We start from the raw sequence: 56,221 nt of genomic DNA on the forward strand, positions 1-56,221 counted from the left end.
CCTCATCGGTCGCGGCTATCCGGTCGGGAGCTCGCTCGATATGGGCCCGGGCTATCTGCCGCGCGTCGTCGCGGGGGCTCTGGTGCTCACCGGCCTCGTCGTGATGCTCAGGGGCATGCGGCTGCGCGCCTTTGGCTGGCCGGCCTTCCCACTGCGCGCAATGGGCTGGATCGCGGCCGCGATCCTGCTGTTCGCTGGCCTTGTCGAGCGGACCGGCCTGTTCGTCGCTTGCCTCGCCAGCATCCTGGTCGCGGCCCTTGGCGACCCGCAGGCGCGCTGGCGCGAGGTGCCGGTGGTCGCAGTGACCTTCGCTGGCTTCTGTGCGCTGCTGTTCGGCTATGTGCTGAGGCTGCCGGTTCGGGTCTGGCCGCTGTGAGCGAGATTCTCTCCTCGCTCGGCATCGGACTGGCCGTCGCCGCGACGCCGATGAATCTCTGGTACTGCTTTCTCGGCGCACTGGTCGGCACGCTGATCGGCGTGCTGCCCGGGCTGGGGCCGATCGCCACCATGGCGATGCTGCTGCCGCTGACCTACTATCTCGAACCGACAGGCGCGCTGATCATGCTCGCCGGTATCTATTACGGCGCACAATATGGCGGCTCGACCACCGCGATCCTGATGCGGTTGCCCGGGGAATCCTCTTCTGTCGTCACCTGCCTCGACGGTTACGAGATGGCGCGGCAGGGCAGGGCGGGCACGGCCCTGGCGACGGCGGCCCTGTCATCCTTCCTTGCCGGCACGATCACGACGCTGCTGATCGCCTTCTTCAGCCCGGCGCTGACCGCCGTCGCGCAGCGCTTCGGGCCGGCGGAATATTTCTGCCTGATGATCCTCGGACTGACCGCGGCGATCGTGTTCGCGCAGGGCTCGCTGCTGAAATCCTTCGGCATGATCCTGGTCGGGCTGCTGTTCGGTCTCATTGGCGCGGACGTCAACACGGGCCTCGACCGGTTCACCTTCGGCATTGCCGAGCTACGCGACGGCGTCGGCATCGCGGCCCTGTCGATGGGGGTGTTCGGCATTGCCGAGATCGTGCTCAACCTGGCGCGGCCGGAGCAGGGCGGCGAGCGCGCCCAGAACGTCTCGTCGCTGCGGCTGAGCGCGGCAGACTTCCGGGCGGCCTGGCCTGCCGCCCTGCGCGGGACGGGTATCGGTGCACTGCTTGGCATTCTGCCGGGCGGCAGTGCCATGATGGCGTCTTTCGCCTCCTACTCGGCCGAGAAGAAGCTGTCCTCGTCGCCCGAGCGTTTCGGCCATGGCGCGATCGAAGGCGTCGCGGGTCCTGAGGCTGCCAACAATGCCGGCGCGCAGGCCTCCTTCATCCCGATGCTGGCGCTCGGCATCCCGAGCAATTCCGTCATGGCGATGATGGCCGGCGCCATGCTGATCCACGGCATTGCGCCGAGCCCGAACCTGGCAAGCGTCCAGCCCGGGCTGTTCTGGGGGCTGATCGTCTCGATGTGGCTCGGCAACGTGATGCTGCTCATCATCAACCTGCCATTGATCGGTCTCTGGGTCAGGCTCCTGCAGGTGCCCTATCGGCTGATGTTCCCGGCGATCCTGCTGTTCTGCTGCATCGGCATCTACTCGGTGAACTACAGCGTTTTCGAAGTTGCCCTGCTGGCATTGTTCGGCGTTGCCGGCATCATCTTCGCACTGCTGAACTGTCCGTTGGCCCCGCTGGTCCTTGCTTTCATTCTCGGGCCGGCGATGGAGGAAAACCTGCGCCGTGCGATGCTGATTTCAGGCGGAGATCTCGGTATTTTCACAAGTCCGGTGTGCATCGCCATGCTCGCCGCAGCGGCGATGATCTTGTCGATGATCATCTTCCCGTCATTCCGGAACGTCAGAGCCGTGGCCGTCGACGGATAGCTCCGCGACGGACTTTGCGCGGCAGTGCGCTTCAAGTCCGAGCAGCTGTTTCCGACGACACTAGGCGTGACCGTTTGTGGCTTTGCCCCGGGCGACCTCGCCGGCAATGGCGAGGAAGGCAGCGACGCTGCCGAGGCTACGGGTCTCCCGCCGCGTCACCAGATATTCGCCGGCCACGATATCGACATCGGAAATGGCGATCGCCTTGAGCCTGGGGTCGAAGCCTCGCTCCTGATCGAGCACGATGCCGATGCCGATGCCGGCCGCAACCGCCTCCTTGACGGCTTCACGACTGCCGAGCGTCAAATGCGGCGGAAGCTCGAGGTCATGCTCCGCCAGCGCCGCCTCGAAGAGATGACGTGTCATCGAGCCGGCTTCGCGCGTCACGAGGCGCTGACCCGGCAATTCGTGAGCCTCGACCTGCTCGCGATTCCACCAGGGGTGGCCGGCGTGCACGAGAATCTCGACCCGCTGGGCGACCACGAAATCGCAGGCGAAATCGGGATGAGGTTCCCGCAGCGTCGCGATGGCGATGTCCACGCGGTGCTGCGCGACGAGTTCCAGAAGGCTGCTCGAGTTCTCCAGCCGCACATCGAGCTGAACACCCGGATGCTCCGCGGTGAACCGTTGCAGGATCGGCATCGCGACATAGGGCGCGCATAGGCCGATCGCGAGGTGCCCGGTGGCGAGGGCGCGGCCGTCGCTCATCCGCGCCGAGATATCGTCGAGCATGAGGATGGCCTGACGCACCTTCGGGAGCAGGTCGAGCGCGTCAGCCGTCAGCTCCACGCCGCTCGCCGCGCGCAGGAAGAGACGCGTCCCGACGGCGTCTTCCAGCGATTTCACATGTTGGGTGATCGCCGACTGGCTGACGCCGAGCGCCTGGGCTGCGGCTGAAAAGGTCGGGTGGTTCGCGACGGCGTGGAAGGCGCGGAGCTGGGCAAGGTTCATCGGGTAGCCTGAATAAGCGTAGCTTCATTTCAGTGTCACATACTTTAGCGACACTTATATCACGACGAAAAGCCAGAAGGCACGGAGAGTTTCATGCTCAGCCTCCCCAGCAAGATGATCGCGCGTCTCGCCGCTACGGCGACGTTCGCGCTCGTGAGTGGCGCTGCCCTCGCCAAGGAGGTCGTGATCTACAACGCCTCCGACAGCGTCAACAGTGCGCTCGTCGGCGCCTTCAAGAAGAAGTATCCCGGCATCGAGGTGAAGTTCGTCTCCGGCTCTACCGGTCCGATTGCCGAGCGGGCGATCGCCGAAAAGGGCAAGCCCCAGGCGGACGTCGTCTATCTCGTCAATAACGTCGCGCTGGAACAACTAAAGCAGGCCGGCGTGTTCGAGCCCTATGAGCCGAAGGGATCGAAGATCCTGCCGGCCTTCCGCGACGCAGATGGCTTCTACAGCAAGTACTTCGCCACCACGATGTGCATGGTCGTCAACAAGGAGCGGCTGGCGCAGAAGGGGCTGCCCATGCCGGCGACGTGGGAAGACCTGATCAAGCCGATCTACCGCAAGGAGATCTCGCTGCCCTCGCCGCTGAAATCCGGGACCGGCGGCGCAATCCTGACGACCTTCGTCGATGCCTTCGGCTGGCCTTTCGTCGAGAACCTGAACGAGAACGTCTATCAGTATGCGGATGGCGGTTCGGGCGGCGCGCAGCTGGCCGGCGCCGGCGAGGTCGCGATCGGCCTGACCTTCGACACCACCTGCTTCGAGACCAAGGCCTCGGGCAAGCCGGTGGAGATCGTCTACGGCCGGATCACGCCCAACGTCACCGAAGGCGGCGGCCTGGTCGCCGGCGGCCCGAACCCGGTCGAGGCGAAGATCTTCCTCGATTTCATGGCGAGTGACGACGCGGCCGCCGTGCTCGGCAAGGTCGTCGGTGCCACCGCAGTACCCGGGTACGGCCTGGTCGATCTCAAGCAGATCACGCTCTGGCAGGTGCGGCGCCCGGTCGACATGACCGAATTCCGCCGCGAATTCGCCAGCCGCATCCTCAAGCAGTGACCGGGTTGATCGAACTCGCGGCCCCGCCCGCCAGCGAGCGGCCGGGTGTCGCGGCGGGCTGGCCGCATCTGGCCGTGCGCGATGTCGTCAAGTCCTATGGCGGCCCGGCGCGCGCGGTCGATGGCGTCGCGCTGGACCTCGCCAAGGGCGAGTTCGTCACGCTTCTCGGCGATTCCGGCTGCGGCAAGACCACATTGCTCAGGATCATTGCCGGCTTCGTGCGGCCCGATGGCGGGCAGATCAGCCGCTCCGGGGAGGACGTCACCGAGATGGCGCCGGCACGCCGCCGGATGGGCTTCGTCTTCCAGTCCTATGCGCTGTTCCCAACCAAGACGGTCGCCGACAATATCGGCTTTGCGCTCGCGATCGCGGGGCGCTCCCGCGCCGAGCGGGAGCGCCGCATCGCCGATCTCGCGCGGCTGGTCGAGATGGAGCGCCTGCTTGAGCGCTACCCCCACGAACTCTCCGGCGGGCAGCAGCAGCGCGTCGCTTTGGCGCGTGCGCTCGCCTCGGACCCGGAGGTGCTGCTGCTCGACGAGCCGATGTCGGCGCTGGATGCGCGCATTCGCGTCAAGCTGCGCAACGAATTGCGCGCCATCGTCGACCGGCTCGGGATCACGACGCTTTATGTGACGCATGACCAGGAAGAGGCGCTGGCCCTGTCCGACCGCGTCGCGGTGATGCGCGACGGCCGCGTCGAGCAGATCGGCAGCCCGGCCGAAATCTATCATCGGCCGGCCTCGCGCTTCGTCGCCAGCTTCATCGGCACCTCGAACCTCGTCGAGGGCCATGCGGTCGAGGGCGGCGTCGATGCCTATGGCGACATCTGGCCGATGCTGCTTCCCCCAGAAGCGAGACCGGGCGAGCTGGTCGCCGCGATCTACCGGCCCGAGCATATCGCGGTCGCCCCGGATGGGCCGGGATTGGCCGGGCGGATCGCCGGCTCGGCTTTCCTTGGCGCGGTCGTCCGGCTCACGGTGACGCTCGACTCCGGCCGCACCGTGATCGCCGACTGCCCATCGCACCAGGCCGAGCTGCTGGGCGGACGCGGTGCGCCGGTCGTGCTGCGCCCCGATGCGCGCCGGGCGGCCCTGCTTCCCTCCGGCGAGCGGTCGTGACACGCCTGCTGCGCCAGCTCCCGCAGGCGCTGGTCAGCGGCGTCGTGACGTTGTTGCTGGTGATCTTCATCGGCGTGCCGATCGGCGCCGTGCTGGTCGAGAGCTTCGTCATCTCCGGACCGATGCCGCCGGCGCGCCTCAAGGCCGTCACCGCCGAGGCGCTCGGCCAATTGCCGGCGCAGGAGAGCGCGGCATTGCTGCAGCGCTGGCGCGCGTCGGCGACCGAGACCGAGCGTGTCGAGGCCACGGCCATGGCGTTTCGCCTCGCCGGGCTCGAACCGGGCTGGAACCGCAAGGCGCCTTATTCGGATCAGGCCAGGGCGATGGAGACTGCGCTCGCCGCCCTGCCTGCGCAGGTGCGTGCGGAGGTGACCGACAACTGGGCGCTCGCCCATGTGATGCAGCACAAGCGCACCGCGCTCGCCTTCCGGGTCAAGAGCCTGATCGGCCAGCAGGCATTCGACATATTGCGCAATGGCAGCGAGGAGCGCTGGGGGCTCGACCACTACCTCAAGGTCTTCCAAGACAGCTATCTGCGCAATGCCGCGCTCAACAGCCTGATGCTGGCCGGCCTCTCGGTCGTCTTCACGACCTCCCTCGCCTTTGCCCTCGCCTACGGCATCAATTGCGGCGGCATGCCCTGGCCATCCGTGATGCGCGGCGTCTTCCTGATGCCGCTGGTCGCGCCGCCGGTGCTGATCGCGACCGCCACCGTCATGCTCTTCGGCCGGCGCGGGCTGGTGACCCATACGCTGCTTGACCAGGGCCTCGGGCTGATCGATGCCGACGAGACCAATCTCTACGGCCTCGTTGGCGTCGTGCTGGCGCAGACCCTGTCCTTCCTGCCCGCGACCCTGATCGTCCTCGACAATGTCCTGCGCCGGCAGGACGGCCGGCTCGACGAAGCCGCCGCCGGCCTCGGCGCCAGCCATTTCACCACTTTCCGGGAGGTCACGCTGCCGCTGGCCCTGCCGGCGCTCAAGCGCGCGATCGTGCTCGTCTTCATCATGAGCCTGACGGATTTCGGCAACCCGATGATCCTCGGCCGCGATACGCCGGTGCTTGCCGGCATCGTCTATGACGAGATCACAGCCTATCGGAATACGCCGCTGGCGGCGGCTTTGTGCATGTGGCTGATCATTCCCTCGCTGCTGCTCTATCTCGGCCTCGAGCTCTTCGGACGGCGCAAGGGCTATTCGAGCGCGAGCGTCGCGGCGCGCTCCGAGCTTTCGATGCCGCGCTCCTGGCGCATCGGCCTGACGGCGATCGCGGGGATAGTCGCGGTCCTGATCTTCGCGGTCTACGGCACCATGGCGCTCGGCGCAGTCACCAGGGTCTGGGGCACGGACTGGAGCCTGACGCTCGGCTACTTCACCGGGGAAGGCGTCAATATCGGCCTGGCCGGGACCGGCTATGGCAGCTCGGAACGCGGGTTCGGGCTCGTCTGGGACAGCCTGCGCATCGGTCTCATCGCGGGCCCGATCGGCGGGCTGTTTGCCGTGGTGATCGCCTATGTCGTCGAGCGCCTGCGGCCGCCCGGCGCCAATCTCATCGTCTTCCTGGTGCTGGTACCGGCGATCCTGCCCGGCATCATCTTCGGCATCGGCTATATCGTCGCCTTCAACGTCCCCTTCGGCATTCCCGCTTTGTCGCTGACCGGCACCTCGGCGATCCTGGTCGTCAACATCCTGTTCTCGAACATCTTCGTCGGCGTGCTCGCCGCACGCGCCGCCCTCCAGCGCGTGGACTGTTCCATCGATGAGGCGGCCGAGAGTCTCGGCGCCGGACTGGTCTCGCGCTTCGTCAACGTCACCCTGCCGATCCTGCTGCCTGCCCTATTGCTCGGGACGCTCTATGTCCTCATCGACGCACTGACGACGCTCTCCTCGGTGATCTTCCTGGTGTCGGGCAATCACAAGCTCGCCTCGGTCGCGATCTTCAACCACGCCAATTCCGGCGAGTACGGCTACGCCGCCGCCAAGAGCCTCCTCCTGCTCGCCTTCGCGCTTGCGGCCATCGGCCTGGCGAGGCTGATTGAGCGGCGCCGGGAAACGGGAGGGCGCCGCCGCTCGCCGCCGGTTCTGCCCGGCCTTTCTTCCGCTATCTCCCGGTAAATCCCGAATGACCCACGACCTCGTCTCGCGCGACGCCGCCGCCTTCTTCCATCAGAACGGATCGAGCCCCTGTCTCTCGGCGCTGCGCGCCGTCGAGGGCATCTGGCTGGAAGATACTGACGGGCGGCGCTTCATCGATCTGCATGGCAATACCGCCCATCATGTCGGGCATCGCCATCCGGAGATCATCGCGGCGCTGAAGCGCCAGCTCGACATCCTGCCCTTCTCGCCAAGGCGGTACACCAACGAGCCCGCCGTCGCGCTTGCCGAGAAGCTGCTAGCCCATTGGCCCGGGGCGCCGGCCAAGCTTCTCTTCGCCACCGGCGGCTCCGATGCGATCGAGATCGCCCTCAAGCTGGCGCGCGTCAACACCGGCCGCCATGAGACGATCTCGCTCGAAGGCTCGTATCACGGCCACGGTTTCGGCAGTTTCGGCCTGTCGAAGGCGGCTCCCGATCCGCGTCTCGGCCCGTTCCTGCCCGGACGTCGCCATGTGACGCCCTATTGGGCGCCAGGTGGAGCAGAGCGCATGCTCGCGGAGATGCGCGATGCCTTCGCGCAGTCGCAAGGCGGCATCGCCGCCGTCGTGGCCGAGCCGATCCGCTCGAATTGCCACATGCCTCCAGATGGGCTCTGGGCCGAGGTCCGCGAACTCTGCGCCCGGCACGGCGCCCTGCTGATCTTCGACGAGATCCCGTCGGGGCTCGGCAAGACCGGCCGCTTCTTCGCTTTCGAGCATGTCGGCGCGGTGCCCGATGCGGTGGTCCTGGGCAAGGCGCTGGGCGGGGGCATGCTGCCGATCGCCGCGGTGATTGCCGACGCAAGGCTCGACATCGCTCCGGAGCTCGACCTCGGCCACTATACCCACGAGAAGAACCCGCTGACGACGCTCGCCGCCCTGACGATGATCGAGATCATCGAGCGCGATGGGCTGGTCGAGCGAGCCGCCCGGCTGGAGCAGGAGATCAGATCGCGCATTGGCGAACTCGCCCGCACGGCGCCGGCGATCCGCGGCGTTCGCGGCGCCGGCCTTCTGCTTGCGCTCGAGTTCGATCCGGCCATGTGTGGCGGCGGTTCAGGTGCCGACCTTGCGGGGGATCTCGTTCAGGCCTGCATGGATTGCGGTCTCTCGACCGTCTCCAAGGGCGGCGCCAGCATCGGGTTCTCCTTGCCGATGACCGTGAGCGACGCCGAGCTCGACCTGATATTGGAGGCGGTGCTGAAGGTTGCCGAGGCGCTCCGGGGCTAGACAGGATGTGGCGCGGTCGGCGTCTTCAATCGCCTATTGTGCAAGGCCCTGAGCTGCCCGGTCTGTTTTCGAGCCGCCAAGGGCAGGCCCCTCTTCCCACTCAGACGACTGAGCCCAACCTTTGGTGAGCTCGGAACGCCGTTGGCCTTATCGCATTCTGAAGGCTATGTGATCCGATGCGCGTGGATGTGCTCGGACTTCAGGCCTTCGTCAGCATCGCCGAGCGCGGCAGTTTCCGCGCCGCCGCCTCGCACCTCAACCTGTCGCAGACGGCGCTCAGCCACCGCATCCGCAAGCTGGAAGAGTCGCTCGGTACACCCCTGTTCCTGCGGACCACGCGCCAGGTTTCGCTGACCGCGGCCGGCACGACGCTGCTGCCGCGGGCGCGGCGCATCTTCGAGGATCTCGGCTTCGCCATCAACGAGGTCAAGGTCGAGCTGCGCGAGGGCGACGAGCAGGTCTCGCTCGGCTGCTTGCCGACGGTGGCGGCGCATTGCATGCCCGCGGTGATCGCTGCCTTCGCGGCGCGCCATCCCGGTGTTGGCGTCAGGATCCACGACAATTCGGCCTCCGAGATCGCCGACAAGGTCCAGTCGGGCGAGGCCGAGTTCGGCGTCACCATCGTCGCCGCCAATCGCTGGGACCTCGAGCTGAAGCCGGTCGTCAAGGAACCCTTCGTCCTGGTCAGTCATCGCGCGATGCCGCTGGCGCAGGCGACCTCGCTGACCTGGGCGCAGTTGCAGGACGAGCCTCTGGTGCGCATCAGCGCCGAGACCGGCAACCGTATCCTGATCGACGACGCGCTCGGCGCCCGCCGCGAGACCTTGACCTGGCGCTACGAGGTCCAGCGCGTCGTCACCGCGGTCAGCCTGGTGCGCTCGCGCATCGGCTATGCGGTCGTGCCGCAGCTTGCGCTCGATGTCGTCGATGCCGGCGATCTGGTCGCGATCCCGCTGCGTTCGCCGGCTGTGACCCGGACGCTCGGCATCATCACGCGCAAATCGGTGCCGTTGCGGCCGGTGACACGCGATCTCATCTCGATCCTGAGCCAGGCCCTGAAGCGCAGCATCGTGCCGCGGCGAGATGAAGAAAAGTAATCAATCGCTGCATTCTTATCATTTGATGGCAGAATGGCTTTGGCCGAACCTCGCGGCGGGATGAAACGCGTGAGGAGAGGCCAGCATGGCAGGCGCCAACACGGCAGCGATCGCCTTCATCGGCTTCGGCGAGGTCGGGCAGGCGTTTTCGCGCGGCCTTCTGGCCAAAGACGGTGTTGCCATCCGCGCCTATGACCTGCTGTTCGGCAGTGGGGCCGGCACCCGCCTCGAGGCCGCCGCACAGGAACTCGGCGTTGTCTGCACACCCTCGGCGCAGGAGGCTTGTTCGGCTGCGACCTTCATTTTCTCGGCCGTTACCGCCGACCGTGCTGAAGCGGTAGCGACCGAGGCGGCTTCCTGGCTGAAGCCGGGACAGATCTTCGTCGACGTCAACTCGGCCGCGCCCTCGACCAAGCAGCGGGCGGCGCAGGCGATCGCTGCGAGTGGCGCCGACTATGTCGAGGCTGCCGTGATGGCGCCGGTACTGAAGCCCGGCTTAAAGGTCGCGATCCTGACCGGCGGCCCGAAGGCGCAGGCCACATCCGACGCGCTCAACGAACTCGGCATGAACCTGACGCCGGTCTCGGAGATCTATGGCCGGGCCTCGGCGATGAAGCTTTGCCGCTCGATCGTCATCAAGGGGCTGGAGGCGCTGATGGTCGATTGCGCCGCCGCCTGCGAGGTCTGGGACGTCAAGGACCCGGTCTTCGCCAGCTTGCACGCGACCTTCCCGTCGATCGACTTCCACGCGCTCTCCGCCGACATGCGCGAACGCGTCGCGACCCATGGCGTGCGCCGCGCCGCCGAGATGCGCGAGGCGGCCGAGATGCTGGCGGCGGCGGGCTTCCATCCCGGCCTCGCCGGCGCCATCGCCGATGCGCAGCAGCGTGGCGCCCGTCGCAAGGAGGGCGCTCGATGAGCCTAGATCGTCGCTTTGTCCTCGCCGGCCTCGGGCTTGCCGGTTTCGCTGGACTCGGGCCGGTGCGCGCCCAGGCGGATTGGCCGAGCCAGCTCATCCGGATCGTCGTGCCGTTCACGCCCGGCGGCAGCACCGATGTGCTGGCGCGGGTGATTGCCAACAGGCTCGAACGGGTCATTCCCGGCAAGGGCTTCGTGATCGAGAACCGTCCGGGCGCCGGTGGGATGACGGCGGCAGGCCAGGTGGCGAAAGCCGAGCCCGACGGGCACACGCTGATGATGGGCCATATCGGGACGCTGGCCTTCGCGCCCTCGCTCTACACCAATGTGCCCTATGACCCGGTCAAGGATTTCCAGCCGGTCGCGCTCGTCGCCATGCTGCCGAACATCCTGGCGATCAATCCGAAACTGCCGGCCAAAACCCTCGCGGAGTTCATCGCCTACGCCAAGGCGAACCCCGGCAAGCTGAACTACTCGTCCGGCGGGCAGGGCAGCGCCGCCCATATCGCCACAGCCTATTTCTGTTACCACGCCGGTATCGAGGCGACGCATGTGCCCTATCGTGGAACGGCGCCCTCGGTGAACGACATCGTCGCCGGCAACATCCAGTTCACCCTGACTGGCGGACCGGCCGTTCTGCCACTCGCGGAAGGCGGCCAGCTTCGGGTGCTCGGTGTCGCCGGGCGCGAGCGTGTCGGCTTCGCGCCCGATCTGCCGACACTGTCCGAGAGCGGCCTGCCGGATTTCGAGGCGGTGCAATGGTACGGGCTCGTGGCGCCGGCGCGCACACCGCGCCCGATCGTCGAGCGGCTCAATCGCGAGATCAATGCGCTGCTCGGCCAACCGGACTTTGCCGCAGCCTTGGCCAAGGACGGCGCCATCGCCCGACCTGAACCGCCTGAGGGCTTCGGCAAGCTGATCGCCTCGGAGCTGGCACTCTGGCGCGACGTCATCAGCCGTGCCGGCATCAAGGCGGCGGAGTAAGTGATGGGCCAGCTCGCCGTTCCCTGCATGTTGATCCGCGGCGGTACCTCCAAGGGCGCCTATTTCCTGGCCGACGATCTGCCGGCGGATATCGCTGCACGCGACGCCTTCCTGCTCGCGGTGATGGGTTCGCCGGACAAGCGCCAGGTCGACGGGCTCGGCGGCGCCCATCCGCTCACCAGCAAGGTCGCGATCATCTCGGCCTCCAGCGAGCCGGGCTGCAACATCGACTTCCTCTTCGCGCAGGTCGGGATCGAAACGGCGAGCGTCGATACGACGCCGAATTGCGGCAACATCCTCGCCGGGATCGGGCCCTTTGCGCTGGCTCGCGGGCTGATCAAGGCGAGTGGGCCGCGCACGACGGTGCGGGTCCGGACGATCAACACCGGCACGATCGCCGATCTCACGATGGATACGCCGGACGGCGAGGCGAGCGCTGAGGGGAGTGCGCGCATCGATGGGGTGCCGGGCACGTCGGCGCCGATCGATATCGGCTTCCTCAATGCCGAGGGCTCGGTCTGCGGCGCGCTGCTGCCGACCGGCAATGTCGTCGATTTGATCGAGGGCGTGCCCTGCACGCTGATCGACAACGGCATGCCGGTGATCGTGCTGCGGGCTGCCGATGTCGGGCGGACCGGCTATGAGCCGCGCGACGAGCTCAATGACGATGTCGAGCTCAAGGCCCGCATCGAGGCGATCCGCCTCGCGGCTGGGCCTTTGATGAATCTCGGCGACGTCACGAAGAAGGTCGTGCCGAAGATCGCGCTGGTCGCGCCGCCACAAGCGGGTGGGGCAATCTGCACGCGCAGCTTCATCCCGCATGAATGCCATGCCTCGATCGGGGTCTTCGCCGCGGTGACTGTCGCGACCGCCGCCGTGTTGCCGGGCTCCCCCGCTGCGTCTGTCGTGGTGATGCCTGAGGGCGGCGAGCGTTCGCTCTCGGTCGAGCATCCGACCGGCGAGTTCACGGTGACGCTGACGGTCGGCGGGTCGGTGAAGCAGCCGGTGGTCGAGCGGGCAGGGCTGCTGCGTACCGCGCGCATCCTGATGGCAGGGCAGGCCTTTGTGCCGGCTGGTAGATTTTGAGAGAGGAGCGCATTGCGATGAGCGCCCAGAAGACAGGCTTGGTGATCACCGCCCATCCCGGCGATTTCGTCTGGCGTGCCGGAGGCGCCATCGCGCTGCACGCCAGGCGCGGCATGCGCGTCAAGATCCTCTGCCTGTCCTATGGCGAGCGCGGCGAGAGCCAGTTCGCCTGGAAGAAAACCGGGGTCAGGATGGAGGAGGTCAAGGCGCAGCGTCGCGAGGAGGCGGAGGCCGCCGCCGCGATGCTGGGGGCCGAGATCGAGTTCATGAACGCCGGCGACTATCCGCTGCGCACGACCGAGCCGATGCTGGAGCGCGCCATCGACATCTTCCACGAGCTGGGGCCGAGCTTCGTGCTGACCCATGCTCTCGAAGACCCCTATAATGTCGACCACCCCGAGGCGGCGCGCTTTGCGCAGGAGGCGCGCATCATCGCGCAGGCGGCCGGGCATAAGCCCGATCCCAACCGTGCTTATGCCGCCCCACCGGTCTTTCTGTTCGAGCCGCACCAGCCTGAGCAGTGCAACTTCAAGCCGAACGTCATCCTCAACATCGACGAGGTCTGGGAGGTGAAGCGCCGGGCGTTCGAGATCCTCGCCGCGCAGAAGCATCTCTGGGAATACTACACCCGCGTTGCGCTCAATCGCGGCATGCAGGGCGGCCGCAATTCCGGCAAGGCGATGACCTATGGCGAGGCCTATCAGCGCCTCTTTCCGGAAGCTTTGGAGACGCTGGCATGAACCCCGTCGTCGTCCGCACGAAGAAGCGGGCTTCCGCCGCCGCGATGGCCGATCTCGCCGCGCTTGGCGTCTCCACCACGCATGAGGCGATGGGCCGGAGCGGGCTGCTGAAGCCGTATATGCGACCGATCTATGCCGGCGCGCAGATCGCGGGCGGGGCGGTGACCGTGCTCGCCCAGCCCGGCGACAACTGGATGATCCATGTCGCCATCGAGCAGGTGCAGCCGGGCGACGTGCTCGTCGTCGCCTGCACGGCTGACAACACCGACGGCATGTTCGGCGACCTGCTCGCGACCTCGCTCAAGGCGCGCGGCGGCATCGGCCTCGTCATCGATGCCGGGGTGCGCGACGTGCGCACGCTCACCGAGATGGGCTTCCCGGTCTGGTCGCGGGCAATCTCGGCCAAGGGCACGGTCAAGGCGACGCTTGGATCGGTCAATGTGCCGGTGGTCTGCGCCGGTGCGCTCATCCATCCCGGCGACGTGATCGTCGCTGACGATGACGGGGTGGTGGCGGTGCCGCGGCGCGATGCGGAGGCGGTCGCCGCCGCCGGCCGCAAGCGCGAGGCCAATGAAGACGAAAAGCGTAGACGCCTCGCCGCTGGCGAACTCGGGCTGGACATGTACGCTATGCGGGACGGCCTCGCAAAAGCGGGCCTTACCTATCGCGACGACGAAGACGACTGAGCAACCCCGAAAAACGGGGATCAGGCACAACTTTCGGGAGGAACGATAACATGACTAATCGCAGGACTGTTCTCAGTGGAATGCTCGGCCTAGCGCTGGCGGCTTCGGTTAGCAGCGCGGCTCTGGCGCAGGACGCGGTCAAGATCGGCCTGATCCTGCCGATGACCGGCCCGTTCGCCTCGACCGGACGGCAGATCGCCGCGGCGGCCAATCTCTATATCCAGGAGAAGGGCGCAACCGTTGCCGGCAAGAAGATTGAGCTCATCCTCAGGGACGACACCGGCACCGCGGACGTCACCCGCCGCATTGCGCAGGAGCTGATCGTCAACGACAAAGTCACCGCGATCGCCGGCTTCGGCCTGACGCCGCTGGCGCTCGCCACCGCGCCGCTCGCGACGCAGGCCAAGACGCCGATGGTGGTGATGTCGGCGGCGACCGCGATCATCACCGAGCGCTCACCCTTCATCGTGCGCACCAGCCAGGTCGTGCCGCAGATCGGTTCACCGTTCGGGACCTGGATCGCCAAGCAGGGCACCAAGCGCGTCATCACCATCGTTTCCGACTACGGCCCGGGTCATGACGTCGAGAGTTCGTTCTCGGAGGCGTTCAAGGCCGGTGGTGGCCAGGTCGAGAACATCCGCGTGCCCTTGCAGAATCCGGACTTCTCGCCCTTCCTGCAGCGCGTCGCCGACAGCAAGCCGGAGGCGCTCTTGGTCTTCGTGCCGTCGGGCGTCGGCGCCCAGTTCATGAAGCAGTTCGTCGAGCGCGGCCTCGACAAGAGCGGCATCAAGCTGATCGGCACCGGCGACCTGACCGATGACGACATCCTCAACGGCATGGGCGACATCGCCCTTGGCGTCATCACTGCCCAGCACTATTCGGCTTCGCATGACAGCCCGGAGAACAAGGCCTTCGTCGAGGGCTTCAAGAAGGCCAATCCCGGCATGCGGCCGAACTTCATGGCGGTCGGCGGCTATGACGGCATGCACGCGCTCTATGAGGGCCTGAAGAAGACCAAGGGCGAGGGCGGCGAGGCGCTGGTGACCGCGATGAAGGGGATGAGCTGGGTGAGCCCACGCGGGCCGATCTCGATCGACCCCGAGACGCGCGACATCATCCAGAACGTCTATATCCGCAAGGTCGAGCGCGTGAACGGCGAGCTCTACAACCAGGAGTTCGAGACGATCCCGAACGTCAAGGACCCGACCAAGGCCAAGAAATAGGCCGGCCAAGGCGGACCCGACGTGCTCACCATCCTGTTCGACGGCGTCGCCTACGGCATGATCCTGTTCGTGCTGGCCTGCGGGCTGTCCGTGACCATGGGGTTGATGAACTTCATCAACCTCGCCCACGGCGCCTTCGCTATGTTCGGCGGCTATGTCACCGTGCTGGCGATGCAGCGGCTCGGCCTGCCATTCCTGTGGGCGCTTCCGGCGGCTTTCCTCGCCTCTGCGCTGGCGGGCCTGGTGCTGGAGCGGCTGGTCTATCGGCCGATGTACGCCAAGAGCCACCTCGACCAGGTGATGTTCTCGATCGGGCTGGTGTTCATGTCGGTCGCCGGCGCCGACTACCTGATGGGGTCGAGCCAGCAATTCGTGCATCTGCCGGAGTGGCTGAGCGGGCGCTTCGATCTCGCCGGCATCGGCGTCGGCCGCTATCGCCTCTTCATCATCCTGCTCTGCGGCGCCCTGGCCTTCGTGATGCAATGGGGCTTCACCCGTACGCGCTTCGGCAGCCGGCTACGCGCCGCGGTCGACGATGCGCGAGTGGCGCGTGGTCTCGGCATTCCGGTCAACCGGCTGTTCGCGCTGACCTTCGCCTTCGGCTCCGGCCTCGCCGGCCTCGGCGGCGCGCTCGGCATCGAATTGATGGGGCTCGATCCGACCTTCCCGTTGAAGTTCATGATCTACTTCCTGATCGTCGTGACCGTCGGCGGCACCTCGACCATCTCCGGCCCGTTCTTCGCCGCGATGCTGCTCGGGGTCGCCGACGTCGCCGGCAAGTACCTCGTGCCGCAGCTCGGCGCCTTCATCATCTACGCGCTGATGGTGGTCCTGCTGATCACCCGGCCGCACGGTCTCTTTGCGAGAGGTCGGGCATGAGTGCCGACAGCGTCGAAACACGCGTCCGGCGCTCGCTCTACGCCGCGCGCCGCTGGCATCCGGCCGAGATCACGTTCTGGGTCCTGGCCGTGGCGGCCTTCTTCCTGCTGCCGCGCCAGCTCCTGATCCTGAACGAGATCGCGATCCTCGGGCTCTTTGCCGTCTCGCTCGACCTGATCCTCGGCTATGCCGGCATCGTTTCGCTCGGGCATGCCGCCTTCTTCGGCTTCGGCGCCTATGCGGCCGGGCTCTTCGCCAAGCACGCCAGCGCTGACCCGCTGGCTGGGCTGGCTGTCGGGATGGGTGCTGCCGGGCTGCTCGGCCTGCTCACCAGCCCGCTGATCCTGCGCGGCAGCGACCTGACGCGCCTGATGGTGACGCTCGGCGTCGCGCTGATCCTGGGGGAATTGGCGAACTCGCTCGGCTGGCTCACCGGCGGCGCCGATGGCTTGCAAGGCATCGTGATGGGGCCGGTGCTCGGCCTGTTCGAGTTCGATATCTTCGGCCGGGTCGCCTATCTCTATTCGCTCGCCGTGCTGTTCGTGCTGTTCGTTCTGGCGCGGCGCATCGTCGGCTCGCCCTTCGGCCTGTCGCTGCGGGCGATCCGTGACAACCCCTTGCGTGCCTCGGCCTCGGGCGTGCCGCTGCACTGGCGGCTCGTCGCGGTCTACACGCTGGCGGCGGCCTATGCCGGAGCGGCCGGGGCGCTGCTCGCCCAGACCACGCAGTTCGTCTCGCTCGACGTGCTCGCCTTCCATCGCTCGGCCGACCTGATGCTCGTCCTGATCATCGGCGGCGCCGGCTATCTCTATGGCGGGCTGATCGGGGCTGTCGCCTTCAAGCTGCTGCAGGACGTGATCGCGAGCTTCACGCCGCAATACTGGATGTTCTGGATCGGGCTGTTCCTGGTCTTGTTCGTGCTCGGCGGGCGCGAATTGATCCATGGTGGGATCAAGGCGGTGGCGTTGCGGATCGGCCGCCTTGCCCGGAGGTCGCCGACATGACGGCGGCGCTCCAGACCTTCGATCTCTGCAAGACCTTCGGCGGCATCACCGCGACCGACCATGTCGATTTCACGCTTCAGAAGGGCGCGCGCCATGCGCTGATCGGCCCGAACGGCGCCGGCAAGACCACTTTCGTCAATCTCCTGACCGGGGTGCTGCGGCCGAGCTCCGGCCGTGTCGAGCTGCTGGGTGAGGACATCACTACGCTGCCGCGCGAAACCCGGGTCGGGCGCGGGCTAGCGCGCACCTTCCAGATCAATCAGCTTTTTGCGACCATGACGCCGGTCGAGATGATCGCGCTCGTCACCTCCGAGCGGCTCGGGCGCGGCCGGCAGCCTTTGCGCGCGCTCGACCAGGATGGCGAGCTCGTTGCCGAGACGACCGAGATCCTCGCTCGCTTCAGGCTCGACGACATCATGGACGAGCGCATCGCGACCTTGCCTTATGGCAAGCAGCGCCAGATCGAGATCGCCGCCGCCTTCGCGGCAAAGCCCAGCGTGCTGTTGCTCGACGAGCCGGCGGCGGGGGTGCCCGAGGCCGAGCGCCGCGAATTGATGGCGATGGTCGCCGGCCTGCCCGAGGACGTCTCGGTCCTCCTGATCGAGCACGACATGGACCTCGTCTTCCGCTTCGCGACGCGGATCACGGTGCTGGTCAACGGCCACCTGATTGCCGACGGCACGCCGAGCGAGATCGCGGGCGATCCGGCCGTCCGCCAGGCCTATCTCGGGGAGCACGCCCATGGCTGAGCTCCTCACCGTCGAGCGCCTCAGCGCCGGTTATGGCGAGGCCATGGTGCTGTTCGACATCGACCTTGTGCTTGCCGAGGGCCGCTCGCTGGCACTGCTCGGACGCAACGGTGTCGGCAAGACGACATTGGTCAACAGCATCATCGGCGTCACGCGCCGCCGCGGTGGCAGGATCGCGTTCGCCGGGCGTGACATCACGACGGCTTCGCCGGAGCAGCGCGCGCATGCCGGCATCGGCTGGGTGCCGCAGGAGCGCAACATCTTCAAATCGCTGACCGTGCTGGAGAACCTGACCGCCGTGGCGAAGCCCGGCCCGTGGACGGTGGAGCGTGTCTTTGCGATGTTTCCGCGCCTTGCCGAGCGCAAGGGCAATCTCGGCAACCAGCTCTCCGGCGGCGAGCAGCAGATGCTGGCGATCGGCCGGGCGCTGATGCTCAATCCGAGGCTCCTGTTGCTCGACGAGCCGACCGAGGGCCTTGCGCCGATCATCGTCGAGGAATTGCTGCGCGCCCTGAAGCGGCTGGTCCGCGAGGAGGGGCTCTCGGCGATCGTGATCGAGCAGCACGCCCGCAAGATCCTCGACCTCACCGACGAGGCGATCGTGCTCGAGCGCGGCCGCGTCGTCCTTGCCGCCGGGAGCGCCGAGCTCCTCGCCGACCCGTCACGGCTCGAGCGCCATCTCGGCCTCGCCGCCGCCTGATCCATCGACTGAAAACAGGAAAGGAAACGCCATGAGCCAGAGACAGAAGCCGCCGTTCCGGGGCGACATGGTCGGTAGCCTGCTGCGCAGCACGCCGGTCAAGGACGCTCGCGCCAAGCTCGCTTCCGGTGAAATCAGTCAGGCCGAGCTGACGGCGATCGAGGACGAGGAGATCAAAAAGCTCGTCCGCAAGCAGGAGGACGTCGGCCTGCAGGCGGTGACCGATGGCGAGTTCCGCCGCGCCTTCTGGCATTTCGACTTCCTCGACGGCCTCTCCGGCGTCACCAGCTTCGAGACCGATTCAGGCATCCAGTTCAAGGGCGTCACCACCAAGGGGCATGCGGTCCGCGTCACCGGCAAGCTCGACTTCCCGGACGACCATCCGCATCTCGCTCATTTCAAGTTCCTGGCCTCGACGACCAATCGCGTGCCGAAGATGACGATTCCGAGTCCGTCGATGCTGCATTATCGCGGAGGGCGCAAAGCGATCGATCCCAGCGCCTATCTCAGGGTCGAGGACTACTATGCCGATCTCGGCAAGGCCTACGCCAAGGCGATCAAGGCCTTCTACGATGCCGGTTGCCGCTATCTCCAGCTCGACGACACCAGCCTGTCCTATTTCTGCGATCCCGAGCAGCGCAAGATGCTGGCGGAGCGTGGTGATGATCCCGAGCAGCTGATCTTCATCTATCGCGACGTGCTCAATGCGGCGCTCAAGGCCAAGCCGGCCGACATGCAGATCACCACCCATACCTGCCGCGGCAATTTCAAGTCGACCTTCATCGCCTCTGGCGGCTATGAGCCGGTCGCCGAGATGGTCTTCAACGAGATCAATGTCGACGGCTATTTCATGGAGTGGGACGACGACCGCTCGGGTGGCTTCGAGCCGCTGCGCTTCCTGCCCAAGGGCGACAAGCAGGTCGTGCTCGGGCTGGTGACCTCCAAGTTCGGCGAGATCGAGAGCAAGGACAACCTCAAGCGCCGAATCGAGGAAGCCGCCAAGTTCGCGCCGCTGGAGCAGCTCTGCCTGTCGCCGCAATGCGGCTTCGCCTCGACCGAGGAAGGCAATGTCCTTGCCGAGGATGAGCAATGGGCCAAGCTCGCGCGCATCCTCGAGGTCGCGAAGGAAGTCTGGGGATGAGCGGGGAGCCCTGCTTCGACATCGCCCATCTCGGCCATGTCGAGCTCTTCACCGACAAGCCGCAGGAGAGCCTCGATTTCTTCGTCAATATCTTCGGGCTGACGGAGAGCGGGCGCGAGGGTGACAGCGTCTATCTGCGCGCCTGGGACGACTACGAGTTCCACACGCTGAAGCTCACCGCGGCGAAGACGACGGGCGTCGGCCATATCGGCTACCGTGCCACGAGCGAGGCGGGCCTGCTCCGGCGCGTCGCGGCGATCGAGGCGATGGGCTGTGGCATCGGCTGGACCGAGGGCGATCTCGGCCATGGCCGGGCCTATCGCTTCCGCGACCCGGACGACCACGTCTTCGAGATCTATTTCGAGACCAATAAATATGCCGCTCCTGAGAAGGAGCGGCCTGCCCTGAAGAACCAGGCGCAGCGCAACCATGGCCGGGGCTGCGCCGTGCGCCGGCTCGACCACCTCAACCTGCTTGCGCAGGACGTGGCGGCGATCCGCGATTTCATGCCGAAGGCGCTCGGCAGCCGGATCACCGAACAGATCGTGCTCGATTCAGGCGAGGTCGGCGGCTGCTGGTTCACAGTCAACAACAAGAGCTACGACATCGCCTATACCCGCGACCACACCCCGGCGCGCGGGCGCTTCCACCACGTCACCTACGCCGTCGACCAGCGCGAGCACATCCTGGAAGCGGCTGATCTCTTCCTCGAGAACGGCGTCTTCATCGAGACGGGGCCGCACAAGCACGCGGTGCAGCAGACCTTCTTCCTCTATGTCTACGAGCCCGCCGGAAACCGCGTCGAGATCGCCAATGCCGGGGCGCGCCTGATCCTCGATCCTGACTGGCAGACCGTGACCTGGACGGAAGAGGAGCGGAAGAAAGGGCAGGCCTGGGGGCTGAAGACGATCGAGAGCTTCCACACGCATGGGACGCCGCCTTCGGGGAAGTAGCTCGGCTTTAAGAGCGCTGAAGCTGCGCTCTTAAACCACCTCCGAGACGATCTTGGCGATCAGCGCATTCGACAGGATGACCGGGAGGCCTGCCGCGGCCGCCTCCTGGCGATGGCGCTCGACGAAACCCATGCAGTCCATCAGCAGGATCTGTGCGCCACCCTCGGCGAGAGCTTCGGCGGCCTCCGCAACCGACGGGCCATCGCTGCCATAGGGCGAGGCGGCGGCATAAATCGGCGCGCGGGCGAGCGGCACCCATTTCCCGGCCTCGGAGGCGATCTGCTCGGCGAGCGGCACGATGATGCCGAGTTGGGCACCCTGGACCAGCGCCGCGACGGTCGGCGGCAGGATGCGGTCCGGCTCGATCAGCCGGGAGCGCCTGGTGGCGAGGCTCGCGAAATGTCCGGTGCAGAGCATCAGGATCGTGCTGCAGCCGGCATCTTCGAGCATGGCGAGCTTGGCCTGCGCCGCCCGCTCGGTGCGAGCGCGATCGATGACGACGGAGGTCCCGTCGAGCAGTTTGGTGATCAGGAGCGCGCCGTCTGGCTGGGGTGCGAAGTCGCGGGCGATCTCCTCCCGCGACAGCCCGTCTAGCACGCCGGCATGCAGGCGCGGCAGCTCGGGAGCGAGCACGGCGTCGAGAATCGGCGTGATGTCGGCGCGCGGCGCCTGGCCGATGGTGAGGGTGCCGAGCTTGCCCATGGCGACGCTCCTCCTTTGGAAAGACAAGGCCCCAGAATGAGCTCCGGGGCCTGTTTCGTTCAGGGCTTCCTGAAGTTCTTCGAGACGGAATCGAAGAACGAGAAGATCGCGTCGCCGGCGATGATGCCTGCGGCGAAGACCTCCATGTCGCCTTCGCCGGAGGAGCCGCGCAGCTTCTCCCAAATCAGCCGGCAGAGGATGCCGGCCAGCACCGCCCAGCCCGCCATCGGGAAGTTGATCAAGAGGCCGGTGGCGAAGAGCACGCCGATCTGGCGCTTCGGCCCGCCGACGAATTGCAGGACCGCGCCGGGGATCGCCCAGAGGAAGAGCTGCCAGGCGACACCGGGCGCGACACCGGCCTTGATCGTTGCGGCATAGACCTTGTCGACGGGGGCGACGAGGTTCTGGTCGAAATAGGACTGGTACGAGACCAGCACGACCGCGCCGGCGATGACGAAGGCGAACATCGCGGCGAAGAGCTGCTGGCGGCGGCCCTCGCGCTCGAAGGCGGGGTCGGCGCCGTTGCCGCGCAGGAGATAGCCGGCCTTGAGGTCGTAGCCCATATCGGCGAAGGCCGGGCCGGTCGCAGCCGAGAAGCCGACGAGCAGCGCCAGCGCCGGCATCGGGAAGCCGATGAGCATGCCGATGATCAAGGTGATCAGCGCCACCGCGAAGGCCGGGAACCAGCCGGAATGCATCGCGGCGAGGCCGACGATCAGTTCATGCACATAGGCCGCGAAGGCGGCGTAGAGCACGAACAGGATCAGCATGCCGATCGACATGTCGGTCATCAGCCCGCCGACGAGCGCGATGAAGATGGCGATGACGAGGTAGCCAATGGTGCCGAGCCCGAGCGCGCGCTTCACCTCGGCGTCGGAGGTGCCCGAGGCGGCCTCAGCCCGCTTCTGCGCCTCGTCGCGGCGGAAGAGCAGCAGAGCGACTTGCAGCAAGGCGACGAGACCGGCGCCGATCATGAAGCCGTGCGGGATATAGGCGGCCATCAGGTCGCCCTTCGGGATGATGGTCTCGAAGAGCGGGCCGCCGAAGATCTGGCCGGAATAGCCGCGCAGCAGGAGGCCGATGCCGAACATGGTCAACGCCCAGATGTTGCCGATGAAGGCGACACCGAAGGCGGACATCGGAATGCCGGAAACCGCAGTCGAGCCGGCGAAGCCGATCCAGGCCAGCGGCACCTTGACGAAGCCGGCGAGGATGCCGGTGACGAAGCCGACGCCCATCAGCGCCGCCTTGCGGCCACCCTCGTCGCCGGCCTTGATCGCCTCAGCGGCGGCGACGCCCGGCGGCCAGGCGCCGGTCGCCGGGAAGACGCGGGAATCGAACATCCGGTAAAGCAGGTAGGCGTCGAGCAGCATCGCCGCGAAGGCGCCCGCCAGCATCGGCAGGACGAGATCGGGGCGGCCGAGCAGGAAGGGGATGCCGACCGGCAGGAGCAGGCTGTTCGCCGCGCCGAAGGTGGCCGAGGAGATCGCGCTCTGGGCCAGGTTCTGGACATGGATCGAGCGATAGCGCGCGAACATCGCGAGCGGTACGCGCGCCAGCGCCATGGCGGCGAGCGCGCCGATCAGCGAGGTGTTCGCGGTGATGCCGAGCGACACCAGAAGCTGCATCCCGATGATCGCGCCGAAGACGCAGAGGATCGCGATCAGCACCAGCGTCGCCGGCTCGAACAGGCTCGGGTGCCGCCGAGGCACTCCCTCGGTTTGATTGGTCATGCCTTACGTCCCCTTATTGGCCCCAGCGGGCGTCTTTCGATCGATCAGTCAGGCAACAAGGATGCCGGTCTTGGCCTCGCCGACATCCTGGGAAGCATGGGCGGCATGCATGCCGTAATCGCGCCGGGCCGCTTCCGGCGAGACGAGGCCAAGCGCGATGTCGCGGGCGATCGCCTCGCGCGGACGCTCCGCAGCCGGGCCGTAGCCGGCGCCGCCGGCGAGCACGAGCTCGACGATCTCGTGCGGCTGCCTGACTTGGACGAGGTCGCCGGTGCCGACGTCCTTGAGGACATGGCCCTGCTCGTCGATCACCCGGCCGGAGGCGCCGCCGCCGGCCTTGCCGCCGAACAGGCCCGGGATCGGGTTGTTGACCCCCTCCGGATAGAGCGAGACCAGCGTCGGCAGGCCGTCATCGGAGAGCTTGCGCAGGCGCACGCGCTGGCCGAGGCCGCCGCGCTGGCGGCCGGCGCCGCCGGAGTCGGCGAGATAGGTCTTCTCGACCACCAGCACCGGCACGCGCGATTCGAAGGTCTCGATCGAGGTGTTGGCCGCGGAGGTCGGGTAGAGCAGGCCCGACTTGCCGTCGCCATGGGCCGAGCCGCCCTGGCCACCGCCGACGAAGAGCATGTCGGAATAGGTGTCGCCGGCCTGGTCGCGGCCATAGACGCTTGCCGCGACCGGCAGGCCGGTGAAGGCCTGCACTTGCTTCGGCGCCGCCTGCGACAGGGCACGGAAGATGTTGGGCGCGAGGTACCAGCCTGTGCGGGTGCGCAGGTTGACCGCCAGCGGCTTGTCGCAGTTCAGGATCGAGCCCTTGGGCGCGTCGATCGAGAAGGCGCGGTAACAGCCGGCATTGCCGCGCACGCCCGGTGTCAGCATGCACTTCAGCGGGTAGGTGGCATGGGCCATCGTGTAGTTGAGGGTGCAGTTCAGCCCGCCCTGCGGCAGCTGCGGCGGTGCGCCGGCGAAGTCGAGATGGATGGTGTCGCCCTTGACCGTCAGCGCCAGCGGATAGGTCATCGGCGTGCCGAGCGGATTGTTCGAGACCGTGCCGTGATAGGTGCCGTCCGGCAGCGCGCGAATGGCCTCGCGCATCGCCTTCTCGGAACGGCTCTGCACGACATGGGCGAGCGCCCGCAGATCCTGCATGCCGTAGTCGTTCAGGAAGGATTGCAGCCGCTCGGCTCCGATCGCATTCGCCGCGACGAAGGAGTGCAGGTCGCCGAGCACCTGCTCGGAGTTGCGGACATTCTCAGCCAGCAGGCGAACCAGCGTCTCGTTGATCTTGCCGGCCTCGTAGAGCTTCATCGGCGGGATCTGGAAGCCTTCCTCGTAGATCTCGCGGGCGCGCAGGCTGTCCTTGGTGCCGCCGATGTCGGAGACATGCCCGACCGTGCCCATCAGGCCGACGACGCGGTTCCCCAGGAAGACCGGGGTGACGATCGCGATGTCGAAGAGATGGCCGGCGCAGAGCCAGGGATCGTTGGTGATCAGGACGTCGCCGGGCTTCAGCGTCTCGGCCGGATAGCGTTCCAGCAGCGCCTTCACCGCGCGCGGCAGGGTCAGGTTGAAGACCGGCATGGCGCGGGGGGAGTGCGCCAGCGTCTCGCCTTCGGGATCGAGCAGTTCGCAGGCGAAGTCCTGTGCCTCCGAGATCACCAGCGAGAAGGCGGTGCGGCAGACGGTCAGCCACATCTCCTCGACGACGTTGATCATGCGGCTCCACATGATCTCGAGCGAGATCGGATCGGCCTCGATGCGCCGCGCCGCCTCCGCCAGCGGCATGTCGGCGGTGATCGTGGTTTCGACCGCGTTGGCCTGGCCGACATGGATGATCAGATTCAAGACATCGTCGATGGCGACGCTGTCGCCCGGCGGCACGATCGTGGTCGCCTCGCGCTCCTCGATGATGGCCGGGCCGCTGATCGTATCGCCCGAACGCAGGGCGTAACGGTCGTAGACCTCGGCCTCGCTCCAGCCGCCCTCGAACCAGGCGCGGCGGCTGCCCTTGAGCTTGGCCATGGCGTCGCCGCCGCCGGCCGCGCCGGAGAGCGAGAGCGTCGGCACCGGGCCGGCGCAACGGACGCGGAAGTTGATCGCCTCCAGCCGGGCGCCCTCGTAGACCGAGGTGTAGCGGGCCGAATAGGTCTTGCTGAAGGCGGCACGGATCGCTTCCAGGCTGGACGCGTCGATCGCGCCTGGCGGCAGCGGCACCGAAATGTCGTGCATCTGGCCGACCAAGCGCATATCGGCCGAGCGCTCGACCGTGACGTCGCCAGGCTTCACGCCGGCTTCGACCAAATGCTTGCGCCCCTCTTCTTCGAGCTCGGTCAGCACGCGGTTGACGGCGGCGGCGTCGAAGCCCTCGGAGAATTCGACCGGCAGCGAGCGCACTTGGTCGAAGGAGAGCGGCGCGGCGAGGAAGCCGAGCGCCGAGGCTGCGCCGGAAGCCGGCGGGATGATGACCTGCTTGACGCCGAGCACGCGGGCGACGTCGACGGCGTGCGCCGGGCCGGCGCCGCCGAAACCGACCATGGCGTAGTGGCGCGGGTCCTTGCCCTTCTCGACGAGATGGACGCGGGCGGCAGCGCCCATGCTCTCGACCACGACCTTGTGGATGCCCCAGGCCGCTTCCTCGATCGAGAGGCCGAGCGGTTCGGCCACGGTGGCGACAGCCTTCCGAGCGGCTTCCAGATCGAGCGCCATGCGCCCGCCGAGGAAGAAGCCGGGATCATAATAGCCGAGGACGAGATTGGCGTCGGTGACGGTCGGCTTCACGCCGCCCATGCCGTAGCAGGCCGGGCCGGGATCGGAGCCAGCCGAATGCGGGCCGACCTTGAGCAGGCCAACTTCGTCGATCGCCGCGATCGAGCCGCCGCCGGCGCCGATCTCGATCATGTCGATCACCGGCGCCTTGATCGGCAGGCCGGAGCCCTTGGCGAAGCGGTTGACGCGGCCAGCCTCCAGCATCGGCGCGATCTCGGCGCGGCCGTCCTCGATCATGCAGGCCTTGGCGGTGGTGCCGCCCATGTCGAAGGAGATCACGTCCTTGTGGCCGGCAAGCTCGCCGAACAGGGCGGTGGCGAGGCCGCCGCCGGCCGGGCCACTTTCGAGCAGGCGGATCGGGAAGGTGCGCGCCGTCTCGGGCGAGACCAGACCGCCGGCCGAATGCATCAGCCGGAGCGCGCCACGGAAGGAGCGGGCGGCGAGCTCGCGCTCAAGCCGCTCCAGATAGCGCCGCATCAGCGGCTGGACATAGGCGTTGGCGGCCGTGGTGACGAAGCGCTGGTATTCCCAGATTTCGGCGACGACCTCGCTCGACAGCGAGACGGTGAGCTCCGGGCAGGCCTCGCGGACGATGCGGCCGGCTTCCTGCTCATGGGCGGGGTTGCGATAGCTGTTGAGGAAGCAGATCGCGATTGCCTCGCAGCCGGCGGCGGCCAGCTCACGGGCGGCTTTGCGCACCCCCTCGGTATCGAGAGCGGTCACGACCTTGCCGTCGCGGTCCATGCGCTCGGGCACTTCGAGGCGGTGTTCGCGCGAGACCAGCGGGTCGGGGAAGGTCAGGAACAGGTCGTAGATGTCGTAGCGCTGCTCGGTCCCCATTTCGAGGATGTCGCGGAAGCCCTTGGTGGTGATCAGGCCGAGCCTGGAGCCCTTGCGCTCGATCACCGCGTTGGTGACCAGCGTCGTGCCGTGGACGATGTCGCCGACATCGGCGAGCGTGATCCCGGCCATCTCGACGAGTTCACCAAGGCCGATCAGGGCTGCCTCTGACGGGTCGTGCGGGGTCGTCAGGCGCTTGTGCAGCAGGACCGAGCGCTCCTCACCGTCATAGAGGATGAAGTCGGTGAAGGTGCCGCCAATGTCGAAGCCGATGCGCCAGCGATTGCTCATGGAGCAGTCTCCGCGTTTGAGAGGGTCAAGGGGAAGAAGCGCTTGTCGTGGGTCAGCGCCGCGATCTCGGCGGCGCCTTCGGCCAGGGCATTGATGATGGCGAGGCGCTCGCTCGGCTCGACCGTCGCGGCCGGGAAGGAAATGCAGAGCGCAACCTCGTCGCCGGTGGCGGGGTCGCCGACGCCGACCGAGATGGCGCGCACGCCGCGCACCGCCTCGTCATGGGATTCGGCGAAGCCGGCGCGGCGAGTCTCGGCCAGACGTGACAGCAATTCGTTCATGTCGCGCGGCGCGGTTTCGGAGGGGGCGGTGAATCCGTCCGGATAAAGCGCGCGGACCTCATGGTCCGAAAGCCGGGCGAGCAAAGCGCGGCCGGTGCTGGAGGCGAAGGCCGGGATGCGGTCGCCGATCGAGGTGACGACCCGCAGCGCGTGCCGGCCGGGATGGGCGGTGACGCCGATGATCTCGGTGCCACGGCGGACGCTGATATAGCCGGTATGGCCGATCTGGTCGGAGACGCGCCCGACCACGGCGTCGGCACGGTCGATCAGCGAGGCGGCGAAACGATAGAGCTGGCCGACCTGGGCGAGCAGCAGCGACGGACGGTAGCGCTTGCTGTCGCCGACCGTTTCCAGAAGCCCCTCGTCGCGCATCGCCCGCAGCAGGCGCGAGGCGTTGCTCTTGGGCATGCCGAGCAGGGTCACGAGATCGGTCACGGTCACGTCGTGACGCGTGCTGGAGAAGCAACGAAGCACGTCTGCGGCTGCCGTCAGGATGGACATCCGGTCGCTTCCAAGAAAAGTTCCAAAAAATGGAACTTAAGTTGCAATTAAAGGAACAATACTGTGAGCTGGCGATGAGTCAAGACGGTTTGTGTCGCGGAATGACTCCACGGCTGCCCGAATCGTTCGCGTTGACGAGAAAGGAGCGACCACAGCGGAGGGTTGAGAGAGGACGCGGGCCAACGAGCGCCTGCGGTTCACGCATTGTCGCCAGACGAGCCATTCGCCAGGCAATCCTCCGGCAAACTCTCCGAACCATAGATTGAGTGCGGTACTCCAAAATTTGGAGCCGTCTCCAAAAAGAGCGGTCAGTCGACCGGTTTGAATTTCCTTTAAGTTAGTGTTTTCAATGATTTGTCTTGTGGCACAGAGGTTGCTGAAGCGGCGCGCGGATTGGCTGGAGCGCAGCGGGCATGAACTGGCAGGCAATCGTCGATTTCGACGGGACGATCTCACGAGAGGATACGACCGACCGTGTGCTGCAGCGTTTCGCGGAGCCGGGCTGGGAGGAGATCGAAGCGGATTGGGTTGCCGGGCGGATCGGCTCGCGTGAGTGCATGGAACGTCAGGTCGCTCTGCTGCACGCTTCGCCCGATGTGTTCGACACCTTCGTGTCGTCGCTCGCGATCGACTGGGGCTTTGCCGCCTTCGTCCGGCTGTGCCAGCGCGCTGCGATCCCGGTCACCGTCGTCTCGGACGGGCTCGATCGCACCATTCACGCGCTGCTGGGGCGGGCGGGTCTGAACGGTTTGACGGTCGTCGCCAACCATATCGAGCCGCTGCCCGGCGATCGCTGGCGACTGACCTCGCCGCATGCCGACCCCTCCGGTGGCTGCACGAGCGGCACCTGCAAGTGCCGCGTCGCCAGCAGCCTCAGCCGGCCGCTGACTCTGCTGGTCGGCGATGGCCGCTCCGATTTCTGCGTGGCCGGCCAGGCCGACCTCGTCTTCGCCAAGAACGGACTGATCGCACATTGCCGCGATAACGGCATCGGCCACCGCCCGTTCAACACCTTCTCCGAGGCCCTCGGCCTCCTTGAAACCCTGCTGTCGGACTCCGCGACGGAGCCGGCGACCCCCGCCCGCAAGGACATGATCAATGGATGACGGCTTCACCCTGCTCGACCGCGCCGAGCAGGTCGATCTTTCCGCTGCGCCTGCCGCGACACTCGCCGAAGAAGAGGCCCGCCTGCTCGCGCTCGAGGCCGAATACTGCTCGCATGGCGACACGGTCCACTACACGCAGTTCCCCAAGATCTTCTCGGGCTGCGAGGGCTCGTTCATGCTCGATGCGGCGGGCAACCGCTTCCTCGACCTGCAGATGTGGTACTCGGCCGTCAATTTCGGCTACGCCAATCCGCGCCTGAACAATGCGCTGAAGCGCCAGATCGACACGCTGCCGCAGGTGGCGAGCCAGTATCTGCACCGCGAGAAGATCGAGCTCGCGGCGATGATCGCGAGGGATGCGCAGCGCAAGTTCGGCACTAAGGGCCGCGTCCACTTCAACGTCGGCGGCGCCCAGGCGGTCGAGGATTCGCTCAAGCTCGTGCGCAACGCCAAGAACGGCAAGAGCCTGATGTTCGCCTTCGAGGGCGGCTATCACGGCCGCACGCTCGGCGCCTCGGCGATCACCTCGTCCTATCGTTATCGCCGCCGCTTCGGCCATTTCGGCGAGCGCGCGCATTTCATCCCGTTCCCCTACCATTTCCGTGGTCCCAAGGGGATGAGCAAGGAAGAGTATGGGCATCACTGCGTGCAGCAGTTCGCCCGGCTGTTCGAGAGCGAGTACAACGGCGTCTGGGATCCCAAGGTCCGTGAGGCCGAATACGCCGCCTTCTATGTCGAGCCGCTGCAAGGCACGGGCGGCTACGTCATCCCGCCGCCGAATTTCTTCATCGAGCTCAAGAAGGTGCTCGACCAGCACGGCATCCTGCTGGTCGTCGACGAGATCCAGATGGGCTTCTTCCGGACCGGCAAGCTCTGGTCGATCGAGCATTTCGGCGTGCAGCCGGACGTGATCGTCTTCGGCAAGGCTGTGACCAACGGGCTGAACCCGCTCTCCGGCATCTGGGCCAAGGAAGAGCTGATCAACCCGACCGTTTTCCCGCCCGGCTCGACCCATTCGACCTTCAACGCCAACCCGCTCGGCACCGCCGTTGCGCTCGAGGCGATGAAGATGATGGAGGAAGAGGACTACGAGACCATGGTCATGGCCAAGGGCGCGTATTTCCTCGAGGGCCTGAAGGGGCTGGAGCGGCGCCACAAGATCGTCGGTGAGGTCGACGGCCTCGGCATGGCGCTGCGCATCGAGATCTGCGAGCCGCATGACAGCTTCACCCCATCGAAGCGGCTGGTCGACCTGATGTGCGACGAGGGCATGAAGGCCGACCTCGAAGTCGGCGGCAAGCGCTACGGCCTCGTGCTCGACATCGGCGGCTACTACAAGAACGTCATCACGCTCGCGCCGGCATTGACCATGAGCTACGCCGAGATCGACCTCGCGATCGAGCTGCTCGACCAGCTCTTCACCCGGGTCGCGAACGCCTGAGCGGCGGAGACGGGTTTTGCGCCTAAGCGTGATCGATCTCGACGGCAGCGTGGCGGCGCAGGAGCCGCTGCGCCGGCGCATCGATGCCGGTTCGGCCGAGCGTATCGAGGCGGCGGACCTCGCCGGCGCGCTGCGCATCGTCGCGGGGCGCCGGGCGAAGGCCGAGCTGTTTGAACGTCTCGGCCGACGCGATGGCGAAGGCGAGGGCGCGCCCGTCTTCTTCTACGGCTCGGGCGATTTCCATCACGTCACCTCGGTCCTGCTCAGCCGCGTCGAGGAGCCGGTCACGGTCGTCCATTTCGACAATCATCCCGACTGGGTGCGATTTCCGGCGACGGTGAATTGCGGCAGCTGGGTCAACCGGGCGCTGGAGCTGCCTGATGTGCGCAAGGTGGTGACGATCGGCCCGTGCAGCGACGATCTCGTGCGCCCGGAATGGCAGTTTGCCAATCTCAAGGCCGTGGCCGAGGGGCGGATCGCGCTCTATCCCTGGCGGCATGCGCCTTCCCGGGTCTGGGGGCGCTATGGCAAGGCCGACAGCTTTCGCCAGCAGGGTGGCCATCTGCATTGGCGCAACCTTGCGGAGGTGGATTGGTCCGACTTCCTCGGCGAGTTGATCGCTGCGATCCCGACGCCCGCCATCTGGCTGACGATCGACAAGGATGTGCTCGCGCCAGCCGACGCCTGCACCAACTGGGACCAGGGCGAACTGCCCCTCAGCCATCTGCTGGCGGCGGTCGAGCGGCTGGCGGGCGAGCGTAGGATCATCGGCGCCGATGTCTGCGGCGACTGGTCGGAGCCGCGTTTCACCGATCCGTTCCGCGCGACGCTGGCCTATTTCGACCATCCACCGTGCTTCACGCCGACGCCCGAGCAGCTCGCGATCAATGCCCGCGTCAATGCGAGCCTGATCGACTGCTTCCAGCGAGTGCTGTCATGAGCACCACCATCATCCTCTGGTTCGTGCTGTCGGTCGTCTGCGACGTCGCCGGCCAGATCTGCTTCAAGATCGGCGCCGATAGGCTGCCGCAAGGCGCCGATTTTCGTGCCACCGCCGCGGCGATGGCACGCTGCGGCTGGGTCACCGCCGGCATCGCAACTTACGTCGCCGAGTTCTTCATCTGGCTGCGCATCCTGGCGGAGGTGCCGCTCTCGATCGCTTTCCCAATCGCCAGCGCCAACTTCCTCGCCATTTCCCTGGCCAGCGCCGTCTTCCTCGGTGAGCGCGTCGGCCGCCGGCAATGGCTCGGCTCCTTCCTGATCACCTGCGGCGTCATCATCGTCGCCCGAACAGCCTGACGGACATGTTCCGATGACCAAGCGTGATTTCAGCGTTCGCCTCGCCGGGGACCGGACCGGCTTCCTGCTCATCCACGGCCTCGGTGGCACGCCGACCGAATTGCGCTTCGTCGCCCGGGCGCTGCATCGCGCCGGCCACACCGTGCATTGCCCGCAACTCGCCGGGCATTGCGCTGGCGAGGCCGAGATCCTCGCCACCGGCTGGCGCGACTGGACGGATAGCGTGTTCGCAGAGCTCGAGCGGATGCGCGAGATCTGCGACACGGTGATCGTCGGCGGGCTTTCCATGGGCGCGGTGCTGGCGATGCATGTCGCCGCACAGCGCCCGAACCAAGTCGACGGGCTCGCGCTCTATGCCCCGACCTTCCGCTACGATGGCTGGTCGATCCCGCGCTACGCCTTCCTGCTGAAATGGTTCATCAACACCCCGTTCGGGCGCCGTTACCGTTTCGTCGAGCGCGAGCCTTATGGGCTGAAGGATACCCGGACGCGCGCCCTCGTCGTCTCGTCGCTGACGAATGGCGACAGCTCCGAGGCCGGCCTGCTCGGCACGCCCTCGGGCTCGCTGAAAGAGATGTGGGACCTGATCGCGGTCACGCGCCGGGAGCTGCCCCTGGTCAAATGCCCGGCGCTGCTGGTCCATCCGCGCGAGGACGATATCGCCGACCTGTCGAATGCCTTCGAGATCCAGCGCAAGCTCGGCGGGCTGGTCGATGCGGTGATCCTCGACGACAGCTATCACCTGGTCACCATCGACCAGCAGCATGAGATCGTGATCGAGCGCTCGCTGGCGCTGGCAGGCCGGCTCGCCAAAGCCCGCGCGCCGGTGGTGCCATTGCACGTCGTGGCGGCGGAATGAGCATGATCCAGGGCCGTATCCTGGCTGGCATCGCGGACATCGCTTCTGCCGCCTGGGACGCCTGCCTGCCAGGCGAGGCTGAATGCCATGCCTATTACAGCGCCTGCGACGCGGTTGCTGCGGAGAGCGGCGTCGGCCTGCGCATGGCGGCTGCGTGCGTCGAGGACGGGGGCGAGGTCGTGGCCGTGACGCCGTTCTTCCGGCTGAGCTACCGGCTCGACACGCCCCTGCAAGGCCGCCTGCGTGCTGTCGGCGATGCGTTGTTCCGGCATGTGCCGGGGCTGGTCACCCTGAAGGTGCTCTGCATCGGCTCGCCCTATGCCGAACGCTGTCATCTCGGTTTCTCGCCGCGGCTCGATGCCGCCGGGCGTAACGCGGCTTTCCAGGCGCTGGCCGTCGCGCTCGAGCAACAGGCGGCAGAGGAGGGTGCGCATCTCGTGGTCTGGAAGGACCTGGCGCCAGCCGAAGAGGACGGCTTCGGCGGACTTCTGAAGCAGGCGGGTTTCGCCCGGCTCGACAGCCTCCCCGTTGCGCTGCTCGACCTACCCTTCGCCGATGAGGCCGCCTATCTCGCCTCGCTCTCGGCGGCGACGCGCAAGGACATCAAGCGCAAGCTCGCCAAGGCAGACGAGGTGCGTGTCACCTTCCATACCGATATCGCCGGGCTGGAGCATGGGATCACCGCACTCTACGAGGCGACGCGGGCTCAGAGCGGGCTCGACTATGGCGAACTCGAAGTTCTGCCACCCGGCTATTTCGGCGCGGTCTCGCGTGCGCTCGGCGAGCGGGCGGTCTTTGCGCTCTACTGGATTGGCGAGGAACTGGCGGCGTTCAACCTACTTCTGGTCGAACCCGACCGGGTGATCGATAAGTTCCTGGGCATGCGCTACCCGCTGGCGCGCGACCATAATCTCTATGCCGTGAGCTGGATGACGAATGTCCGCTTCTGCCTGGAGCGCGGCACCCACAAGCTCCAGAGCGGCCAGACGGCCTATGCCTCGAAGCTGCGCTTCGGCAGCTGGCTGGTGCCATCGACCCTGTATGTCAGGCACCGACTCGCGCCGCTGCAATGGGCGTTGCGCTCGCTGAGCCCCTGGCTGAGCTTCGAGCGATTCGACCCTGACCTCGCCGCAATCGCCCGAAAGAAGGCCGCATGAGCAGCATCTCGCCACCGGCCACGACTCCCTGGGCGCGCCAGCTCGCGATCTGGATCGTCTTCGTCGTGCTCGACACCGGCACGCAGCTCGCCTTCAAATGGGGCGCGGATGGGCTCGGCGACATGGATTTCGGCCTCGCCATGATGGCGAAGGCGGTGTCGCTGCCGGGGGTCTGGCTCGCGACGCTCGGCTATATCGGCACCTTCGTCGTCTGGATGGCGATCCTGCGCGACATGCCGCTCAGCCGCGCCTTCCCGATGACGGGGCTGGTCTATGTCACAGTTCCGCTGCTGGCCTGGCTCACCTTCGGCGAACAGATTGACCTGCTGCGTGCAGGAGGAATCGCATTGATCATCGCAGGCGTCATCCTGCTCGGGAGCGACGAGTGATGCGCGGGATTGGCCTGGCCTCGGTGTTAGCGGCGGCGCTCGTGACAGCGCTGCCGGCCCTCGCCGATCCGATGGGTGACATGGTCGGCCGCTGGCGCGATTCCGATGGGGAATCGGAGATCGCGATCAACCGTTGTGGCTCGGCGCTGTGCGGCAAGATCGTCTGGTTGAAGCAGGAGCGCTTCGACATCTTCAACCCGGATGAGGCCTTGCGGAAGCGCTCACTGCTGGGTCTCCAGGTACTCTCCGGCTTCAAGCCGGCTGCGAAAGGCGCGCTGGAGGGCGAGGGCTACAATCCCGCTGACGGCAAGAGCTATCGCACTACGCTTGAGCTGGCCTCGCACTGGAGTCTGGTCATGCGCGGCTGCGTGCTCGGTGGCCTGATCTGCGACGACGATACCTGGTCGAGGCAGCCATGAGATCGGTGGGAACGACGTGGCTGATCGGTGGCCGGAGGTGAATGGAACGGGTCCTCGAATGTCGATGCGGATGACGCCGCTCAGGTTCAGGCTGGTGATCGGCTTCATGCTGGTCAGCGTGCCGGCGATGCTGGCGTCCGCCTATATCGCGGCGAGGCTGATCTCCGATGCGTTCGAGGAGAATGTCGAGCAGTGGCTGGGCGAGACCTCGCGCTTCTTCGCCCTCGAGATATCCGAGGCGACGCAGGAGGCGCAGCGCGTCGCCGGTGTGATCGGGCATCGGCTCGAACAGACCACCGACGAGCACAAGATGCAGCGCACCGTCGAGCGCGAATTCGCGGTGCTGAGCTCGGTCGGCTATGATCTGATCGCGATCTATCGCCCGGGCGGCGACGTCCTGTTCAAAACCAGGGACTTCAAAAGCGCCAGCCCGCTGCCGGCGGAGACCAGTCTCGGTCTTTTCAGGATCGAGACGGACGGCAAACGCTGGATCATGGCGGGTGCGGTCCAGGCTGTGCAGATCAACGGCCAGCCGGCCAATATCCTGGTTGGGACCTGGCTCGACGAGGGCTCCTTCGGCGGCATCAAGGTGGTGACCTCGCTGGAGGTCCGGCTCTTCGCGGTGTTCAACGGCCAGCTCGAACTGGTCATGCAGACCCATCCCGATCGCATGACCGGCGTGCCGGAAAGCATACGAGCGAAGCTCGAGGCCGGAGAGGAGGGGGTCTTCGAGCCGGCAGCTGACGGTGGCGCCTATCGCGCCGTCTATTCGGGCCTGCGCGGTATCGACGGTGAGCTCGCGGCGATCAGCTTCATCGGCATGCGCAGCGAAGCCGGCTTCTTCGAGCAGCTTGGCCGGGAGAGCCTGTTCCTCGGCATCTTCCTGCTCGGCAGCGCGATCTCGATCGTCGTCGGCATCCTGACTTCGGATTTGCTGGTGCGCCCCCTGCGTGCGCTGACACAGGGCGTGAGGGCGATTTCGGCCGGGGACTTCGGCCAGCGCGTCTCGGTTGGGGGCGGGCGCGAGATCGTCGAGCTCGCCACCGGCTTCAACGGCATGGCCGAACAGCTCGGCAAGCTGCAGGACCTTGAGGCGGAGCTCAGGCGAAAGGACCGGCTGTCGGCACTCGGCCAGGCGGCGATGGTGATCGCCCATGAGGTTCGCAATCCGCTGGGGATCATCAAGACCTCGACGGAAGTCGTCCGCAACCGCGCCAAGCTCGGCGGCGCGGAGGAGAAGATGCTCGGCTATGTCATCGACGAGGTCCGTCGCATCGAGACGCTGGTGCGCGACTTCCTCGATTTTGCCCAGCCGAAGCCACCGGCGAAGGTCGAGCTGCCGCTGCGCGCTGTGATCGATCGCGTTGCGGCGATCGCGGCGCCGGAGTTCAGTCGCCAGAAGATTCAGCTGACAGTCGAGGACCATAGTGCCGGCGCGACCGTCCTCGGCGATCCCGACCAGCTGTACCAAGCCTGCCTGAACCTGATCCTCAACGCGATCGACGCCATGCCGGAGGGCGGCACGATCCGGGCGAGCGTCAGCGTCGCCGGCGAGACCGTCTCGCTGACGATCCGCGACGAGGGGGCCGGCGTGCCCGATGCGATCCGCCAGGAAATCTTCAATCCCTTCTTCACCACCAAGGCCAAGGGCACTGGGCTCGGCCTCGCCAAGGTTCAGGCCGTGGCTGAGGCTCATGGTGGCAGCACTTCTTGTGTCTGCGAGCCGGGGCAGGGCGCTGCCTTCGCCATCACGCTGCCGCGGGCGAAACTGGGAGTGGCGGCATGAGCCAGTCCATCCTGGTGGTCGACGACGAGGTGCGGCTCGCCGATGTGTTGGCGGCGGCGCTGGAGGACCTCGGCTACCGTGCGACGGCCGTGCACAGCGCGCGGGCTGCGCTCATCGCGCTCGACCAGACACGCTTCGATCTGGTGCTGACCGATCTGAGGCTGCCGGTGATGGATGGTCGTGCGCTGTTGCGCGAGGTCCGCAGCCGTTGGCCAGAGGTTCCGGTCATCATCATCACCGCCTTCGCGGCGGTGCGCGACGCGGTCGATCTCGTCAAGGAGGGTGCCTTCGACTACATCGCCAAGCCCTTCGAGATCGACGATGTGTCCGCCACCATCAGGCGGGCGCTGCGCCTTGCCGACGTCGTGCGTGACAATGAGCGGCTGCGCAGCGAGCTCGAAGGCCGCTACAGCTTCGATACCCTGGTCGGTAACAGCGCGGCCTTCCGCCGTGTAATCGAGCAGGTCACGGAGGTCTGCGAGACGAAGGCGACCGTGCTGCTCAACGGTGAGAGCGGCACCGGCAAGGAGCTGGTCGCCCGCGCGATCCACTTCAACAGCCCGCGGCGCGACAAACCCTTCATCGCGGTCAACTGCACGGCAATCCCCGAGACCCTGCTGGAGAGCGAGCTCTTCGGCCATGTCAAAGGCGCCTTCACCGGCGCGCTCGCCAATCGGATCGGCCGTTTCGCCGCGGCCGATGGCGGCACGCTCTTTCTCGACGAGATCGGGGATATGTCCCTCCCGATCCAGGCCAAGCTGCTGCGCGTGATCCAGGAGCGCAGCTTCGAGCCAGTCGGTGCGACGCGGACCCAGGCGGTCGATGTCCGGCTGATCGCGGCGACGCATCGCGACATGCGCCAGGCCATCGAAGGAGGCAGTTTCCGCGAGGATCTGTTCTATCGACTCAACGTGTTTCCTATCGTTTTGCCGCCGCTACGCGATCGCGCCGACGATATTCCGCTGCTGTCCTCGCATTTCCTGGCCGAACTGGCGGAGGGGATGGGCAAGCGTGCGAGCGGCTTCTCGCCGGCAGCCATGGTGGCGATGACCGCCTATGACTGGCCCGGAAACATCCGGGAGCTGCACAACTGCATCGAGCGGGCGGTGATCGTCACGAAAACGCAAACGATCGATGCAACTGATCTGCCGCAGGATCTGTTCAGCGGCAACCGCCGGACCGACCGGGACGGATTGCCACGCGATCTCGACGCCGAGCTTGAGCGGATCGAGCGCGACTTCATCATCGAGGCGCTCAGGCGCAGCGACGGTGTGCAGGTCAGGGCTGCGAAATTGCTAGGCATAGCCGAGCGAAGCCTTTGGCACCGGATCAAGAAACTCGGTATCAAGCTGGGCCGCGCAATCGCGGACTGACGACCACGGGACACTGCTTTTCATGCCTGCCAATACACGTCCCGAACATCCCTGCCGCAGCCTGCGTCGTCGGTCCGTCGCCCTAGCCGGGATCGCGGCTCTGCTCGCCCTTGCCAGCGGAGCTGCGCTGGCAAACGACGATGACGACAAGCGCGCTGTGACGGACCCGACCCCGGCCAAGGGCTGGATCATCACGCTGGGTGGCTCCTTCGAGATGGGGCCGAAGTACGATGGGGCGAAGTCGATGGGCCCATCCTTCATGCCGTCGATCTCCTGGCGCCGAGCTGGCGAGGAGGCTGGTTTCAGCGCGCCCGATGATGGCCTGGATTATGCGCTCTATGAAACCGATCGCTTCAGCGTCGGTGTCGTCGGCAACTATCGCGCCGGTCGCTATGCGAGCTCGAACCGCAAGCTCTTCGGCCTGCGCGATGTGCCATGGGCGATCGAGGCCGGTGTCTTTGCGGAGTACTGGCTGGTTCCCGACCGGCTGCGCACCCGCATCGAGGTTCGCCAGGGCTTCAACGGCCATCATGGCGTCGTCGCCGATCTCTCGGCCGATTGGGTCGAGCGGTTTGGCAGCTTCACCTTTGCCGTCGGCCCGCGCCTGTCGCTCGGCACCGCCCCGTTCATGCGGCGCCAATTCGGCGTCCTGCCCTACGAGGCCGCGCTCAATGGCATCGTCACCCCCTACAAGCCCGGCGGCGGCGCCAAGTCGGTCGGTCTGGCCTCGTCGCTGGAATATGCGTGGTCGCCGAGTCTCTCCACGACGCTGTTCGCACGCTACGACAGGCTGGTCGGCGACGCCGCGAATTCGCCGATTGTCGACAAGCTGGGGCAGCGCAACCAGTTCTCGGTCGGCATCGGCGCGAGCTATTCCTTCCACATCGGCGGCTGAGGGCGCCCGTCAGGGCACCAGGATCACGCCCGAGTTGGCGAAGGAGAGCCAGACCGGCGTGCCTGGCGCGAGCATGTCGTCGACATCGTGGCTGATGACGAAGAGCTCGCCGACCGCGGTCTCGATCATCAGGTCGAGATGGTTGCCGAGATAGGCGCATTTGCTGACTTTGCCGGGCAGGGCGCCCTGGCTCTCATGGCGCGTAACCAGGAGGCTTTGTGGCCGGATCGCTGCCTTGGCCGGCCCCGGCTGCAGGCCGCGCGCCGCCAATGAGACGGTCGCAGGGCCGATCGCGACAGTAGCGCGCCCGTCTGCGACTGATTTCACGGTGACGTCGACCATGTTGGCATCGCCGATGAAGTCGGCGACGAAGGCGTTGGCGGGTTCCTCATAGAGCTGGCGCGGCGTGCCCTCTTGGGCGATGCGGGAATTCGACATCACGATGATGCGGTCGGAGACGGCGAGCGCCTCCTCCTGATCGTGGGTGACATAGGCGACGGTCAGGTTGAGCGTCTGCTGCAGTTCGCGGATCTCCTCGCGGACGCGCCGGCGCAATTTAGCGTCGAGGTTGGAGAGCGGCTCGTCGAAGAGTAGCACCTGCGGCTCCAGGACGAGCGCGCGGGCAACCGCGACGCGCTGCTGCTGGCCGCCTGACAACTCGGAAGGGTAGCGCTTCTCGAAGCCCTTGAGGCCGACGAGCGCCAGCTTCTCCAGCGCCATCTCCTGCGCCTTGGCCTTGGGCAGGCCCTTCACGGTCGGGCCATAGGCGGCGTTGTCGAGCACGTTCATATGCGGAAAGAGCGCATAGGACTGGAAGACCATGCTGACATCGCGGTCGGCGGCAGACAGCCTTGTGACATCCTTGCCGCCGATCAGGATCTCGCCCTCGCTGGCGATCTCGAGCCCGGCGATCATGCGCAGCGTCGTCGTCTTGCCGCAGCCGGAGGGGCCGAGCAGCGTCACCAGCTTGCCGGCCTCGACCGTGAAGCTGACATTGTCGACCGCCGTCACCGCGCCATAGCGCATGCTGACATTGCGGAACTCGACGGAGGCTGGGCCGGCCTTGGACATGGGAAGCGCTTATCCTTGTTTGATCGGCTCGGCGGCGGAGGAGGCGAGGGCAGGCGTGCCGCGCCGGCCGAGCTTGCGCTCGCCGACGCCGAGCTGGATCAGGCTGATGCCGATCGCCATCACCACGATCAGCACCGAGGAATAAGCGATGGCGAGGCCGAACTCGCCGGCCTCGACCCGGCCGACGATATAGGCGGTGGCGAGGTTGTACTCGGCCGAGACCAGGAAGATCACGGCGCTGACCGTCGTCATGCTGCGCACGAAGCTGTAGACCAGTGCGGCGACGAGGGCCGGGCGCAGGAGCGGCAGCACCACCCGCCAGAGCGTGGTGAAGCTGCGGGCCGAGAGCGTCGCCGAGGCCTCGTCCAGGCTCCTGTCAATCTGCGACAGCCCGGCGATGCCAGAGCGCACGCCGACCGGCATGTTGCGGAAGACAAAGGCGATGATCAGGATCAGCCCAGTGCCGGTGATCTCGACCGGCGGCACGTTGAAGGCGAGGATATAGGCGACGCCGAGCACGGTGCCGGGAATGGCGAAGCTCAGCATGGTCGCAAATTCGAGCATGCCGCGCCCGGCGAAGCGCTGACGCGTCAGCAGGTAGGCGGTGAGCAGGCCGATGGTCGCCGTCAGCGGCGCCGAGATCGCCGCGAGCTTCAGCGTGGTGAAGAAGGATGGCCAGGCCGAACCGTCGAAATAGAGGCCGCGGCTGAAATCGATCGAGAAGCCGGTGATGTAGTGCTGCAGCGTCGGCGTATGGTCGCGGCCCATCGTCTTGACGAAGCCGCCCATCAGGATGACGACGTAGATCACCGCGGTCAGCGCGACCCACGGGCCGATGACGAGGGCGGAGATCCAGGTGATCCGGCGCGGCAGCGGCGTCGGCAGGCCGGAATCGCCCTTGCCGGTGACGGTGGTGTAGGACTTGCTGCCGAGCCAGTATTGCTGGGCCCAGAAGGCGGCGAGCGTGAAGCCGAGCAGGACGACGGCGAGGACCGCCGCCTGGCCCTGATTATGCGCGGCGCCGACCACCGCGAAGAAGATCTTGGTCGAGAGCACCTCGAAATTGCCGCCGAGCACCAGCGGGTTGCCGAAATCGGCCATGCTCTCGACGAAGCCGAGCAGGAAGGCATTGGCAAGGCCGGGCCGCAGCAGCGGCCAGGTCACGGTCCGGAAGGTCGTCCAGCGCTTGGCGCCGAGCGTCTGCGAGGCTTCCTCCAGGCTTGGCGCGATGCCCTGCACGACGCCGATCAGCACGAGGAAGGCGATCGGCGCGAAGGCGAGGACCTGGGCGAGCAGCACGCCCGGCAGGCCGTAGATCCAGCGCGAGCGCGGCACGCCGAACCAGTCGAACAGGAATGTCGAGAACAGGCCGGAGCGCCCGAAGAGCAGGATCAGCGCGAGGCCGATGACGAAGGGCGGCGTGATGATCGGCAACACCGTGAGCAGGCGCATGGCCCGCTTGCCCGGCATGCCGGTGCGCAGGATCAGCAATGCACAGGCAAGGCCGAGCAGGGTGGTGATGACGCCGGTCAGCACTGCCAGGATCAGCGTGTTCCAGGCGACGCCGCAATTGGTGTTGGCACTGAGGCAGCCAAGCCCCCAGATCGTCGGGCTGAAGAAGCGCTCGACGAACTCGCCGAACACGAGGTTCCCGGACTGGTCGACGAGCGCGCTGCGCAGGATCGTCGAGACCGGCAGGAAGATGAAGAGCGCGATCAGCGTGATGACGATGCCGACCGAGGACGTCGTGAAGATGTCGCCACGGCAGAGGCCGCGATAGGCCAGGCCGTGGCAGAGCAGTAGCAGCAGCGAGACGAGCGTCACCAGCGCGCCGAAGCCCATGCCGGACTGGGCGGCGCCGGCGCCACCGAGAATGGCTGCCAGCGCCGGCATGCCCTGGTCTTTCAGCGTGATGGAAAAGCCCTGGGCGAAGAAGACGACGAGGCCGGCAAAGCCGATCCAGGCGAGGAGCTTGCCGGTGGTGGCGTTCTCCTGGCGGGCGCTCAGCAGGCTGGCGAGGACGAGGGCGATGCCGATCGGCAGCAGCCAGGGCGCAGCTCCGGAGAGCACGAGCGCCAGCGCCGTGCCGCCCTTGCCGAACGGGTAGCCGGTGAGGCTCATCCCCTCGGGCAGATACCAGGGGATGAGCACATAGCCGAGCCAGCCGGCCATCAGCACAAGCCTCGTCGCGGGACGCATCGTCTCTCGCCTCTCGTCTCAGATGGCCGCGATCAGTCTGCGATCAATCGGGCGCTCACTTCGGCAGCGCCTTGATCTCCTTGTCCCACTTCGTCAGCAGGCGGACGCGCTCGGCGGAGGAGCCGTATTTGACGAAGTCGTAGTTGATCAGCTTCATCTCCGACATCTTCGGCGCCTGGGCCGGGACCGGCGCGTTCTTGTTCGAGGGCACCTGATAGGACTTGGCCGGAGCGGCGAGCGCCTGCGCCGCCGGGGTCAGGGCCCAGTCGTAGAACTTCTTGGCGGTGTCGAGATTGCGCGCGCCCTTGATGATCGACATCGAGCCGATCTCGTAGCCGGTGCCTTCGCAAGGGGCGACGGCCTTGATCGGATCGCCCTGCACCGCGAAGACGACGGCGTCGTGGATGAAGACGATGCCGACCGCCGTCTCGCCGAGGCTCGCCGCCTTGGCTGGAGCGGCGCCCGATTTGGTGTATTGGCTGACGTTCTTGTGCAGCTGCCTGAGATAGTCGAAGCCCTTGTCCTCGCCCATCAACTGCACGACCGTGGCGAGCAGGTTGTAGGCGGTACCCGACGAGTTCGGGTCGGCGACCTGGACGTCGTCCTTGAGCTTGGGATCGAGCAGATCGGCCCAGCATTTCGGCTCGTTCAGGCCCTTGGCCTTGACCTGCTGGGTGTTGTAGCCGAAGCCGAGCGCACCGGCATAAATGCCCATCGAGCGCTTTTTGGCGGCGTTCCACTGCGCCAGCGCCCAGTCGTGCATGTCCTTGTTGGCGGGCGATTCATATTCCTGCGTCAGACCTTCTTCGGCCGCCTGCAGATGCGGGTCGCCAGTGCCGCCCCACCAGATGTCGCCGCGCGGATTGGACGATTCCGCCTTGAGCTGCGCGTAGATCTCGCCTGCCGATTTGCGGGTCATCGCGACCTTGATGCCGGTTTCCTTCTCGAAGGCACCGCTCATGGCGCGGCACCATTCCTCCTGCACGCCGCAATACATGACGAGGGAGCCCTGGGCCTGGGCCGGAGCGGCGGCGAAAGCAGCCCCGCTAGCGGCGACCGCGAATAGCCCGGCGCGAAGCCGGTTCAATGACAGCATGTCTTCCTCCCGATGTCTGGTTCTGACTTGTTCTTGTTGGGTCAATAGTGACCGTTTGCTCGAAAAGATCAACGATCCTTGTGCCGGCTTACTATTCCGGTGATGCACTCCAACTCATCTTGCAGCTCCGGCGTGCAGCACAGGACCGGATTGCCGGCCGTGATCGCATCGCCCTCGAAGAAGTCGTTGACGTGGGCGCCGGCCTCGGCGGCGATCACCAGCCCGGCAGCGACGTCCCAGGAATTGATATGCAGCTCCGCATAGGCATCGGTCCGCCCGCAGGCGACATGGCAGAGCCCGAGCGCACCGGCGCCGGGGCGCTTGACTGCAGCGCCGGCCTCGAAGCCGCGCCTGACCATCTCGATATAGCTGTCGAGGGGCTTGCGCTTCGACCAGCCGAATTCGAGGCTGGCGCGGCCGATGTCGCTGGTGCCAGAGACCCGGATCGGTCGGCCGTTCAAGCTCGCCCCGCTGCCGCGCCGGGCGCGGTAGACCTCCCCAAGGGCCGGTGCGGCGATGACGCCGATCTCAGGTCGCCCGGCGAGGACGAAGCCGATCGAGATGCACCAGTTGCGATCGCCATGCGCGAAATTGGCGGTGCCGTCGATCGGGTCGATGATCCAGACCGCGTCGGCCGCCTCGCCACCGCCTTCCTCGCCGATCACTCCGTCGGCCGGGAACAGCCGTCCGAGTCGTTCGCGCAGGAAGCTCTCGACGGCGCCGTCGGCGGCGGTGAGCCAATCCTGGGCTCCCTTCATCGTAATGTTCAGGGAGTCGCTGCGTCCGAAGTAGTCGAGCGCGAGATGGCTCGCCTCCGCGACGAGGCCGAGCACGGCATATTCGCGCAGTTCGAGTTCGGCAGGCGTCATCACAGAGCCTCGAGCGAAACGGCGACCGGCTTGCCGGTGCGGCGGGACTCGGTCGCGGCATCGGCCAGGATCTGCGCCTTCAAGCCGTCGAGTCCGGACGGGGAGGGCGCTCGCTTGTCGCGGCAGGCGGTGATGAAGGCGTCGAGCTCGGCGCGATAGGCGGCGGCGTAGCGCTCCAGGAAGAAGTTCTGCACCGGGTCGGCGCGGAAGCCGGCGCCGGTCGCGATCTCGACGGTGGTCTCGTGGATATTGCCGGCGCGCAGCATGCCCTTGGAGCCGTGCACCTCAATGCGCTGATCGTAGCCATAGGTCGCGCGGCGGGAGTTCGAGATCTGGGCGATGCGCCCGCTGCCGGTGCGCATCAGTACCGCGGCGGTGTCGACGTCGCCGGCCTGCCCGATCGCCGGATCGACCAGTGCCGAGCCGAGCGCGAAGACCTCGACCGGTTCCTCGGCGAGCAGGAAGCGGGCCATGTCGAAATCATGGATCATCATGTCGCGGAAGAGCCCGCCCGAGCGCTTGACATACTCGACCGGCGGCGGGCCGGGATCGCGCGAGATCACGCTGACGATCTCGACGTTGCCGGCCTCACCGGCGCGCAGGCGGCCTTCCAGCGCGGCGAAGTTCGGGTCGAAGCGACGGTTGAAGCCGATCATCAGCGGCTTGCCGGATTTCGCGACCACTTCGAGGCAACGGCGGATGCGGCCGGCATCGAGATCGACCGGCTTCTCGCAGAAGACCGCCTTGCCGACCGAGACGGCGGCCTCGATCAGGTCGGAATGGGTGTCGGTCGGCGTGCAGATCACCACGGCGTCGATGCCGCTATCGGCGAGGATTGCGTCCGTGGTCGCCACCTTGGCGCCGGAAGCCTGGGCGAGCGAGGCGGCGGCGTCCGCAGAGGCATCGGAAAGCGCGACCAGCTGCGCATCGGCGCGCGCCGCGACATTGAGCCCGTGAATGCGCCCGATGCGGCCGGCGCCCAGCAATCCAAATCTCATCACGTCCGTTGTCCCGCGGTTCGAGAATGCTCCGGCGCCTTAGTCATGCGCGCCGAGAATGGTCTGATCGAAGTCGATATTGGCGCCGGTCATCAACCCCGATTCGGATGACGCCAGATAGGCGACGGCCTTGGCGACCTCGCGCGGATTGATCAGGCGGCCGAAGGGCCTTCCGGCCTGCGCCTCCTCCAGCCAGCCATCCTGCGCGCCATGGCGCAGACGCATGATCGCGTCCTCGCCCGGGCTCGCCATCCAGCCGATGTTGAGGCCGTTGACGCGGATGCGATCGGCGAGCAGCCCATAGGCGGCGTTGCGGGTCAGCGTCGCCAGCGCACCCTTCGAGACGCTGTAGGCGGCGAGGAAGGGTTGGCCGCCATGGGCCGACATCGACTGGATATTGACGATGGCGCCCTCGATCTTCTCGCGCCGCATCAGGTTGGCGGCATCCTGGATCAGGAAAAAGGGCGCGGTCAGGTTGACCGCCATGATGCGGGCATAGAGCTCGGGGCTGGTGTCGAAGATCGTGCCGCGATCGGTGTCTCCAGCGGCATTGACGAGGATGTCGAGCCGGCCGAAAGCTTGCTCGGCGGCGGGGACGATTCCGCGGACGGCGTCGAGATCGGCAAGGTCGGCGGTGTGGAAGATCGCGTTGCAGCCGGCGGCTTTCAGGCTCGCGGCGACGGCTTCGCCGCGTTCGCGGTTGCGGCCGGTAAGAATGAGGCCGGCAGCGCCGCGTGCCGCGAATTCCCGGGCGATCGCCTCGCCCAGGCCCTGGCTGCCGCCGGTGACGACGGCGACCTTGCCGTCGAGCTCGCGACGGAAGTCGGTTGGCTTGGACACCTCTGATCTCCCTGGCAGCGCCACTGTCACAATGGCACATTATTTTTATTGCGCTTGACTAATGGAACAAACATTCCATTCTCTCCCGGCACAAGTCAAGGCCGCGAGAGCCCCTGTTCCCCATGTCGTCGCCACTGCAGCAGGACCCGCCACGGGACGATTTCGACGGCTTCGTCGCGCTGCTGCGTGAGCGCGGGCCGAACCTGCCGAAGCGGCTGCGGCAGGTCGCCGATTATGCGCTTGCCAACCCCGACGACATGGCGCTGAACACCGCGGCGCAGGTGGCGCAGCAGGCCGGCGTGCAGGCTTCGACCCTGGTGCGCTTTGCCCAGGCGCTCGACTATTCCGGCTTCAGCGAGTTGCAGCAGCTCTTCCGCTCGCGGCTGCGCCAGCAATTCCCGGATTATCGCGAGCGGCTGGTGGCGCTGCGCGAGGAGGGCGCGGCCGGGCCGAACATGGCGCAGGTGCTGCTCGACGGCTTCGCCGAGGCCAGCCGCAACTCGCTATCGCGGCTGCAATCGACGATCCGGCACCGCGATGTCGACAAAGCGACGGACCTGCTTGCCGGAGCGGAGACGATCATCCTGGTCGGCGCGCGCCGGATGTTCCCTGTGGTGTCCTATCTCGCCTACGCTTTCGGCAAGCTCGGCATCCGCGCGGTGCTCGTCGACAATATCGCCTCGCTTGGCCCCGAGCAGGCGGCGATTGCGCGCCCGGGCGATGTCGTCCTCTCGGTGAGCTGCGCGCCCTATACGCCGGGGACGGTCGCGATCGCGGCGGCTGCCCACGAGAAGGGCATTCCGGTGATCGCGATCACCGACAGCGCGCTCAGCCCGCTCGCCCAGCACTGTTCCCTATGCCTCGAGGTCGATGAAGCCGATTACGGCGCCTTCCGTTCGATGTCCGCCACCTTCGTGCTCGCCATGACGCTCGCCGTCGGCACTGCCGAGAAAGCCCGCCCTGATGCCTGAACCCGTGCTCGACCTGATCTCGATCGGCCGCTCCTCGGTCGACCTCTACGGCCAGCAGATCGGTGGCCGGCTGGAGGACATGGCCTCGTTCTCCAAGGCGGTCGGCGGCTGCCCGACCAATATCGCGATCGGCACGGCCCGGCTCGGCCTAAAATCGGCAGTGATCACCCGCGTCGGCGACGAGCAGATGGGCCGCTTCATCCTGGAGCAGCTGCAGCGCGAAGGCGTCGAGACCAAGGGCGTCATCGTCGATCCCAAGCGGCTGACCTCGTTGGTCATCCTCGGCGTGCGCGACGAGAAGACGTTTCCGTTGATCTTCTACCGCACCGATTGCGCCGACGCCGCGCTCGACGAGAGCGAGATCGACGAGGCCTTCATCGCCTCCGCCAAGGCGGTCGTGGTCACCGGCACGCATTTCGCGATTCCCAATGCGGCCAGTGCGCAGCGCAAGGCGATCGCATTCGCCCGCAAGCATGGCCGCAAGGTCGTGTTCGATGTCGATTACCGCCCCAATCTCTGGGGACTGGCCGGCCACGCCGCCGGCGAAGAGCGCTATATCCGCTCCGACACCGTCACCCAGCACCTGCAGGCGATCCTGCCGGATTGCGACCTGATCGTCGGCACCGAGGAGGAATTGCACGCCGCCGGTGGCTCGGAGGACACCCTCGTCGCGATCCGCAATATCCGCAGCCAGAGCAAGGCGACGATCGTCTGCAAGCGTGGGCCGATGGGCTGCGTCGTCTTTCCTGGCGCCATTCCCACCTCGATCGAGGACGGCATCAAGGGGCCGGGCTTCCCGGTCGAAGTCTACAACGTGCTCGGCGCCGGTGACGCCTTCATGTCCGGCTTCCTGCGCGGCTATCTGCGCGACGAGCCGATCGAGACCTGCTGCAGCTGGGCCAATGCCTGCGGCGCTTTTGCCGTCTCGCGCCTGCTCTGCTCACCGGAAAGCCCGACCTTCGCCGAACTTCAATTCTTCCTGAAGAACGGCTCGCCGCACCGGGCGTTGCGACACGACATCGCGATCAACCACGTCCATTGGGCGACGACACGCCGGCCGCAGGCCGCGACGCTGATGGCACTCGCCATCGATCATCGCTCCCAGATCGAGGCGATGGCTGACGAGGCCGGCGTGCCGCGTGAGCGCATAGCGGTTTTCAAGCGGCTCGCCGTCGACGCCGCGGCGCGGATCACCAAGGGTGCTGACGGTTTCGGCATGTTGCTCGACGGGCGCCATGGCCGCGAGGCGCTGTTCCGCGCCGGCGATCACGGCTTCTGGATCGCGCGGCCGCTGGAGGTGCCGGGCTCGCGGCCGCTGCGTCTCGAAACAGATGCTGATGGCTCGCTTGGGGCGGTGCTGAACGAATGGCCGGTCGACCATGTCGTCAAGGTGCTGGCCTTTTATCACCCTGACGACGATGCGGCGCTGAAGGCCGAGCAGGAGGCGACCTTGAAGCGGGTGGCACTCGCCTGCCGGCAGGTCGGCCGCGAGCTGCTGGTCGAGATCATCTGCTCGAAGAACGGGCCGCTCGGTGACGACACCATGGCGAGCGTGATGCGCCGGCTCTACGAGATCGGCATCAAGCCAGACTGGTGGAAGCTGGAGGGGCAGCCGACAACGGCGGCCTGGGCCGCGGTCGATGCCGCGATCGCCGAGAACGATCCCTATTGCCGCGGCGTCGTGCTGCTCGGTCTCGATGCACCGCTACCGGAGCTGGAGCAGGCCTTCCGGCTGGCGCAGACGGCGAAGACGGTGAAGGGTTTTGCGGTCGGGCGCAGCATCTTCGGTGAGGCGGCGCGCGGCTGGCTCGCCGGGACGCTCGACGACGAGGCCGCGACCGCGATGATGGCCGAGCGCTTCGGCCGGCTGGTCGAAGCCTGGCAAGGTTCGAATTCCTGAGTTTGCAAGACGCTTGCGCTCGTCCATCACGGGATGAGCGACGGGCGCGCCGAGGAGACGCATAATGAGCACGATCAGGCTCACCATGGCGCAGGCGCTGGTGGCGGCGATGGCGGCGCAGAAGACGGTTGTCGGCGGCCGGACATTGCCGCTCTTCGCCGGCGTCTGGGCGATCTTCGGCCATGGCAATGTCGCCGGCCTCGGCGAGGCGCTCTACGGCGCGCGCGATATCCTGCCGACGCTGCGGGCGCATAACGAGCAGGCGATGGCGCATGCGGCGATCGCCTTCGCCAAGGCCTCGCGCCGGCGCCGGATGATGGCGGTGACGAGCTCGATCGGGCCCGGCGCGACCAATATGGTGACGGCTGCTGCAGTCGCGCATGTCAATCGCCTGCCGCTGCTGCTGCTGCCTGGCGATGTCTTCGCCGGGCGCCGGCCCGATCCGGTGCTGCAGCAGATCGAGGATTTTGGCGACGGCACGGTTTCGGCCAATGACTGCTTCAGGCCGGTCTCGCGCTATTTCGACCGGATCACCCGGCCGGAACAACTGATCCCCGCCTTCGAGCGGGCGATGCAGGTTCTGACCGATCCGTCGGACTGCGGGCCGGTGACACTGGCGCTCTGCCAGGATGTGCAGACGGAAGCCTATGACTATCCGGAGAGCTTCTTCGCTGAGCGGATTTGGACGCCGCGCCGGACACGGCCGGACGAACAGGAATTGGCGCAGGCGGTGGCGCTGCTCAAGGCTGCGAAGCGGCCGCTGGTCGTGGCGGGTGGTGGCGTTCTCTACAGTGAGGCGGAGGGCGAGCTCGCCCGTTTCTGCATGGCGCACGGCATCCCGAGCGCCGAGACGCAGGCCGGCAAGAGCGCCCTGCCGCACGACCATCCGTTTAATCTCGGTGCGATCGGCGTCACCGGCACCGGCGCTGCCAATGATGCCGCGAAGAATGCCGATGTCGTACTCGCGGTCGGCACGCGCCTGCAGGATTTCACCACCGGCTCGCGCGCGCTCTTTGCCGATCCGGATTGCCGGATCGTCGGGCTCAATACGCAGGCCTTCGATGCCGGCAAGCATGGCGCGCAGCCGCTTGTCGCAGATGCCAAGGCTGGCCTCGCTGAGCTCGAAGCGGCACTCGCGGGCTGGAAAGCGCCGGCTGGCTGGACGGCGCAGGCGCAGACGTCCCGTGACGCCTGGCTCGCGACCGCCGCGCGCTATACCGCGGCGAGCAATCAGGCCCTGCCCAGCGATGCGCAGGTTGTCGGCGCGGTGCAGCGCCAGAGCCGCGTGAGCGATGTCGTGCTGTGCGCCGCCGGCGGCTTGCCGGGCGAGTTGCACAAGCTCTGGCAGCCGGGCGCGCCCGGCGGCTACCATATGGAATACGGCTATTCCTGCATGGGCTACGAGATCGCCGGTGGGTTAGGCGCTAAGCTCGCCGATCCCGCCCGCGAGGTCTTCGTCATGGTTGGCGACGGCTCTTATCTGATGATGAACTCGGAGATCGCGACCTCGGTGATGCTTGGGGTCAAGCTCACCATCGTCGTGCTCGACAATCGCGGCTTCGGCTGCATCAACCGGCTGCAGAACGCGACCGGCAGCGCCTCCTTCAACAATCTCCTGCGCGACACCCGGCACGAGGCACTGCCCGAGATCGATTTCGCGGCGCATGCCGGCTCGATGGGGGCGATCGCGCGTAAGGTCGCGAGCCTGGCCGAGCTGGACACCGCGCTCGACGAGGCCCGCAGCCACGACCGCACCAGCGTCATCGTCATCGATACCGACCCGTTGATCTCGACCGATGCCGGCGGGCACTGGTGGGAGGTCGCGGTGCCCGAGGTTTCGGTGCGCGATGAGGTCAAGGCGGCGCGCAAGCGCTATGACGGCGCGCTCGCGGCGCGCGACAACTGAATCGAAGAGGACGACATGCCTATCCGTATCGGCGCCAACCCCATCGGCTGGTCGAATGACGATCTGCAGGATATCGGCGGCGCGACGCCGCTGGAAACCTGTCTGGCCGAGGCCCGCGAAGCCGGCTTCGTCGGCATGGAGCTCGGCCACAAGTTCCCGCGTGAGCCGAAGGCACTGAAGGCGGCGCTCGACCCCTTCGGCATGGCCTGCATCTCCGGCTGGTATTCGGCCGAGCTGCTCAAGCGTGACGCCGACGAAGAGATGAAGCAGCTGCGGCCCCATCTCGACCTGCTGAAAGCGATGGGCTCGACCGTGCTGGTCTTCGCCGAGACCTCGAACGCGATCCATGGCGACCGCAGCAAGCCGTTGTCGCAGCGCCCGGTGCTGGCGGCCGGTGAGTGGGCGCAGTTCGGGCGGCGGATCACCGAGGTCGCCGAGCGCACGCTCACCGAGGGCGTCAGGCTGGTCTACCACCACCACATGGGCACGATCGTCGAGAGCGAGACCGATATCGACGCCTTCATGGCGGCGACTGGCGAAGCGGCACACCTCCTGCTCGACACCGGCCACGCGACCTGGGGCGGGGCCGATCCCGCCAAGCTGGCTGAGCGCTATCGCAGCCGCATCAGCCACTTCCATGCCAAGGATGTGCGCAAGGCGGTGATGGAGCAGGCGCGCCGGGAAGACTGGAGCTTCCTCGACGCCATTCTCGGCAAGGGCTCCGAACTCGGCGTCTACACCGTGCCGGGCGACGGCATGGTCGACTATCCCACAGTGTTCAAGGCGCTGCCGAGCTATTCCGGCTGGGTCGTGGTCGAGGCCGAGCAGGACCCCGAGAAGGCGCACCCGCTGACCTATGCCAAGAAGGGCGTCGCCCATCTCAAGCAGAGCCTGAAGGAGGCTGGGCTCGTCTGAGCCTGGGCAGAAATCATGTCGAAGCTACTGGTCAAGCCGCAGGCGCCCGATGCCGAGGGGCGCATCCACGAGGTCACGCCTGAAACGGCCGGCTGGGGCCATGTCGGCTTCGCGGTTCACAGGCTGGCGGTCGGGCAGAGCCTGTCGCGCGAGACCGGGGACAGGGAACATTGCCTCGTCCTGCTCTCGGGCAAGGTCGCCGCCAGCGCCGGCGGTCAGGATTTCGGCGTGATCGGCGGGCGCACCTCGCCATTCGAGCCCGATCCCTGGTCGCTCTATGTGCCGGCAGGCTCGAACTGGAGCGTCACGGCGCAAGGGCCGTGCGAACTCGCGATCTGCTCGGCGCCGGGCAAGCCGGGCGCACGGCCGGCGCGCGTCATCGGCCCAAGTGATGTCGGCGCCCTGACGCGCGGGGAGGGCAGCAATACGCGCCATGTCCGCAACATCCTGCCCGAGACGGAAGCCGCCGACGGGCTGCTCGTCGTCGAGGTGATCACGCCCTCTGGCTGCTGGTCGAGCTATCCGCCGCACAAGCACGATCAGGACAAGCTGCCAGCGGAATCGCTGCTGGAGGAGACCTATTACCATCGCTTGAGTCCGCCGCAGGGCTTCGGCTTCCAGCGCGTCTATACCGACGACCGCTCGCTCGACGAGACCATGGCTTTCGAGGATGGCGATGTCGTGCTGGTGCCCAGGGGTTATCACCCGGTTGGTGCCCCGCATGGCTATGACCTCTATTATCTCAACGTCATGGCCGGGCCGAAGCGGGTCTGGAAGTTCCATAACGATCCCGCGCATGAGTGGATGCTGAAGGCGTGACGATCGTGACGACGCAGGCCGAGCTGATAGGCGACGATGAACTTGCTTATCTCCGCAGCCGCACAGCCTTCGTTGCCGGCGCCGGCATGGCGCTCGACGACGGCTACCGTTTGGCGCATCTGCCACTGATCGATCCGCATCATCCAAAGGCGATCGCGCGGAAGGACGGGACGCATTACGAGAACGGCCGGCACCCGCCGATCTACTCGCTGGTCGTGCCGACGCTCGGTCTGCCGGAGGCGCCGGCTTATCAGGCGCTCGAGCGGGAGCTCCGCCAGGCCCCGTTTGCGGCAAAGATCGCTTGGAATCTGGTCGCGCAGCGGCAGGCAAAGCTGCATGCGACCGTGTGTGGTTCACTCTCGGTCGGCGCGCCGCCGGCGATCGGCCCGGCCGCGCGGGACGCCCTGTCGCGCCTCGGGCCGGTCGCGCTGGAGTTGCGCGGCCTGTTCTCCGGTAATGTCAATCGCGGTCGGCTCTATCTCAGGCTCTATCCGGAGCGTCGCGACGGGCAGAACGCCCTGCACCTCATGCAACGGGCGCTCGGACGGCCGACCAGCGATCTCTATGTCGTCGGCATCTGGAACCTGAGCGAGGATCTCGATGCGGCTGAGGCGGCAGCGCTCGCCGCCATGCTCGATCGCTGGTGGGACCGGCCGATCCTGCGCTTCACGGCCGATCGCCTCTGGCTGATGGGTGCGCGCGACGATCTCGTGCTCGACTCGGAGATCGTCGAGACGTTGAGCCTGCGATAGCCGGGCAGGGTGGCGGAGGCAGCGTTGCGGCTTGCCTTGTCGGCGCGAGGGAGTTACCTCGCGCTCACAGCATTCTGCCGCCTCTGCGCGGCTCCGCGATCCCTCGGCCCGCCCTGTGCGTTGCTGCCAGGGGGATCGCCCAACCGACAGGATCGATCATGGCCCGCAAGAAATCGAAACCGCTCGACGCCGCCTACGTCCTGTTCGACGTATTCTACGAGGATGGTTCGCGCAGCTCCAACCGCCGCGTTCCCACCGAACTGCTGGGCGGGATCGACGGCGATGAACCGGCGCGAGACGCCATCCTGGAACAGGATCGCGTCATCGCAGAGCGGTCGGGCAAGCCGCCGCTCGCGATCACGAGCCTGGTCCGCGCTGGCGATGCCGAGAAGCAGGCAGCCCGCCAGGCGGAGAAGGCCTCGCGCCGGTCGGGCTGAAGCCCGACAGGCGGCTTTTACCGCTTGGCCCGGCGACGGGCAGGCTGCGCCTGGCTGCTGCCGCTGCTCAACAGCGAGCTGATCACGTAGAGCGCAAGGCCCACGCCGACCACGGCCGCCAGCGGCTCGCGCTCGCCGCGGCGCATCAGCGCGCGGCCGCCTTCACGGGCATAATCGCGGCCGACATCGAGATAATCCTGCCCGCGGGCGACGTAGTCGCGGCTCCGATCGACCTGCTCGCGGCCGCTTCCGATCAGATCACGTCCAGCGCGGAGCGCCTGATCGCCATAGTCGCGCAGCGTGCCGCTCCAGCCGCTGGTGTCCGGCTGCCAACTCGAACGGCGGGGTGTCACCGCCCAGGCGATCAAGCCGACGCTGAGCGCGCCGATGGCGAAGGCGGCCAGCGGATGGCGTTCGACCGTGTCGATCGCGGCCTCGCCCGTCTCCTGGGCGTATCGGCCTGCTTCGCGCAGCGTGTCGCCGGGGTCGAGCTCGGCGAGCTTTTCCTTGGCTCGCCCGTAACCGTCCTTGACGGTCTCCGCCGTGCGGTTGGCGAGGTCAGCGGCGCGCGCCGCAACGCTGCCGGTCGCGCGGTCGATTTCGTCCCGCATGTCATCCGTGCTGGGCACGTCCGGTGGCAGGCGCTTGTCGTTGTCCATCCGTCAACTCCATGAGCTTGAAAGTGTCTGGGCTCGAAAGCTTCATGGTCGAAACGACGGAGCGGCGGCGTGGTTCCGCCGCCGCGCAAGAAAGCCGGATTTAGGACTACCGAGTGGCGCGGCGCGTGGTGCGAACCACCGCCGGAGCGCTGACCGCGCCGGCGGCCCCGCCAACTACGGCGCCGACCGGCCCGGCAACGACCGCTCCGGTCCCTGCGCCGACCGCAGCGCCGCTGACACGCTGTTCCAGGGTCGTGCAGGCGGCTAGGCCGGAGGCCAGAACGAACAGGGCGAGGAAAGTGGGGATCTTCATCAAGACATCCTTTGTGGTGGCAGGCTATGGAACCCGCAACTAGCCCAGAAGTTGCCGCACGGCGATGGCAGAGATTTGCATCGTTGGTTAAGCTTGCCTCGGCGAGTTCGACTCACCGCCCCAGGGAGACTGCTCATGAAGACGCTTCTGTTCTCCACCGCCCTTGCGTTGATGGCCGCGAGCTTCGCCGCTGCGCCGGCCTCGGCCCTGACCATGAAAGAGTGCAGCACCAAGTATCAGGACGCCAAGAAAGCGAACACGCTGAAGGGCCAGAAGTGGAACGATTTCCGCAAGGCCAACTGCGCTGATGACGATGCCTCGGAGAATGATGCCGCGGCAGCTGTGACGGAAGCTCCGGCCCCGGCTGCGACGCCCGCCGCGACCACAGCGGGCAAGCCGGCGACGGCGGCCAAGCCCGCCGGCAAGGCCAAGGCTGCGGTCTTCCCGCGGGCCGTGGCGCCGAAATATTCGGATGAAACCGCCGGCAAGGCTCGCCTCAAGACCTGCGTCGACCAGTACAATGCCAACAAGACGGCCAACGCCAATGGCGAGCTGAAGTGGATCGAGAAGGGCGGCGGCTACTGGAGCCAGTGCAACACGAAGCTCAAGGGCTGAGCTGACAATCGGAGCGCGCCCGGTTTACCGGGAGCGCTTCCACCAGGGATATTCGAGCCTCCCGCGCATCGACGCGGGAGGCTTTTTCAATGCGCCTTGCCGGGCCGTGACGCTTCCCGCAGCAGCAGCTTCTGATAGGCGAGGCCGATGGCGACGAGGCTGGCGCCGAGGCCGATGAAGGACAAGGCCCGCAGCAGGCCTTCCAGCCCGGACATGTCGATCAGGAAAGCCTTGCAGATCGCGATCGTCACGACGCCGAGCGAGGCGAGGCGCAGATCCTTCGACTGCAATCTGAAGCCGAGCGCGAGCAGCGCCACGCCATAGAGCAGGAGCGCGGCCGAATAGGCATAGAGTTCGCTGGCGCTGCCGGCGTCGACCAGGAGATCGCGGCCGACGAAACCGCGCCGGACCTCGATCAGCAGATAAACCAGCCCGCCGATGATCGCGCTGACGCCGAAGATGCGCCGTGCCCCGGCGCCGGCGAGGTACTCCCTGGCCCAGCGCGCCGCCGCGAAGGCGAGCAGCGCCGGCAGGAGATAGCCGATCGCGGCATTGTCGAGCAGGAGCGGGCCAGCGAGCGGCTGCTCGGTCGCGAGCGGATTGGCGATGAGGCCAGGCAGGAGCGCGAACAGGCCGCAGGAGCCGACTGCTGCCCACTCGGGAGCGACCGGCACAGAGCGACCGGGCAGGCGGACCGAGCCGGTGATCATGACGATGATGGCGGCGATGAAGCCGAAGGCGGCATAGGAGCCCGCTTCGGCGAGGGTGACCGGGACGTCGGAAGCCAGCAACGGCCCGTGGAAGCCATGGCGCAGCAGGAGGAAGACGCAAAGCGCTGACCCCGCCAAGGCCGTGCGCCGGAAGGCGACACTGATCGCGGGGGTGACATCGCGCAGCCACCAGGCCGCACCGGCGAAGCCTGAGATCGCCGCGCCATAACCCCAGAGGATGCGGTTGAAGATGACCGGCCCCTCGACGCCGCTGAGATCGAACAGCGGATTGCGGCCGATGCCGAGTGCGATCGCCACCCAGCCGATCGCGATCATGGCGAGCGCGTGCAGGGCAAAGCCGGTGACGTGGCCGGGCGAGAGTTCGCGCCATATCCGCGCGGCCGCCGTGAGCGCCAGCAGCAGCAGCGCGATCGTCACCACCTCGGCAAAGCCGGCGACCCTGCCATCCATCGGCGCCAGGACCGGGCCGGAGAAGGCCTGCCGGACGATCAATATCGCACCGAGCGAGACCAGCACCGCAGCGCAAGCGTTGAGCGTATCGCCCAGGCGCGAGCGGCCGTCGCGCCCGAGCCCGTAGCCGAGCAGCCCGAGCAGGCCGCCGACGACGACATACCAGAGCAGGCGGTTGAACACCGGCCAGCCGAGCACCGGCGTGCCGTCGAAGACCGGGTTCAGCACGGCGCCGAGCCCGCCGATGCCGACAAGGATCAGCGCGATCGCGGCGATATCGGCGCAGACGCCGAAGACCCGTCCACCGAGCCGGCGGGCG

The 56,221-nt window shown here is 66.9% G+C and carries 52 protein-coding genes (2 of these 52 cut by a window edge); 38 read left to right on the forward strand and 14 right to left on the reverse strand.

All coding sequences use genetic code 11. From position 1 onward, the window contains the following. Positions 1-376, forward strand: the 3' portion of a protein-coding gene (locus ACSQ3M_RS19615) for a tripartite tricarboxylate transporter TctB family protein (RefSeq protein WP_436151754.1). It extends 125 nt beyond the left edge of the window; 376 of the gene's 501 nt are visible here — the last part of the coding sequence; its start codon lies off the left edge, out of view; its stop codon occupies positions 374-376. Positions 377-426: 50 nt separating this feature from the next. Next, the gene (locus tag ACSQ3M_RS19620; protein ID WP_436151946.1) at positions 427-1,872 is read left to right on the forward strand and encodes a tripartite tricarboxylate transporter permease; all 1,446 of its coding nucleotides are present in this window, start codon (positions 427-429) and stop codon (positions 1,870-1,872) included. 60 nt (positions 1,873-1,932) lie between these two features. Here ACSQ3M_RS19620 and ACSQ3M_RS19625 read toward each other — a convergent pair whose 3' ends face one another. Then, complete coding sequence (locus ACSQ3M_RS19625; RefSeq protein WP_436151755.1) at positions 1,933-2,823, reverse strand: LysR family transcriptional regulator; 891 nt, start codon at positions 2,821-2,823, stop codon at positions 1,933-1,935. 93 nt (positions 2,824-2,916) lie between these two features. Here ACSQ3M_RS19625 and ACSQ3M_RS19630 point away from each other — a divergent pair, with 93 nt between their 5' ends. From ACSQ3M_RS19630 to ACSQ3M_RS19710, 17 genes are all read left to right on the forward strand, one after another. Further along, positions 2,917-3,882, forward strand: coding sequence for an extracellular solute-binding protein (locus ACSQ3M_RS19630; protein ID WP_436151756.1), 966 nt, complete (start codon positions 2,917-2,919; stop codon positions 3,880-3,882). Between the two features lie 5 nt (positions 3,883-3,887). Then, positions 3,888-5,000, forward strand: coding sequence for an ABC transporter ATP-binding protein (locus tag ACSQ3M_RS19635; RefSeq protein WP_436151757.1), 1,113 nt, complete (start codon positions 3,888-3,890; stop codon positions 4,998-5,000). Further along, positions 4,997-7,114 carry an ABC transporter permease gene (locus tag ACSQ3M_RS19640; RefSeq protein WP_436151758.1) on the forward strand — a complete coding sequence of 706 codons (2,118 nt, stop codon included), beginning with the start codon at positions 4,997-4,999 and terminating at the stop codon, positions 7,112-7,114. The genes ACSQ3M_RS19635 and ACSQ3M_RS19640 overlap by 4 nt, the downstream gene beginning before the upstream one ends. 7 nt (positions 7,115-7,121) lie before the next feature. Further along, positions 7,122-8,363, forward strand: coding sequence for an aminotransferase class III-fold pyridoxal phosphate-dependent enzyme (locus tag ACSQ3M_RS19645; protein ID WP_436151759.1), 1,242 nt, complete (start codon positions 7,122-7,124; stop codon positions 8,361-8,363). A gap of 176 nt (positions 8,364-8,539) precedes the next feature. Continuing rightward, the gene (locus tag ACSQ3M_RS19650; protein WP_436151760.1) at positions 8,540-9,460 is read left to right on the forward strand and encodes a LysR family transcriptional regulator; all 921 of its coding nucleotides are present in this window, start codon (positions 8,540-8,542) and stop codon (positions 9,458-9,460) included. A gap of 85 nt (positions 9,461-9,545) precedes the next feature. Next, a complete protein-coding gene (locus tag ACSQ3M_RS19655; RefSeq protein ID WP_436151761.1) occupies positions 9,546-10,379 on the forward strand; it encodes an NAD(P)-binding domain-containing protein in 834 nt (277 codons plus the stop codon). Next, positions 10,376-11,362, forward strand: coding sequence for a Bug family tripartite tricarboxylate transporter substrate binding protein (locus tag ACSQ3M_RS19660; protein ID WP_436151762.1), 987 nt, complete (start codon positions 10,376-10,378; stop codon positions 11,360-11,362). Before ACSQ3M_RS19655 ends, ACSQ3M_RS19660 begins: the two co-directional genes overlap by 4 nt. Positions 11,363-11,365: 3 nt before the next feature. Next, positions 11,366-12,448, forward strand: coding sequence for a 4-oxalomesaconate tautomerase (locus ACSQ3M_RS19665; protein WP_436151763.1), 1,083 nt, complete (start codon positions 11,366-11,368; stop codon positions 12,446-12,448). 17 nt (positions 12,449-12,465) lie between these two features. Beyond that, positions 12,466-13,188 (forward strand): PIG-L deacetylase family protein, encoded by a 723-nt coding sequence (locus ACSQ3M_RS19670; RefSeq protein ID WP_436151764.1) that lies wholly within the window; start codon positions 12,466-12,468, stop codon positions 13,186-13,188. Then, the gene (locus tag ACSQ3M_RS19675) at positions 13,185-13,874 is read left to right on the forward strand and encodes a 4-carboxy-4-hydroxy-2-oxoadipate aldolase/oxaloacetate decarboxylase (protein ID WP_436151765.1); all 690 of its coding nucleotides are present in this window, start codon (positions 13,185-13,187) and stop codon (positions 13,872-13,874) included. The genes ACSQ3M_RS19670 and ACSQ3M_RS19675 overlap by 4 nt, the downstream gene beginning before the upstream one ends. A gap of 50 nt (positions 13,875-13,924) precedes the next feature. Beyond that, a complete protein-coding gene (locus ACSQ3M_RS19680) occupies positions 13,925-15,097 on the forward strand; it encodes an ABC transporter substrate-binding protein (RefSeq protein ID WP_436151766.1) in 1,173 nt (390 codons plus the stop codon). 21 nt (positions 15,098-15,118) lie between these two features. After that, a complete protein-coding gene (locus tag ACSQ3M_RS19685; RefSeq protein ID WP_436151767.1) occupies positions 15,119-15,976 on the forward strand; it encodes a branched-chain amino acid ABC transporter permease in 858 nt (285 codons plus the stop codon). Continuing rightward, a complete protein-coding gene (locus tag ACSQ3M_RS19690) occupies positions 15,973-16,980 on the forward strand; it encodes a branched-chain amino acid ABC transporter permease (RefSeq protein ID WP_436151768.1) in 1,008 nt (335 codons plus the stop codon). The genes ACSQ3M_RS19685 and ACSQ3M_RS19690 overlap by 4 nt, the downstream gene beginning before the upstream one ends. After that, positions 16,977-17,729 (forward strand): ABC transporter ATP-binding protein, encoded by a 753-nt coding sequence (locus ACSQ3M_RS19695; RefSeq protein WP_436151769.1) that lies wholly within the window; start codon positions 16,977-16,979, stop codon positions 17,727-17,729. The genes ACSQ3M_RS19690 and ACSQ3M_RS19695 overlap by 4 nt, the downstream gene beginning before the upstream one ends. Then, positions 17,722-18,429, forward strand: a complete 708-nt coding sequence (locus ACSQ3M_RS19700) for an ABC transporter ATP-binding protein (RefSeq protein ID WP_436151770.1) — start codon at positions 17,722-17,724, stop codon at positions 18,427-18,429. The genes ACSQ3M_RS19695 and ACSQ3M_RS19700 overlap by 8 nt, the downstream gene beginning before the upstream one ends. 31 nt (positions 18,430-18,460) lie before the next feature. Beyond that, entirely contained in the window at positions 18,461-19,570 is a 1,110-nt protein-coding gene (locus ACSQ3M_RS19705) for a 5-methyltetrahydropteroyltriglutamate--homocysteine S-methyltransferase (RefSeq protein ID WP_436151771.1), read from the forward strand. Then, positions 19,567-20,523 carry a catechol 2,3-dioxygenase gene (locus ACSQ3M_RS19710; protein ID WP_436151772.1) on the forward strand — a complete coding sequence of 319 codons (957 nt, stop codon included), beginning with the start codon at positions 19,567-19,569 and terminating at the stop codon, positions 20,521-20,523. The genes ACSQ3M_RS19705 and ACSQ3M_RS19710 overlap by 4 nt, the downstream gene beginning before the upstream one ends. A gap of 30 nt (positions 20,524-20,553) precedes the next feature. On the opposite strand, the gene ACSQ3M_RS19715 is transcribed toward ACSQ3M_RS19710, so the two are convergent. From ACSQ3M_RS19715 to ACSQ3M_RS19730, 4 genes are read right to left on the reverse strand one after another with little or no spacing between them, the layout of a single operon-like run. Beyond that, positions 20,554-21,225, reverse strand: coding sequence for an AroM family protein (locus tag ACSQ3M_RS19715; RefSeq protein WP_436151773.1), 672 nt, complete (start codon positions 21,223-21,225; stop codon positions 20,554-20,556). A 59-nt stretch (positions 21,226-21,284) separates the two neighbouring features. Continuing rightward, complete coding sequence (locus tag ACSQ3M_RS19720) at positions 21,285-22,958, reverse strand: OPT/YSL family transporter (RefSeq protein WP_436151774.1); 1,674 nt, start codon at positions 22,956-22,958, stop codon at positions 21,285-21,287. A 48-nt stretch (positions 22,959-23,006) separates the two neighbouring features. Continuing rightward, positions 23,007-26,855: a hydantoinase B/oxoprolinase family protein gene (locus ACSQ3M_RS19725; RefSeq protein ID WP_436151775.1), complete on the reverse strand. Its 3,849-nt coding sequence runs from the start codon at positions 26,853-26,855 to the stop codon at positions 23,007-23,009. Beyond that, positions 26,852-27,637 carry an IclR family transcriptional regulator gene (locus tag ACSQ3M_RS19730; protein WP_436151776.1) on the reverse strand — a complete coding sequence of 262 codons (786 nt, stop codon included), beginning with the start codon at positions 27,635-27,637 and terminating at the stop codon, positions 26,852-26,854. Before ACSQ3M_RS19730 ends, ACSQ3M_RS19725 begins: the two co-directional genes overlap by 4 nt. Positions 27,638-28,050: 413 nt before the next feature. Between ACSQ3M_RS19730 and ACSQ3M_RS19735 the strand changes: the two genes are divergently transcribed. From ACSQ3M_RS19735 to ACSQ3M_RS19785, 11 genes are all read left to right on the forward strand, one after another. Then, complete coding sequence (locus tag ACSQ3M_RS19735; protein ID WP_436151777.1) at positions 28,051-28,743, forward strand: MtnX-like HAD-IB family phosphatase; 693 nt, start codon at positions 28,051-28,053, stop codon at positions 28,741-28,743. Continuing rightward, entirely contained in the window at positions 28,736-30,184 is a 1,449-nt protein-coding gene (locus tag ACSQ3M_RS19740) for an aspartate aminotransferase family protein (RefSeq protein WP_436151778.1), read from the forward strand. The genes ACSQ3M_RS19735 and ACSQ3M_RS19740 overlap by 8 nt, the downstream gene beginning before the upstream one ends. A gap of 16 nt (positions 30,185-30,200) precedes the next feature. Further along, positions 30,201-31,124: an arginase gene (locus ACSQ3M_RS19745; protein ID WP_436151779.1), complete on the forward strand. Its 924-nt coding sequence runs from the start codon at positions 30,201-30,203 to the stop codon at positions 31,122-31,124. Then, positions 31,121-31,483, forward strand: coding sequence for an EamA family transporter (locus ACSQ3M_RS19750; RefSeq protein ID WP_164985774.1), 363 nt, complete (start codon positions 31,121-31,123; stop codon positions 31,481-31,483). The genes ACSQ3M_RS19745 and ACSQ3M_RS19750 overlap by 4 nt, the downstream gene beginning before the upstream one ends. A 13-nt stretch (positions 31,484-31,496) precedes the next feature. Continuing rightward, a complete protein-coding gene (locus tag ACSQ3M_RS19755; RefSeq protein WP_436151780.1) occupies positions 31,497-32,342 on the forward strand; it encodes an alpha/beta hydrolase in 846 nt (281 codons plus the stop codon). A 2-nt stretch (positions 32,343-32,344) separates the two neighbouring features. After that, on the forward strand, positions 32,345-33,499 hold the full coding sequence (locus tag ACSQ3M_RS19760) for a GNAT family N-acetyltransferase (protein WP_436151781.1): 1,155 nt from the start codon (positions 32,345-32,347) through the stop codon (positions 33,497-33,499). Further along, positions 33,496-33,888, forward strand: coding sequence for an EamA family transporter (locus tag ACSQ3M_RS19765; RefSeq protein ID WP_436151782.1), 393 nt, complete (start codon positions 33,496-33,498; stop codon positions 33,886-33,888). Before ACSQ3M_RS19760 ends, ACSQ3M_RS19765 begins: the two co-directional genes overlap by 4 nt. Continuing rightward, positions 33,888-34,307: a DUF2147 domain-containing protein gene (locus tag ACSQ3M_RS19770; protein WP_436151783.1), complete on the forward strand. Its 420-nt coding sequence runs from the start codon at positions 33,888-33,890 to the stop codon at positions 34,305-34,307. The genes ACSQ3M_RS19765 and ACSQ3M_RS19770 overlap by 1 nt, the downstream gene beginning before the upstream one ends. A 70-nt stretch (positions 34,308-34,377) precedes the next feature. After that, entirely contained in the window at positions 34,378-36,093 is a 1,716-nt protein-coding gene (locus ACSQ3M_RS19775; protein WP_436151784.1) for an ATP-binding protein, read from the forward strand. Next, on the forward strand, positions 36,090-37,466 hold the full coding sequence (locus tag ACSQ3M_RS19780) for a sigma-54-dependent transcriptional regulator (RefSeq protein ID WP_436151785.1): 1,377 nt from the start codon (positions 36,090-36,092) through the stop codon (positions 37,464-37,466). Before ACSQ3M_RS19775 ends, ACSQ3M_RS19780 begins: the two co-directional genes overlap by 4 nt. A gap of 22 nt (positions 37,467-37,488) precedes the next feature. After that, positions 37,489-38,361, forward strand: coding sequence for a MipA/OmpV family protein (locus ACSQ3M_RS19785; RefSeq protein ID WP_436151786.1), 873 nt, complete (start codon positions 37,489-37,491; stop codon positions 38,359-38,361). A 9-nt stretch (positions 38,362-38,370) separates the two neighbouring features. Here ACSQ3M_RS19785 and ACSQ3M_RS19790 read toward each other — a convergent pair whose 3' ends face one another. The 6 genes from ACSQ3M_RS19790 to ACSQ3M_RS19815 form a co-directional block, all read right to left on the reverse strand. Further along, positions 38,371-39,432, reverse strand: coding sequence for an ABC transporter ATP-binding protein (locus tag ACSQ3M_RS19790; RefSeq protein WP_436151787.1), 1,062 nt, complete (start codon positions 39,430-39,432; stop codon positions 38,371-38,373). 9 nt (positions 39,433-39,441) lie between these two features. Beyond that, positions 39,442-41,631 carry an ABC transporter permease gene (locus ACSQ3M_RS19795; protein ID WP_436151788.1) on the reverse strand — a complete coding sequence of 730 codons (2,190 nt, stop codon included), beginning with the start codon at positions 41,629-41,631 and terminating at the stop codon, positions 39,442-39,444. Between the two features lie 55 nt (positions 41,632-41,686). Next, a complete protein-coding gene (locus ACSQ3M_RS19800) occupies positions 41,687-42,727 on the reverse strand; it encodes an ABC transporter substrate-binding protein (RefSeq protein ID WP_436151789.1) in 1,041 nt (346 codons plus the stop codon). Between the two features lie 68 nt (positions 42,728-42,795). Continuing rightward, the gene (locus tag ACSQ3M_RS19805) at positions 42,796-43,596 is read right to left on the reverse strand and encodes an inositol monophosphatase family protein (RefSeq protein WP_436151790.1); all 801 of its coding nucleotides are present in this window, start codon (positions 43,594-43,596) and stop codon (positions 42,796-42,798) included. After that, positions 43,596-44,597, reverse strand: a complete 1,002-nt coding sequence (gene iolG, locus ACSQ3M_RS19810) for an inositol 2-dehydrogenase (RefSeq protein ID WP_436151791.1) — start codon at positions 44,595-44,597, stop codon at positions 43,596-43,598. The genes ACSQ3M_RS19805 and iolG overlap by 1 nt, the downstream gene beginning before the upstream one ends. A 36-nt stretch (positions 44,598-44,633) precedes the next feature. After that, the gene (locus ACSQ3M_RS19815) at positions 44,634-45,434 is read right to left on the reverse strand and encodes an SDR family oxidoreductase (RefSeq protein WP_436151792.1); all 801 of its coding nucleotides are present in this window, start codon (positions 45,432-45,434) and stop codon (positions 44,634-44,636) included. 122 nt (positions 45,435-45,556) lie between these two features. Between ACSQ3M_RS19815 and ACSQ3M_RS19820 the strand changes: the two genes are divergently transcribed. The 7 genes from ACSQ3M_RS19820 to ACSQ3M_RS19850 all read left to right on the forward strand — a co-directional run bounded on the left by ACSQ3M_RS19820 (position 45,557) and on the right by ACSQ3M_RS19850 (position 53,134). After that, positions 45,557-46,405 carry a MurR/RpiR family transcriptional regulator gene (locus ACSQ3M_RS19820; RefSeq protein ID WP_436151793.1) on the forward strand — a complete coding sequence of 283 codons (849 nt, stop codon included), beginning with the start codon at positions 45,557-45,559 and terminating at the stop codon, positions 46,403-46,405. Beyond that, entirely contained in the window at positions 46,398-48,305 is a 1,908-nt protein-coding gene (locus ACSQ3M_RS19825; protein WP_436151794.1) for a bifunctional 5-dehydro-2-deoxygluconokinase/5-dehydro-2-deoxyphosphogluconate aldolase, read from the forward strand. Before ACSQ3M_RS19820 ends, ACSQ3M_RS19825 begins: the two co-directional genes overlap by 8 nt. A gap of 61 nt (positions 48,306-48,366) precedes the next feature. Beyond that, a complete protein-coding gene (gene iolD / locus ACSQ3M_RS19830; protein ID WP_436151947.1) occupies positions 48,367-50,211 on the forward strand; it encodes a 3D-(3,5/4)-trihydroxycyclohexane-1,2-dione acylhydrolase (decyclizing) in 1,845 nt (614 codons plus the stop codon). A 15-nt stretch (positions 50,212-50,226) separates the two neighbouring features. Continuing rightward, positions 50,227-51,126: a myo-inosose-2 dehydratase gene (iolE, locus tag ACSQ3M_RS19835; protein WP_436151795.1), complete on the forward strand. Its 900-nt coding sequence runs from the start codon at positions 50,227-50,229 to the stop codon at positions 51,124-51,126. Positions 51,127-51,141: 15 nt separating this feature from the next. Then, positions 51,142-51,945 carry a 5-deoxy-glucuronate isomerase gene (gene iolB, locus ACSQ3M_RS19840; RefSeq protein ID WP_436151796.1) on the forward strand — a complete coding sequence of 268 codons (804 nt, stop codon included), beginning with the start codon at positions 51,142-51,144 and terminating at the stop codon, positions 51,943-51,945. Continuing rightward, on the forward strand, positions 51,942-52,697 hold the full coding sequence (locus ACSQ3M_RS19845; RefSeq protein WP_436151797.1) for a hypothetical protein: 756 nt from the start codon (positions 51,942-51,944) through the stop codon (positions 52,695-52,697). The genes iolB and ACSQ3M_RS19845 overlap by 4 nt, the downstream gene beginning before the upstream one ends. A 158-nt stretch (positions 52,698-52,855) precedes the next feature. Continuing rightward, positions 52,856-53,134: a hypothetical protein gene (locus ACSQ3M_RS19850; protein ID WP_284171768.1), complete on the forward strand. Its 279-nt coding sequence runs from the start codon at positions 52,856-52,858 to the stop codon at positions 53,132-53,134. Between the two features lie 17 nt (positions 53,135-53,151). Here the strand turns inward: ACSQ3M_RS19850 and ACSQ3M_RS19855 are convergent, their stop codons facing one another. Together ACSQ3M_RS19855 and ACSQ3M_RS19860 are read right to left on the reverse strand one after the other, a co-directional pair. Beyond that, entirely contained in the window at positions 53,152-53,793 is a 642-nt protein-coding gene (locus tag ACSQ3M_RS19855; protein WP_436151798.1) for a hypothetical protein, read from the reverse strand. 106 nt (positions 53,794-53,899) lie between these two features. Continuing rightward, positions 53,900-54,106: a hypothetical protein gene (locus tag ACSQ3M_RS19860; protein WP_436151799.1), complete on the reverse strand. Its 207-nt coding sequence runs from the start codon at positions 54,104-54,106 to the stop codon at positions 53,900-53,902. A gap of 135 nt (positions 54,107-54,241) precedes the next feature. On the opposite strand from ACSQ3M_RS19860, the gene ACSQ3M_RS19865 reads away from it, so the two are divergent. Next, entirely contained in the window at positions 54,242-54,721 is a 480-nt protein-coding gene (locus ACSQ3M_RS19865; protein WP_436151800.1) for a hypothetical protein, read from the forward strand. A gap of 86 nt (positions 54,722-54,807) precedes the next feature. Here ACSQ3M_RS19865 and ACSQ3M_RS19870 read toward each other — a convergent pair whose 3' ends face one another. Next, positions 54,808-56,221, reverse strand: partial view of a DUF2339 domain-containing protein gene (locus tag ACSQ3M_RS19870; RefSeq protein WP_436151801.1) — the 3' end only. The gene runs 2,360 nt beyond the window's last position; 1,414 of the gene's 3,774 nt are visible here — the last part of the coding sequence; the start codon falls outside the window, past its right edge; the stop codon is at positions 54,808-54,810.

This window comes from Allobosea sp. LjRoot90, assembly GCF_964254315.1.
GTDB lineage: Bacteria > Pseudomonadota > Alphaproteobacteria > Rhizobiales > Beijerinckiaceae > Allobosea.

Bases quoted from the DNA above. Each gene is read 5' to 3' on its own strand.
- ACSQ3M_RS19780 (WP_436151785.1), top strand. From the start codon at position 36,090: ATGAGCCAGTCCATCCTGGTGGTCGACGACGAGGTGCGGCTCGCCGAT.
- ACSQ3M_RS19770 (WP_436151783.1), top strand. From the start codon at position 33,888: ATGCGCGGGATTGGCCTGGCCTCGGTGTTAGCGGCGGCGCTCGTGACA.
- ACSQ3M_RS19710 (WP_436151772.1), top strand. From the start codon at position 19,567: ATGAGCGGGGAGCCCTGCTTCGACATCGCCCATCTCGGCCATGTCGAG.
- ACSQ3M_RS19680 (WP_436151766.1), top strand. From the start codon at position 13,925: ATGACTAATCGCAGGACTGTTCTCAGTGGAATGCTCGGCCTAGCGCTG.
- ACSQ3M_RS19645 (WP_436151759.1), top strand. From the start codon at position 7,122: ATGACCCACGACCTCGTCTCGCGCGACGCCGCCGCCTTCTTCCATCAG.
- ACSQ3M_RS19735 (WP_436151777.1), top strand. From the start codon at position 28,051: ATGAACTGGCAGGCAATCGTCGATTTCGACGGGACGATCTCACGAGAG.
- ACSQ3M_RS19690 (WP_436151768.1), top strand. From the start codon at position 15,973: ATGAGTGCCGACAGCGTCGAAACACGCGTCCGGCGCTCGCTCTACGCC.
- ACSQ3M_RS19730 (WP_436151776.1), bottom strand. From the start codon at position 27,637: ATGTCCATCCTGACGGCAGCCGCAGACGTGCTTCGTTGCTTCTCCAGC.
- ACSQ3M_RS19660 (WP_436151762.1), top strand. From the start codon at position 10,376: ATGAGCCTAGATCGTCGCTTTGTCCTCGCCGGCCTCGGGCTTGCCGGT.
- ACSQ3M_RS19850 (WP_284171768.1), top strand. From the start codon at position 52,856: ATGGCCCGCAAGAAATCGAAACCGCTCGACGCCGCCTACGTCCTGTTC.
- ACSQ3M_RS19650 (WP_436151760.1), top strand. From the start codon at position 8,540: ATGCGCGTGGATGTGCTCGGACTTCAGGCCTTCGTCAGCATCGCCGAG.
- ACSQ3M_RS19805 (WP_436151790.1), bottom strand. From the start codon at position 43,596: ATGACGCCTGCCGAACTCGAACTGCGCGAATATGCCGTGCTCGGCCTC.
- ACSQ3M_RS19715 (WP_436151773.1), bottom strand. From the start codon at position 21,225: ATGGGCAAGCTCGGCACCCTCACCATCGGCCAGGCGCCGCGCGCCGAC.
- iolB (WP_436151796.1), top strand. From the start codon at position 51,142: ATGTCGAAGCTACTGGTCAAGCCGCAGGCGCCCGATGCCGAGGGGCGC.
- ACSQ3M_RS19675 (WP_436151765.1), top strand. From the start codon at position 13,185: ATGAACCCCGTCGTCGTCCGCACGAAGAAGCGGGCTTCCGCCGCCGCG.
- ACSQ3M_RS19865 (WP_436151800.1), top strand. From the start codon at position 54,242: ATGAAGACGCTTCTGTTCTCCACCGCCCTTGCGTTGATGGCCGCGAGC.
- ACSQ3M_RS19630 (WP_436151756.1), top strand. From the start codon at position 2,917: ATGCTCAGCCTCCCCAGCAAGATGATCGCGCGTCTCGCCGCTACGGCG.
- ACSQ3M_RS19700 (WP_436151770.1), top strand. From the start codon at position 17,722: ATGGCTGAGCTCCTCACCGTCGAGCGCCTCAGCGCCGGTTATGGCGAG.
- ACSQ3M_RS19790 (WP_436151787.1), bottom strand. From the start codon at position 39,432: ATGTCCAAGGCCGGCCCAGCCTCCGTCGAGTTCCGCAATGTCAGCATG.
- ACSQ3M_RS19760 (WP_436151781.1), top strand. From the start codon at position 32,345: ATGATCCAGGGCCGTATCCTGGCTGGCATCGCGGACATCGCTTCTGCC.
- ACSQ3M_RS19800 (WP_436151789.1), bottom strand. From the start codon at position 42,727: ATGCTGTCATTGAACCGGCTTCGCGCCGGGCTATTCGCGGTCGCCGCT.
- ACSQ3M_RS19765 (WP_436151782.1), top strand. From the start codon at position 33,496: ATGAGCAGCATCTCGCCACCGGCCACGACTCCCTGGGCGCGCCAGCTC.
- ACSQ3M_RS19705 (WP_436151771.1), top strand. From the start codon at position 18,461: ATGAGCCAGAGACAGAAGCCGCCGTTCCGGGGCGACATGGTCGGTAGC.
- ACSQ3M_RS19665 (WP_436151763.1), top strand. From the start codon at position 11,366: ATGGGCCAGCTCGCCGTTCCCTGCATGTTGATCCGCGGCGGTACCTCC.
- ACSQ3M_RS19720 (WP_436151774.1), bottom strand. From the start codon at position 22,958: ATGACCAATCAAACCGAGGGAGTGCCTCGGCGGCACCCGAGCCTGTTC.
- ACSQ3M_RS19750 (WP_164985774.1), top strand. From the start codon at position 31,121: ATGAGCACCACCATCATCCTCTGGTTCGTGCTGTCGGTCGTCTGCGAC.
- ACSQ3M_RS19695 (WP_436151769.1), top strand. From the start codon at position 16,977: ATGACGGCGGCGCTCCAGACCTTCGATCTCTGCAAGACCTTCGGCGGC.
- ACSQ3M_RS19670 (WP_436151764.1), top strand. From the start codon at position 12,466: ATGAGCGCCCAGAAGACAGGCTTGGTGATCACCGCCCATCCCGGCGAT.
- iolE (WP_436151795.1), top strand. From the start codon at position 50,227: ATGCCTATCCGTATCGGCGCCAACCCCATCGGCTGGTCGAATGACGAT.
- ACSQ3M_RS19625 (WP_436151755.1), bottom strand. From the start codon at position 2,823: ATGAACCTTGCCCAGCTCCGCGCCTTCCACGCCGTCGCGAACCACCCG.
- ACSQ3M_RS19820 (WP_436151793.1), top strand. From the start codon at position 45,557: ATGTCGTCGCCACTGCAGCAGGACCCGCCACGGGACGATTTCGACGGC.
- ACSQ3M_RS19725 (WP_436151775.1), bottom strand. From the start codon at position 26,855: ATGAGCAATCGCTGGCGCATCGGCTTCGACATTGGCGGCACCTTCACC.
- ACSQ3M_RS19620 (WP_436151946.1), top strand. From the start codon at position 427: ATGAATCTCTGGTACTGCTTTCTCGGCGCACTGGTCGGCACGCTGATC.
- ACSQ3M_RS19825 (WP_436151794.1), top strand. From the start codon at position 46,398: ATGCCTGAACCCGTGCTCGACCTGATCTCGATCGGCCGCTCCTCGGTC.
- ACSQ3M_RS19860 (WP_436151799.1), bottom strand. From the start codon at position 54,106: ATGAAGATCCCCACTTTCCTCGCCCTGTTCGTTCTGGCCTCCGGCCTA.
- ACSQ3M_RS19855 (WP_436151798.1), bottom strand. From the start codon at position 53,793: ATGGACAACGACAAGCGCCTGCCACCGGACGTGCCCAGCACGGATGAC.
- ACSQ3M_RS19655 (WP_436151761.1), top strand. From the start codon at position 9,546: ATGGCAGGCGCCAACACGGCAGCGATCGCCTTCATCGGCTTCGGCGAG.
- ACSQ3M_RS19740 (WP_436151778.1), top strand. From the start codon at position 28,736: ATGGATGACGGCTTCACCCTGCTCGACCGCGCCGAGCAGGTCGATCTT.
- ACSQ3M_RS19775 (WP_436151784.1), top strand. From the start codon at position 34,378: ATGACGCCGCTCAGGTTCAGGCTGGTGATCGGCTTCATGCTGGTCAGC.
- ACSQ3M_RS19785 (WP_436151786.1), top strand. From the start codon at position 37,489: ATGCCTGCCAATACACGTCCCGAACATCCCTGCCGCAGCCTGCGTCGT.
- ACSQ3M_RS19755 (WP_436151780.1), top strand. From the start codon at position 31,497: ATGACCAAGCGTGATTTCAGCGTTCGCCTCGCCGGGGACCGGACCGGC.
- ACSQ3M_RS19795 (WP_436151788.1), bottom strand. From the start codon at position 41,631: ATGCGTCCCGCGACGAGGCTTGTGCTGATGGCCGGCTGGCTCGGCTAT.